This window comes from Paenibacillus apii (assembly GCF_011043685.1).
Classification (GTDB): domain Bacteria; phylum Bacillota; class Bacilli; order Paenibacillales; family Paenibacillaceae; genus Paenibacillus_AQ; species Paenibacillus_AQ sabinae.
On the sequence record NZ_JAAKGU010000017.1, the window covers coordinates 1 to 57,671 of the forward strand.

Here is a 57,671-nt window from a genome sequence, read left to right on the forward strand (position 1 = left end):
ACACAAAGAGAGGATGCCGAGGATGAAGAAGCAAGCGGCGATTAGCATAGACTGTCTCGATCATCTTGTGTTAACGGTGCGTGATATCCAAAAGACAATAGCCTTCTACGAGAAGGTGCTCGGTATGGAGATCGTTTCATTCGGCGATGGACGTCATGCTCTCCATTTTGGCTGCCAAAAAATCAATCTGCATGAGCTTGGCAAGGAATTTGACCCCAAGGCACAGTCTCCGACTCCCGGTTCAGCGGATTTATGCTTCATTACAAGCACACCGCTTTCGCAGGTAATCTCTCATTTGGAGACGTGCCGGGTACCCTTAGTGGAAGGGCCGGTTAAACGGACGGGAGCGCAGGGACCAATCGAATCCGACCAACCATACATAATGTGTTAATAAGGGGCAGGAAATCGCTTGAATGGGGGTGACATTTTTGTTACCGACATGGTGTTTGATCCAAGTATAATGGAAAAGTGCAAATTAAAGCATAACCTTAATACGAATGAACTACTTATAAAATTCATTTGTTGAATTTGTTCCTGTGTCTTTAGTAGCAGGGTAAGAGGGTAAGGAGGATTTAAGGTATGAGGCGAGCACGAACGCTGTGGACGCTCTTTATTTTAGGTATGGTTGTTGTAATGCTGGCGGGGTGCGGATCCAGTAAGCTTTCCTGGGAATCATTTGAGGGGGCTCTTAACGAAAAAAGCTTCCCTGTACCGAAGGAAGCGAATTCTCCGGATCGGACCACGACAAACGCGGCTATGGACTACGTACGCTATACGCTGCCGGGATTAAAGGAGAAGGACAGCATTCCGGAGCCTTATATTAAAGCTATCCAGGATTGGGGCTGGCATGAACTAACGGAAGACAAGACTTCAAGTTCGCATGTGTTCAAGAAAGAGCAGCTTATTGTCCATTTGACGATCCATGACGGTTATTTTATTGTGATGGTTCCAAAAGACAAAAAAACGACCGCCCAAAGCTTGGGCGGCTCATAGGCAGCAGAAATCGCCATCCTAAGGGATGGCGATTCTATTTCCTCACGGATACAAGCGCGGGTAAGCATGGAACAGCATATTTTGAGAGGAAAGGCGTTACTGCGAATAACATGAAACATCGGTGGGATTAAACTTCAGCATATCATCCTGTCTTCTCCAACCCGTCCGCACCAGAGCGTAGAACCTCGGAGCCAACAGCCATAGATGCATGAAAGCCAAGGAAAGAGTAAAAGCGGGCGGAGACCAAATAATAAACAGCGCTGTAAACGAAAGACCGATCCAGAAATTATGAAGCTGAACCTTGCGGAAGAGGCCGCAGCTGATGTATTGATCCGGCATGAAACCGGGCCAGGGCAGCTTAAAGGAGTTACGCCAGCGTTTGGCAATCGGATAGCCCGCAATCAACAGCACAGACCGGGAAACGACATATTGAATCCACAGAATAACCGGAACGGCGATTACAAAATAGAATAAACCGGCCGGCGAAACGAAAACGGAGTCCAGGACGACAAAAAGGATGGGAAGCGCGGCGTAGATCCTTAGAGCGTAAGGGTGAATGACCGTTTTTTTGAGAAGTTTATAATGGTAAAAGGTTGCTCCTTTATTCGTCGGTTCCATACCCATCCTCCAAATCGCATATCTCTTATCCCTACTATCGGCAATTTTAATGAATTTATTAAATATTATAGGTCCGAGCCGGTCAATGCAGGCCTCGCTTGAAAGAAAAGGGATTCAAGGATATGAAAAAACTATGAAAGGGTTTAAAATGATAGGAAGTGAAGCATACTGTTCTTAAAAGGACCAAGGTGGGATTTCGATGGAACAAGAAAATGCTAAAACCGAAACCTGCATTATATGCGGGCAGGAGAAGGAAGAGGGCATTCGCATCGTGTCGCAGTTTATTTGCGAGGATTGCGAGGCTGAGATGGTAAGAACTGAGGCGGAGGACGCCAAATACCGCTTTTTTATCGGACGAATGAAAAAAATCGGACTGCAGAAGAATGCATAAGAACCCCTCGATGGGGTGCTGCTGCTTTGCCGTAACGGTGAAACAAGGCGTATCGTTCATATCAAGCTTTACAATACGGCTTTCCCTGGCGGAGATTACAGGAGAGGCCGTTTTTGCTTGTGCGTAAAGGCGGCAAATACAGGGCATAGGCGGGGGAGCAGATATCGGTTAAAATAAAGATAGGCCGGTGTGGAAGGATTTGCGATCAATGAAAGACGAAGAGCGCCAAAGCGCGCCATTATATGAAATGCTCGAACGCTACAAAGCGGAAGGAAAGATTTCTTTTCATGTGCCGGGTCATAAGAATGGTCAGGCATATCGGACGGATAAAAGCGCCGGCTTGCTGGATGAGGTTATGACGGCGGATATTACCGAAATTTCTGGGAGCGATGATCTGCATCATCCCGAAGGCGTTATTCTGGAGGCGCAGAGACTCGCGGCGGATTGTTTTGGGGCCGAGGAAAGCTTCTTTCTCGTAGGAGGAAGCACGGCGGGAAACCTCGCGCTGATCTTGACGGTATGCGCCGAGCCGGGGACTGTGCTGCTGGTGCAGCGCAATGTGCACAAGTCTGTTATTCACGGGCTAATGCTGGCGGGAGCGCGTGCGGTTTTTCTCGATCCGCTGCTGGATGACAGCAGCGGCCTTGCCGTCGCACCGTCCGAAGAGACGGTGCGCAAAGCGCTGGCGGCCTGGCCGGAGGCTGCCGGCCTGCTGGTGACCATGCCGAACTACTACGGCATGGGAAGCGACCTCGCGCCCCTCGCGAGGGCCTGTCACGACAGCGGCGTGCCGCTGCTGGTCGACGAGGCGCATGGGGCGCACTACGGGCAGCACCCGGAGCTGCCGGCGGGTGCTTTAAGCTGCGGCGCGGACGGCGTCGTGCAGTCCACGCACAAGATGCTCGCGGCGATGACCATGGGCGCTATGCTGCATGTGCAGGGGCCGCGGCTCGACCGCGCCCTGCTGCGGCAGCGGCTCGCCATGGTGCAGAGCTCCAGCCCATCATACCCCGTGATGGCTTCGCTCGATCTGGCGCGCCGGCTGCTGCACTCGCGGCGCGCCGATGCCTTCACGGCGGGGCTGGCCGCCGTGGAAACGCTGCGGCGCGGCCTGGCGGAGCTGCCGCGCTTTAAGGCGCTGCGGCCGATGGAGCCGCAGCGGCACACCGGCGGAGGCGAACCGGGAGCCTCCGCCACCGGGCAGGCGCCGCGAAGCCGAAGCGGCGCCTACACCACGCAGGACCCCTTCAAAGTCGTCATTTATGACGCCACCGGGGTCCTGAGCGGATTCGAGCTGCAGGCTGAGCTCGAAAGGAGGGGCTGCGTGCCGGAAATGAGCGACGAACGGCACGTGGTGCTGCTATTCAGTCTCGGTTCGCGGGCTGAAGATGCCGTCTCGCTGCTTGCGGCGCTGCGGGATATCGACAGGGAGTGCCCGCCAGGCCGCCCTGCCACCTCCGGTTCCACTCCTGTTTCCACGTGGAACAATTTTGAACCTCGCTCTTTACTGGAGCCGGTTCAATTTTCCCTAAGACCCGTCCGGGAGGAAGAAACGGAATGCATCAAGCTTGAGGAGAGCGAGGGCAGGGTCGCAGCCGAGATGGTCATCCCCTACCCGCCTGGCATCCCGCTGCTCTATCCGGGCGAGGTTATTACCGGGGAAATAAACCTCAGGCTGCGCAGCCTGGCGGAAGCAGGAGCCAGGTTTCAGTCCGTGTCCGATCCGGCTTTGCAGACGATAAAGGTATATATAACACGGTAGAAATATAGAGCCGCCGCATATAGTAACATAGGGCTGCATAGTCAGCACGGATACTTTTTCGCGGAGAGTCAAGAATTATAAGCATTGGAATAAAGAAAGGCGGAGTGACGTTATTGGGCCGGGAAGGATTTTTTATTACACTTGAGGGCGGAGAAGGATCGGGCAAAACAACGATCATAGGCAGGCTGGCCGCTTATTTGCAGAACCGCTCCCTTCCTTATTTAATTACACGGGAGCCGGGCGGCATTGAGATTGCCGAGAAGATCCGTTCCATTATACTTGACCCAGCCCATACGGCAATGGATGCGCGAACCGAAGCGCTGCTGTATGCCGCATCAAGAAGCCAGCATTTAGCCGAAAGAGTGGAGCCGGCGCTGAAGACCGGACTTATTGTGCTGTGCGACCGATTTGTGGACAGCAGCCTTGTCTATCAGGGGTATGCCAGAGGTTTGGGCATGGAAGAAGTACGGGCGATCAACCAGTTCGCCACCGGCGGACGCATGCCGGACCTCACCTTTTATCTGGATATCGAGCCGGAAGTGGGACTGGCAAGAATTACGGCCAGCGGGGAGCGTGAGATCAACCGGCTGGATCTGGAGAGCCTTGCCTTTCATCAAAAGGTGAGAGAAGGCTATCGCATGATCGCCGAGGCCAATCCCCGGCGGATTGTTACTTTGGATGCCGGCCGTCCGCTGCATGTGGTCGAACGGGAGCTTATTCATACCCTTGAGGACAGGCTGTTAAAGGATTTTTAAACTTTGTTGTCTAATATATTATATAAAGCGGCCATTTCTTCTTGAGAAAAAGATATCAGGATTCAGGTTCCCCGCATAGTATCTGGTATGATTGAAGTTCATTCTTCACTTTGTGGGACTATCACAAAATAACGCCAAAGAGGAGATGCTAAGATGAAACTGATTGTTGCGATTATCCAAGACAAGGACAGCAACCGTCTGTCCAGCGAACTGGTAAAGGCTAATTTCCGTGCAACCAAGCTGGCAAGTACGGGCGGGTTTTTGCGGGCGGGAAATACCACCTTCATGATTGGGGTGGAAGACAGTCAGGTTGAATCCGTACTCAGCGTTATCCGCAATAACTGCAAGGTCCGTGAACAGCTGGTTACTCCGGTAACTCCGATGAGCGGAACGACGGATTCCTATCTGCCGCTTCCAGTTGAGGTTCAAGTTGGCGGAGCGACTGTGTTTGTACTTCCTGTCGACCGGTTCGAGCACTATTAAGCATCAGCGGGAAGAAGCGGCTGGGCGAATGAGAAGGTCGGCAGCCGTTTCCCGTTTGATTTCATGCATGATATCAATTGGCATAGAAGGGCGATGGGCGACCCATGAAGATTAATCCGGGCTTCAGGCCTTTAAAGAATGAACTGCCCCTAAATGAAAATGCGAACAAGCCGGTTCAGCAAAAAACATTCTCCGATGTGTTCCAGCAGCATGGCGAGCAGGCGACACGGGATGAATTAACCCGTCAAATCCAGGAGATCCAGACCCAAGGCGAGCGTCTTTCCAAATCAATGACGATACGCGAACTCGCGATTTACCGGGTCATGGTTAAAAAGTTTCTCGAAGAGACGGCACGCCGCGGTGTAAGGATTAAAGATACCAAAGGCTGGGACCGGAGGGGACGCGGCAAAAGATACAAGCTGCTGGAGGAAATCGACGCCGCTTTGCTGACGCTTGCGGATGAGCTGCTTGAGAGCGAGCAGGGGCGAATCGAACTGCTGGGCAAGGTGGGCGAAATTCGCGGTATGCTGATTAACCTTTCTTTTTAACGGCTATAGGAGGATAGTATGCCTTTTGACGATATATTGGGACAGACAACCGCCAAGCGGATTTTGCAAAATTCACTGCGCACGGATACGCTGGGTCATGCTTATTTGTTCAGCGGTCCGGCGGGCAGTGGTCAAATGAAGACGGCGCTTACGCTCGCCCAAGCGATTTTTTGCAAGACTCTCAAGGATGACGCCTGCGGTGAATGTTTGGAGTGCCGGAAGGTTCAGCATGGCAATCATCCGGATTTAAAGATGATTTCGCCGGAAGGCAGCAGCATCAAAATCGATCAGATCCGCGAATTGCAGCGGGTTTTTTCATATCGTGCCGAGGGAGGCAATCCGAAGGTCTATATTATAGATCAAGCGGATAAAATGACGGTTCAGGCCGCCAACAGCCTGCTCAAATTTTTGGAAGAGCCCCCGGTGCCTGCGGTTGCCGTGCTGATTGCGGATAACAGCCAATCGCTGCTTCCGACCATCCAGTCAAGAACCCAGCGCGTGCCGTTTGCGCCGCTGCCTCCGGAGATGATGCTTCAGGCTTTGTCGGATGAAGGAGTCCCCGCTCCTCTTGCGCGCTGTGCGGTATCTTTGGCCTCCGGACTGGAAGGATGCAAAGAGCTTTTGGAGCAGAATTGGTTTGCAGAAATGAGAAATCTAGTGTTACAATTAGCGAAGGAGTCATTGGGCAAGAACGGCTCGGCGGTGACGACCGCGGGTCAGAGGCTGTTCAAGACCGGGCTCGGTGAGCATTTGGATGCCTTGTTCAGTATGTTCCACCTATGGTTTAAAGACATGCTGTACTTCCTGTATCGAAAACACGATAGCATCGTTTTCATAGATCAATTGGACCTCATATCCAATTACGCCAGAACGCGTACTTCTTCGGAGTGGGTGGCTTATATGGAGTTTGCTGCCGAGAGCAAGAAGAAGCTGCGCTTCAATGTTAATGCCCAGCTTTGTCTGGAGCAGTTTCTGATACGTCTGGAAAGCTAAAGAACATAATTTGTTTACGCTTCCTACGTGGCAGCTTCAAGAAGCAACACTTGGTCTGATAAACGGTATGCGCCTGAAAGCGATACTTGTGTCGCTGCCTATTAAGCCTTTGCTTGGACGACAGAAGTGGTACATCCGTTCTTCTTGTGTTAACGGTTAAGGAAGAACAAGCATGAAACATCATGGAGCGGACTTGCTGGGGTTCCTTCACCGGCAGACAAGGAGGGTAATTTTGTTGTACAGCGTAGTCGGTGTCCGCTTCAAAAAGGCGGGTAAAATATATTATTTCGATCCTTTGGATTTGCCGATTGAGCAGGATCAATGCGTGATCGTCGAAACGGCGCGGGGGGTTGAATATGGCAAGGTCGTTGTAGGCAAAAAAGAAGTTCCGGAAGACGATGTCGTCCTTCCACTCAAGAAAGTGATGCGCATCGCCGGTGATAGTGACGCGAGCGTAGTGGATGAGAACAGGCAGGCGGCTAAGGACGCTTTTGCAACCTGTTTAAATAAAATTCGCGATCATGGCCTCAAAATGAAGCTGGTGGACGTGGAATTTACGTTTGACCGCAACAAGATCATTTTTTATTTCACGGCGGAAGGCCGGGTGGATTTCCGGGAATTGGTTAAGGATTTGGCCAGCATCTTCCGCACCCGCATAGAGCTTCGGCAAATTGGCGTTCGGGATGAAGCCAAGATGCTCGGCGGTCTCGGCCCATGCGGACGGGTACTGTGCTGTTCTTCATGGCTGGGCGATTTCGAGCCGGTATCGATCAAGATGGCCAAAGACCAGAGTCTTTCGCTCAATCCAACCAAAATATCCGGACTTTGCGGAAGATTAATGTGTTGCCTGAAATTTGAGCATGATAACTACGAAAGCGTGAAGGAAGAGCTGCCTTCCGTGGGCAAAATGGTTATCACTTCGCTTGGTGAGGGCAAGGTGGTTGGCATCAATAGCGGAAACCGCTCGGTTCATGTACAATTGTTTGAAGTGGGCAAAGTAAAAGAACTCCCAATGGATGATGTTGTCGTCAAGTAGACCATTAAGGTTACTTTCGGGGTGGAAACTTGGAAAAGAAAAATATTTTTGCACACATCCAGGAGTTAGAAACGCAAATGGAAACGATGCGTCTAAATCTTGGAGATTGGAAGCAGGCGGTTAAAGAATTGATGGAAGCGAACCAGCGCCTGACGCTGGAAAATGAGCAGCTGCGCAAAATTTTGAAGAGAGAGGCCCCTTCAGGTCCTTCTTCTGAAAAAAAGGCTGCCGGAAAGCCTCCCGCACCGAGCGAAAGCACTTCGGATGAAGTTGTCGGCGAGGGCTACGATAATCTGGCACGGCTGTATCATGAGGGCTTTCATATCTGCAATGTGAATTTTGGACATTTGCGTACCGAAGGCGACTGTCTCTTCTGCCTGTCATTCCTTAATAAATGAGAATATCCAGCCGTAGGAGGATGCCGCCTACGGTTTTTTTAAATATAAGAAATGATTAACCGTCTTATTGAACCTGTCAATGCTGGAAGAGGAGATTAGGAATGAGTAACCGTTTGAATGAAGTTCCGCTGCTTCCTACGGAGCGTGTGGACGATCTGCTTACGCATCATTTACATATTATTCAGAGCGATGAGGTATTCAGCTTCTCCATGGATGCCGTTCTGCTGGCCCGATTCGCTTCGGTGCCTCCGCGGGGCCGGGTTCTGGATTTATGTACAGGCAATGGGGTCATCCCGCTGCTATTGACCACCCGCACGGCGGCGGCTATCGAGGGAATTGAAATCCAGCCCCGTCTGGCCGATATGGCCCGCCGAAGTGTGGCGATGAATGGGCTCCAGGAGAGAATAACGATTCATGAAGGGGACTTGCGGACACTGCATCTTACGGCGGGTTATGGCGTCTATGATGCAATCACGGTAAATCCGCCTTATATGCCGTTAAACGGCAGCGATCTGAAGCTGAACACCCATCAGGCGATGGCCCGGCATGAAATCGGCTGCACGCTGGAAGAGGTCATTCAGGCATGTGTCCGGCTTGTCCGGACCGGCGGTAAGGTGAGCATGGTGCACAAGCCGCAGCGGCTGGTCGATATCATCAGCTTAATGCGGAAGTATCGACTGGAACCGAAGACGATCCGCTTTGTGCATCCGCGGGCAAATCTGGAGGCCAATATGGTGTTGATCGAAGCGGCCCGAGACGGCAAGCCGGAGGTGCGGCTGCAGCCACCGCTGATTGTATATACTGATGATAATGAATATTGTCCGGAAATTCTGGATATCTACTACGGTCCAAAAGAGGTACAGTCATGACTATTCAACGCCAAAGCAGCTTTCAATCCAAAGAGACGGATACCAATCCGAAGACAGGCACCTTATATCTGGTGGCGACGCCGATCGGCAACCTGGAGGATATGACGTTCCGGGCGGTCCGGACGCTAAAAGAGTGTGATATTATCGCCGCCGAGGATACAAGGCAGACGCGCAAGCTGCTCAGCCATTTCGACATTTCTCCTGGTCAGCTGTTCAGCTATCATGAGCATAACAAAACGGCCAGCGGCCCCGAACTGATACGCTATATAATAGAAGGTAAAAATTTGGCCTTGGTCAGCGATGCCGGTCTGCCGGCCATTTCCGACCCGGGCGCCGACTTGGTTGCGCTCGCTGTGCGCGAAGGTATCCCGGTCGTTCCGGTTCCCGGAGCGAATGCCGCGCTGTCCGCGCTGATCGCTTCCGGCCTGCCGACAAATACTTTTACTTTTGTCGGTTTTCTGCCCCGCGAGCGGAAAAGCATCCAAGCGGTGCTTGCCCCGCTGCGTGCCGCTCAGGGAACGCTGCTCTTCTACGAGTCGCCGCACCGGGTAGTGAAAACATTGGCCCATTTGCAAGAGGCCTTCGGAAACCGGCGAATCGTTCTCGCCCGCGAGCTGACGAAACGGTACGAAGAATTCCTGCGCGGCACCATTGACGAATGCGCTCAATGGCTGGAAGAGCACCCGCCGCTTGGAGAATATGTCATCGTCGTTGAAGGAGAAAGCCTGGAGGAAGCGCAGGAAGCCGATTCCGCCTGGTGGCGCGCGCTCAGTATTGCGGAGCATGTCGCCCATTACGAATCAGAGGGCTCCAACCGCAAGGACGCCATGAAAAAGGCAGCGTCCGACCGCGGCGTTGCCAAGCGCGATATTTATAACGCGCTGTTGGAGGAGTAGCCGCACTAAATGTAGAAGTAAAGCGATTCCCGAAGGGAGAGCCGGGGAGAACGCCGAAGCAGCTGCCGTGACAGTCGCACCAAGCGCCGAAGTGAAGCGATTCCCGAAGGGAGTGTCGGGGAAGAACGCTGAAAGAAGCAGTCTGGCCAGTCGCACCAAGCACCAAAGTAAGCGATTCCCGAAGGGAGAGCGGTTGAGATCCGCCCTCGTAACTTGGAGCGCCGCCAGCACGCATGAAAGGCCCCGAGGCCGATTCCGTCAGGAACCGTCCGAGAAGGGGCCGCTCCACCACCCCAACCCGCTAAATCCCGTCAACCCTTACGCGTCTATCCAACAATTGCGGGTGTCCAGAGGGCGCAGCCCTTGGGGCCCTCCTGAAAGTTTTCCAAAGGAAAACTCACTTCGGAAGCATAGGCTTGGGGAGGGTTTGGGAGGGGCCGCCCCCACATAAAAAAATGGCCCCCCGTATTCACGGGAGGCTAAGGAGATATAAAAAAGGTTAGAATTAACAATTTGATTAATTCCATTATAACCGATTTCGTTTAATTTGTCACAGGGGCAGGGATGGCAGAAATGCATTCGTGGCAAACAATTTTTCCTTTAAAATAGGTCACGTTCTCGGCATTTCCACAAAAAATGCAGGCAGGCTCGTATTTTTTCAGCATGATCCGCTCTCCGTCCACATAAATCTCAAGCGCATCTTTTTCTCCAATGCCAAGCGTACGGCGCAGTTCGATCGGAATGACAACCCGTCCCAGTTCGTCTACTTTTCTTACAATGCCCGTTGATTTCATCATAACAATCGTTGCTCCTCTCAATTAATCAAAAAATGTCACCATTCGACAAACTTCTCTGTTTTATGGTACATATAATACCAACCATTCCCAAAACAGTCAACCTTTTTTTAGAGGATGAATTATTTTCTGATATGATAAGGTTTCTGGAATGGCCGCAGTTCAATCTATATAATAACTATCCAAGAGATGCAAGTACAATGTCGAAATGGAAACTAAACGATCCACTTTTTTCGACAAAAACTGACGAAATCATCTTTTTTTAAAAAATAAATCAGAAAAACCGATCTTAAGGAGCTGATTACATGCAGCAGCCGCTTACGGAAGAAAAGGTATTTAAAGATCCGGTTCACAATTACATCCATGTGCAGGATACCGTGATTTGGCGACTCATTAATACGAAGGAATTTCAGCGTCTGCGGCGCATCCGCCAGCTAGGAACCACTTATCTGACCTTTCACGGGGCTGAACACAGCCGGTTCTCCCATTCGCTTGGGGTCTATGAGATTACACGTCGCATTATTTCCCAATTTGAGCGCAGCGGGTATAAAGACTGGATTCCCGAGGAAAGGCTGCTTACGCTGTGCGCGGCGCTTCTGCATGATTTGGGTCACGGACCGTTCTCCCATTCAATAGAAGAAGCTTTTCAAATGAACCATGAAGACTGGACATGCCGAATTATTTTGGAAGACACCGGAATTACTGAGATTTTGCAGGAAGTGGAGGAAGATTTTCCACAGAAGGTTGCCTCGGTTATTTGTAAAAAATATGAGCATGACATTGTCGTCAATTTGGTGTCGAGTCCCCTTGATGCCGACCGGATGGATTATCTGCTTCGCGACGCTTATTACACCGGGGTTAACTACGGCACGATCGATATCGATCGTATTTTGCGGGTTCTCCGTCCTTATCATGGGCGGGTAGTTGTGAAGGAATCGGGGATGCACGCCATTGAGGACTATCTGATGTCCCGTTACCAGATGTATTGGCAGGTTTATTTTCACCCGGTTACGCGGAGCTCAGAAATTATTTTGCGGCAGGTGTTCCGCCGGGCCAAGCAGCTGTTTCAGAAAGGCTATTCCTTCCGTTTTATGATTGAGCCGCTGACTGATTTGTTTCGTGGCGGAATCAATGTGCAGCAGTATTTGCAGCTGGATGAAGCGCTTGTGCAGGCGACTTTTATGCAGTGGACCTCCGAATCCGACGAACTGCTGAGCGACTTGTGCAGCCGCTTTATTCATCGTAAACTGTATAAATATGTAGAGATGGAAAGCCTTGATATGGAAACGATTGACGAAATTCGCCGCAGCTTCGCCGCAGCCGGACTGCACCCCGAATACGACCTGGAAATTGATTTTCCGACAGATTTACCCTATGATGTGTTCCGTCCGGGAGAGGGCTTTCACGGCAAGCAGATTCTTCTGCTGGATCGTCAGGAACGGCTTCGCGAAATCTCCGAGGTGTCGGATATCGTGCGTTCCATCAGCGGAATTCACCGGGGGCGCTATCATTTATACTATCCGCAGGACAAGCTGGAAAGAGCGCTTCCAATGCTGCCTGACTCCATTAAAGAATTGTTTGAAATTCGCTAAAAAACAGCAAGGAAAGGGGAAGTGGACATGCAGCTTTTCGACACTCACACCCATCTGGATGCTCCGCAATTCGACGGGGACCGCGAGGAAACGATTGCGCGGGCGGTAGAAGCGGGAGTAAGCAAAATGGTCAATGTCGGCTTCAACCGGGAAACGATTCCATCCACGATGAAGCTGGCCGAATCGTATGAATTTATCTACGCGGCGGTGGGCTGGCACCCGCAGGACGCGATTGATATGAAGGACGGGGACCTCGATTGGATCGCCTCGCTCTGCAGCCATGACAAAGTTGTGGCTATCGGAGAAATTGGGCTCGATTACTACTGGGATACTTCGCCCAAAGACGTTCAGCATACCGTGTTCCGTCGGCAGATCGGGCTGGCTCGGGAGCTGAAGATGCCAATTATTATTCATAACCGGGATGCCCATGAAGATGTGGTCCGCATTCTCCGCGAAGAGAAGGCTTCGGAAATCGGGGGGATCATGCATTCCTTCTCGGGCAGCTGGGAGACGGCCAAAATGTGCCTGGATATGGGCTTTTATCTTTCCTTCGGAGGGCCGATCACGTTCAAGAACGCGCGGGTGCCGAAAGAGGTGTTGGCACAGGTTCCGCTGGACCGTCTGCTGATTGAAACAGACTCCCCATATCTGACTCCGCACCCCTACCGGGGCAAGCGAAATGAGAGTGCTCATGTCAGGTTGGTGGCAGAAGCTGCAGCGGAAATAAAAGGAATTAAAGTGGAAGAAATAGCTAAAATTACGTATAAAAACTCACTGGAATTATTTGGTATATTGTGAAAACGGGAGAAAAACGGTTAAAAAAGTGAGGATGAACGAAGGATTAAAGTTTTTTAACATAAAAACGGATGTTTATTACAATAATTTAACCTTTTTTTTGCGCTTATCTGGTTGAACTGTGCTTTACAACATGCATCGAAACAGGATATCATCTTGTCAGTGAAGTGAGCTGTTGTTACTGTGACAGCCGCTGATCATAAATCGTCTCGCTGAGTCTCCGTATGGAGAACGGGGGAACCAATATCGCTTTGCCGTATGCCGATAGCCTTACATAACTACAACAGGTTGGCGTTGCAGGCTGTATTTGATTTCTTCACGTGGTCTTTGGGGTGAATTTGAAGGCAATCGCCATGAGCGGTTGACCCGAGATAGGGCGTCTCTCTTTCGTCCGAACCCGACAGCTAACCCCGTAAGCGCAAGTAAGAGAGGAAACCTCGTGCTTTGGCCGTTTATTCGGACATTCCAAGGAGCCACGAAAGAGTCCTCTGATTCAGACTCTTTACCTAGGCTTCTTTTTGTTTGACTTAAACGCGGTCGGCCTGTGAACTGTTATATAACAGGCTGAGAATGCCATGCCGGGCAGGCGATTTATGAGCAGGATGCGAGAAGCCGCGATTAGTATCGTGTCCTGTGACAATCTCTTGTAGTTTTGCCTTGAACCTGCAGTACGCTTTACGGTTCGGGCGGACTATGTAAGGAGGATGTAGATGATGGGCGTATTCCAACCCGAAGTATCCCATGATTCGCAATCATCCAGCAGGTCTTATGCATTACGGCTACGTCTTGAACAGGTTAATTTGCGCACCTGGGCACTTGCAGGCGTAATCGGGGTAGCTATCGCGCTGCTTATTTTTCTCTACGTACACTCTCAAAGCAGCAAACAAATTGTTTTAGAGATAGACGGGCAGACTCGCACGCTGGATACGCGCGAAGCGCTTCTTGGCGCAGCTCTGGCCCAAGAATCCATCTCGTTGAAACCGTATGACAAACTATCTGCGGGTCTTGACGACGAGATCAAAGACGGTGACCGGATTGTAATTGACCGGGCGCAGGAGCTCACTCTGACTGAAAATGGACAGACCAAAACGCTGTACACGACCGAGGATACGATCGGTCAGGCCATGAATAGTCTGGGCATTACGCTGAATGCTCACGACAAGGTTTTTCCTTCGCTAGACACCGCAATCTCCGCCAAAACGGAAGTCAAGATCATCCGCATCAACAAGCAGGTTGTGAAGCGGACCCAGAGCTTGCCTTTCCGGGTTATCAAGACGGCGGACCCCTCCCTGACCGTAGGGACCGTACGAGTAGCACAGGCCGGCAAGCCTGGCGCCATCATCCAGCATATTGAGAAGACATATCAGGACGGCAAGCTTGTCTCGATGCGCATGGTCGGCAAAGAAGTGCAGACGGTGACCAAGGATAAAGTAATCGCCGTAGGTACGAAAGCCTTGCCCAAAGCCGAAGTAGCGAAAGTATCTTCCGTTAGCAGCACCATTTCCAATAAGACCAATGTCAGAAGCAGCAATGTTGCCAGCAAAGCCGGCGTGCAGTTCGAGTACAAAAGACTGATCAAGAACGTTTCGATGACGGCATATTCTTCGGAGGAACCGGGAATCGGCACGCGTACTGCTTCCGGAACACGCGTAACGGAAGGACGGACCATAGCTGTGGATCCTAGTGTGATTCCGATCGGCTGGTGGGTGTACATCGAGGGACTTGGATTCCGCCGCGCTGAGGATACCGGCGGCGCCATCAAAGGACATAAGATCGACGTTTACTATGATTCACTGAGCCATGCCCGCAGTTTCGGCCGCAAATCGCGTGCCGTTTACGTAATCGGTCCGGTTAGACCGGAGCTGGATTAATCATTTTGCAAAAATGGCGGCAATACGCTATAGTGATGTAAGCTCGTCACTTATATAATTCTAAGCCGGAAAGAAGAGGAGCGAATCCTCTTCTTTTTTGCTTTTATGTTTTGGTGCAGCAGGCCGGGATAAGGCCGCTTCGGGAGGAAAAGATAAATCATGATTAAAGAATTGATTGTCGTCGAGGGCAAAAGCGATACCGCCGCCGTCAAAAGGGCGGTCGATGCCGACACGATCGAGACCGGCGGTTCGGCGGTGGACCGTCGGGTCATCGCCAAGATCGCTCTGGCGGCCGAGCGCCGGGGCGTTATTATTTTGACCGATCCGGATCATGCGGGGGAACGGATACGCAAGATTGTCTCGTCGAAAGTGCCGGGCTGCAAGCATGCTTTTATTCCGGAGGAGGAGGCCACTCTAAAAGGCGATATCGGCGTCGAGAACGCATCGCCGGAGGCGATCCGCCATGCGCTTAAGCATGTGCATTCGTCCTTTGAGGGGGCACCGGTGCTGATTGGAATGGATGATCTTCTGGCTGCCGGGATGATTGTGCATCCCCATGCCGCGCAGCGGAGAATGGCGCTTGGGAATGCGCTGGGCATCGGTTACTGCAACGGCAAGCAATTGTACAAGCGGCTGGCGATGTTCGGCATTACGCCCGAAGAGTTCGGAGCTGCGGTGAGGCAAATCGAGCAGGGAGGTCAATTCTAATGAGCGGCAGGGAAGAAATTTCATCCCCAAAAAGGACGAAGGAGATTATCGCGGCCCATGGATTTTCGTTCAAGAAGAGTCTCGGCCAGAATTTTCTCATCGACCAGAATATTTTAAATAAAATTGTAGAGGCGGCGGACCTGAATGAAGGTACGGGCGCTCTTGAGATCGGCCCCGGCATCGGCGCGTTGACCGAGCGTCTGGCGATGTCGGCGGGCGCCGTAACGGCTGTAGAGATCGACCAGCGTCTGATCCCGATTCTGCAGGATGTGCTGTCCCCGTATCCCCATGTCAATATACGGCATGCCGATGTGCTTAAAGTCGATCTGCACGAATTGTTCAGAGAAGATTTCGCGGAAGTCAGCAAGGTCAGTGTGGTCGCCAATCTGCCTTACTATGTGACGACCCCGATTCTGATGAAGCTGCTGGAGGAGAGGCTGCCGCTCTCGAACATTGTCGTGATGATTCAAAAAGAGGTCGCCGAGCGGATGGCAGCTATGCCGGGAGGCAAGGAATATGGCAGCCTGAGCATTGCCGTGCAGTATTACAGCGAGCCGGAGCTGATCTGCACGGTGCCGCACACGGTGTTTATTCCCCAGCCGAATGTGGAGTCGGCGGTGATCCGGCTGAAGATCAGGGAGCGTCCGCCTGTGGAGGTCAAGGACGAGAAGCACTTTTTTGATGTCGTTCGAGCCTCCTTTACGCAGCGGCGCAAAACCATATCCAACAATTTGAAAGCCCGCTTCTTTCCGGGTGAGGGGAGAGAGGCGCTGGAAGCGTTGCTGGCCGAGGCGGGAATTGAACCTTCGCGCCGCGGTGAGACACTGAGCCTTGCGGAGTATGCGCGCCTTAGCGATGTCCTGTTTGATGCAGGCCGCGTGTAGAGCCTCCTGATTGAATTTCCTATTAAGTAATGCGGCCAAATGATGAACCATCCGTTATCTTTGCCCATACGATGGGGTAGAGGTGATGTTCTGGTGAATGTAGGGGATTTGGTCGTTCGAAGATCTTATGGCGGTGATGTGACTTTTCGAGTAGAGTATATGACGCGAAATCAGGCCATCATCAAAGGTACCGAATTTCGGCTGCTGGCGGATTCTCCGCTAAACGATCTGGTTCAGGTGCCGGCCACGGCCAAGACGGAGCGGGGGGAACGAGCGCGGATCAAAGCCGCCGAGTCGCTGACGGAGCTGAGAAAGGACCGGCAGGAGCCCAGCCGGTTCGGCGTCGGCCATGGGATGGGATTGTTTGAGCAGACGCCGAAGGAAGTCTCTTACTTTGAGCTTCCCGGCAAGGTGCTGCATCTTGACGGTGATCCGGGTTATTTGAATAAGAGCCTCAGCCTGTATGAGCAGCTGCGAATTCCGGCCGAGGGATATCATGTTCGCGAAGCTGAGATGGCGTCGGTTCTGTACCGCCTGCTGCCCAGGGTCCGTCCCAACATCGTAGTGGTCACAGGTCATGACGGTGTGCTGAAGTCGCTGCAAACCTATGATCTGCACAGTTTAAACAGCTACAAAAATTCGCAAAATTTCGTTGCCGCAATTCGTGTGGCCCGGGACTACGAACGCCACTACGACGCGCTGACAATTGTCGCCGGGGCCTGCCAGTCGCACTTTGAAGCGCTTCTTGGGGCCGGGGCGAACTTTGCAAGCTCGCCGGGACGTATCCTGATCCATGCTCTGGACCCGGTGTACATCGCGGCCAAGGCTGCTCTGACCTCCGTCAGGGAAACCATCAACCTCGGCGACGTGCTGCATAATACAATCAGCGGCAGCCAGGGGCTTGGCGGCATTGAAACGCGCGGAAGCCTGCGGATCGGCATGCCGCGTCTGCAAGATCTTTCCACGCTGAAAGTGACGCCTTCTGCCATTTAAAAAGTCCGGCCTTATAAGCTCTGTTCTTGTCCACCCGATTTTGTTCAAAAAAATATCGTTGACAAACATAATTACCATCTAATATAATTATCTGTTTGATTTGACATATGATACTAAACGGGTTATAATGGACAAGGAAAGAGGTGGTCGTCAGGCAATGGCTAATAACGCGCTATTGGAAATTAAACGCAGTCTCGAAGCTCATGTCGGTTCTAAGATTACGTTGCGAGCAAACGGTGGCCGGCGTAAAACGGTCGAGCGCACCGGTGTCCTGGAAGAAACGTACCCTTCTGTATTTATTGTCAAACTGGATCAGGAGCAGCAATCACCTGGGCGCGTCTCCTACAGCTATGCGGATATTCTCACCGAATCCGTGGAGATTACAGTGTGTGAGGACGATGTTCAACTGCCGCTCTTGCATGCCAAAGCGTAACTCTTTATTTAAACAGCCTTTCCTCAAGCGGGGAAGGGCTGTTTTGCGTTTGGAGGGATCTGCTTGGGTTGGGGGCGGCCTGTAAAAGACCGGGGTGTATGTTAACGGGTGCGGGAATCCATACTAAGAGGGCACGAACTCATTATAGTCTAACCCTGAAGGAGGATGCCGCATGAGCCGAAGAAGACGCAGCATGATGTCCGATGAGCTGAAGACGGAGCTGGCCAAGGAGCTCGGCTTCTATGACACCGTGGAGCGCGAAGGCTGGGGAGGAATCCGGGCGAAGGATGCCGGGAATATGGTGAAGCGGGCGATTCAGCTTGCCGAGCAAGCCGCGCGCAAATCCTAATATCGCGAAGGCAGCCGGGAAGCGGCAGAAAAGACGGGAGCGGCCCTTATCGGGCGTTCCCGTTTTTGATTTGGGTGTAGCGCTTTCTTCACAGGGGGAAGTGGGAATGGACTTCATTTCAAGATTCCCATATAATATGTTAAGTTGTTTTTAGGGGAAAAATGAGGGTAGGGTGAACGCCTTGAAAGTATATGAGAAAGCGCCGGCCAAAATTAATCTGATGTTGGATGTTCTGCACAAGCGGCCGGATGGATTTCACGAGGTGGAAATGATTATGACCATGGTCGATCTTGCGGACCGGCTGGAGCTGTCCGAGCTGCCGCGGGACACCATTATTATATCTAGCCAGGCAGGTTATATACCGCTGGATGAGAAGAATCTGGCTTTTCAGGCGGCGAAACTGCTGAAAGAACGCTGCGGCGTAGAACGGGGCGTACATATCCATCTGGACAAAAAAATACCGGTCGCCGCCGGACTCGCTGGCGGAAGCAGCGACGCGGCGGCTACGCTGCGCGGTCTGAACCGGCTCTGGCGCCTGGGGCTCTCGGGCAAAGAGCTGCAGGAGCTTGGGGCCGAGCTCGGTTCTGACGTGCCCTTCTGCGTCACCGGAGGAACCGCGCTGGCCACGGGCAGGGGCGAGAAGCTTACGCCGATCGCCAGCATGCCCCAGTGCTGGGTTATTCTTGCGAAGCCGCCGATTAATGTATCGACGGCCGAGGTGTACGGCAAGCTGCGGGCAAACGCCATAACCGCCCATCCGTCTGCGCAGCTTATGCGCGAGGCGGTAGAGACCGGCGATTTCCAGGCCGTGTGCGCCCGGCTCGGGAACGTGCTGGAAGACGTGACATTGAAGCTGCATCCCGAGGTTCAGCAGCTCAAGGAAGCGATGATTCGGCTCGGAGCCGATGGCGTGCTGATGTCCGGCAGCGGACCAACTGTATTCGGCCTTGTCTCCAAACAGTCCAAGGTGCCCAGAATTTATAACGGTCTGCGCGGATTTTGCAAGGAAGTCTACGCCGTGCGCTCGCTGACTTGAAATATAAGACTTTATAAGCTGCGCGTTTATCGTTTGGTCTTATATTTTTACGAGAAACGCACCTGCGTCTAAAAAAAAGACGCTGTCAGGCGTTTCTTCTCAACAGCAATAGAACAGTCATCACGCTTCTCTTGTAAAAACCCGTACAAAAGTGATATATTTTCTCTATAATATTCGGTTTTGACGAGGAGCCTTCCGTGAAGAAACTTAAAAGAAGTCAGCGTTTAGTGGATATGACCCAATTTTTACTTGAAAAGCCGCATGATCTTCTGCCGCTGTCCACCTTTGCGGAGCGGTACGGAGCGGCCAAGTCCTCGATCAGCGAGGATCTGGCCATTATCAAAGAAGTGTTCGAGGGCGAAGGGATGGGAGAGCTTCAGACGCACGCGGGAGCGGCGGGAGGAGTGAAATTCATTCCCCGGATGCCAATGGAGATGGCGCTGTCATTTATTCAAGGACTATGCAGCGAACTGGAGCACAGCGACCGGATTTTGCCCGGAGGCTATTTATATATGTCGGACCTGCTCGGCCAGCCTTCCCTGATGGAGCAGGCGGGCAAGATTATCGCCACTGCATTTCATGACGTTCCGATCGACACTGTGATGACGGTGGAAACGAAAGGAATCCCGCTCGCTTACGCGACGGCCGCGCAGCTTGGACTGCCGGTTGTGCTGGTACGCCGGGACCATAAAGTGACGGAAGGGTCGGCGGTCAGCATCAACTATGTGTCGGGCTCCCATAAGAGCATCCATACGATGTCCCTGTCCAGGCGCGCGCTTAAGGAGAAGTCGCGGGTCCTGATTGTCGACGATTTTATGAAGGCGGGCGGAACGGTCGGGGGGATGGTCGATCTGCTCGGCGAATTCAACGCGGAAGTGGCCGGCGTCGGGGTACTGGTGGAATCGGATGCGGTGGAATCGGAAGAGCGTCTGCTGCATGATTATGTCTCCTTGATCCGGCTGGGCGAGGTCGATTCGAAAGAGCGGCGCATCTCGGCGTATCCGGGCAATTTCTTCTCCGTTTAACAAAGCCGCAAATATGTCGATTTCGTGAGGAATTCAGGGGAAAACGGCCGAAAAGTGTCGAAAACACCGTTTTGTCAAATTTATTCTACTATGTAAGGGATTTTATGGGGCGGAAAAGAAGGAATTTGCATAGTTGTGTGGAATTATACTCCCAAGTCTCTGATGGAAAAAGGTGGTGAACACACACATGCAAATTACGGATGTCAGACTCCGCCGCGTCAATTCTGAGGGGAGAATGAAAGCAATCGCATCCATTACCATCGATAACGAGTTTGTTGTTCATGACATTCGCGTCATTGATGGCAACAATGGAATGTTTGTTGCAATGCCCAGCAAGCGTACGCCGGATGGGGAATTCCGTGACATCGCGCATCCGATTTCTTCCGGAACGCGTGAGAAGATCCAAACCGCGGTTCTTGCTGAATATGACCGCGCAGCTACGGAAGAAGAAGTGATCGAAGAAGGAGCATAAGAAACGGCTTCTTGATTTGACAGCTCTTGCTTTTTGGCAGAGGTTTCGGGTAGTAAATTCGAATTGGGGTTCGAAGAAAAGGGAACCATCCTTTGTATGGTTCTCTTTTCTTTTTGCCCGGAATGAGATATATTCAGTAATGAGTTTAGGAGTAGGAGGTTGGCATTCTTGAAGAGAATGGCTGTTGTTCTAGCTGCAGGCCAGGGCAAGCGCATGAAATCCAAGTTATATAAAGTGCTGCATTCCGTGTGCGGAAAGCCGATGGTTGGGCACGTGCTAAATACAGTAAAAGCGACCGGCTGCCAGCGCTTCATTGTCGTTGTCGGACATGGAGCGGAAGCGGTTAAAGCTTATTTGGGGGATTCTGCGGAATATGTCCTTCAGGAAACGCAGCTTGGTACGGGCCACGCCGTTAAGCAGGCCAAGGATTTGCTTAGCGGGGAAGAAGGCACATTGATTGTCGCTTACGGCGACACGCCACTCATTACGCCGGAAACACTGGTTAAGCTAATGACGCTGCATGAGGAACGGAAGGCGGCGGCTACCGTATTGACGGCTGTTATGGATAACCCGGCGGGACTTGGACGGATTATCCGTACCGAAGAAGGGGAACTGCTGAAGATTGTGGAGCAGAAGGATTGTACACCGGCCGAGGATGCCATACGCGAAATCAATACCGGGATTTATTGCTTCGATAATGCCAAGATGTTCGCTGCCTTGGACAAGGTGACGAATCATAATGCCCAGCAGGAGTATTATTTGACTGATGTGATCGAGATTCTGCGTCAGCAGGGAGAGCTTGTACTCGCCTACCAGACGGAAGATGCCGCGGAATCGATCGGCGTGAACGACCGCCTTGCGCTGTCCGAAGCCGAGAACGTTATGCGTGAACGCATCGCCCGGCGTCATATGCTGGACGGTGTGACGATTATAGATCCCGCAACAACTTATATTGGAGCCGAAGTCACCATCGGAGCGGATACGGTTATCTATCCGGGAACGCACCTCAAAGGCAATACCGTAATCGGGGAAAATTGCGTTATTGGCCCCTCCAGTGAAATTGAAGACAGCCGGATTATGGACGGAGCGAAGGTGAAGCAATCCGTGCTTACCGGTGCTGAGGTCGGCGCACGGACTTCCGTTGGGCCTTTTGCCTATTTGCGCCCCGGCAGTGTCCTTGGAGAGGACGTCAAGGTCGGCGATTTTGTGGAAATCAAGAAAGCCACCATCGGCGACGGCTCGAAAGTATCGCATTTGAGCTATATCGGAGACGCTTCTGTGGGTAAAAATGTAAATGTAGGCTGCGGAGCGATCACCGTTAACTATGACGGATTCAATAAATCCATCACCGAAATCGGTGATGATGCCTTTATCGGCAGCAACGTCAACCTGATCGCTCCCGTTCAGGTTGGCAAAGGCGCTTATGTGGTGGCCGGCTCAACCATTACCCGGTCTGTCTCCGAGGGCGATCTGGCTATTGCCAGACAGCGCCAGGAGAACAAGCCGGGCTATGCGGATAAAATCCGGTCCCGCGCAAAGGCGAAAAAAGGCCAGTCCCATCCATCGTAAGTGCGTATAGCGCGCCGTCCGGACTGTTTTTTGGCGCGGCGCGTTTGGACAGCTAAATTCAATTGAACCATCACGGAGGGTTTAACTTTTATGGCTTATCTTGATTCCAAGTTAAAAATTTTCACCTGTAACTCCAATCCCAAGCTTGCTCACCAAATTGCCGATTACATTGGAATCCCAATGGGCGAATCGCATACGACAAGCTTCAGCGATGGAGAGATTCAGGTCAAGCTGTCGGAGAGTGTGCGCGGCTGCCACGTCTATATCGTTCAGTCCACCTGCGGACCGGTCAACGATAATCTAATGGAAATGCTTGTTATGATCGACGCGCTCAAGCGAGCCTCGGCCAAGAGCATTAACGTGGTGATTCCGTATTACGGCTATGCCCGTCAGGACCGGAAGGCCCGCTCGCGTGATCCGATTACGGCGAAGCTGGTAGCCGACCTGATCGAGCGCGCCGGCGCCCACCGCGTCATTACGATGGACCTGCACGCGATGCAGATTCAGGGCTTCTTCAACATCCCGGTCGATCACATGCTCGGCGTGCCGATTCTGGCCCATTATTTCCGCTCCAAGCAGATTCAGAACCCGGTAGTCGTATCTCCCGACCACGGCGGTGTGGTCCGCGCGAGAAAGCTTGCCGATTTCCTGAACGCCCCGCTGGCGATCATCGACAAGCGGCGTCCGGAGCCGAATGTCAGCGAGGTTATGAATATCATCGGTAATATCGAAGGGAAGACGGCGATTGTGATCGACGACATCATCGATACGGCCGGTACGATCGTATTGGGCGCGAACGCTCTGATGGAAGGCGGCGCCAAAGAGGTCTACGCCTGCTGTACGCATCCGGTGCTCTCCGGTCCGGCGCATGATCGGCTGGAGAACTCTCCGATTAAAGAGGTTGTCGTTACCGATTCGATTCCGATCCGCAGCGAGAATCCGACTTCCAAGCTGAAGGTGCTCTCCGTGGCTCCTCTGCTTGGTGAAGCCATTATCCGGGTTCATGAGGAACTGTCCATCAGCAAATTGTTCGAGATCGAATAATCCATATAAACGAAAGGGTTACACCTCCCGCTGCCGGGAGATGTAACCCTTGTCGGCTTGAACAGCCGGCGGCCCGGGCTTTATGCCTTTCAGCGGCATTCAATAGCCAGGCCGGGAGATAAAGGTGAACAAATTGCGGTTGTAGAGCGTACCTTGAAGCTCCGCAAAGCTTGCGTCCACGGCGGTAATCACGCCGATGTCAACATGCACATCGCCACGGTACACCTCGACAGGTATGGCATATTGCAGATGATACTGGAAATGGCGGTGGAGCGTAAGAGGCTCACCCTGCTGCAGCATAATAACATCACCTGTCTTTGATATGGGATTGACGTTTTCTAGGAACGCTTATGCTTCTATTGTACCAAGAAAGGGAAGGTTTACAAATGAAATGGATTGTCGGTTTGGGCAACCCCGGGCCGCAGTACGCCAAGACAAGGCATAATGTCGGTTTTATGGCTTTGGACGAGCTGGCGCGAAGACATGGAGTTGTCTTTAACCAGAACAAGTGCAAATCCGTGATCGGCGAAGGCGTTATTGGCGGAGTAAAGACCGTGCTGATTAAGCCGATGACGTACATGAACTTGTCGGGGGAAGCGGTTCGCGCCTATATGGATTACTATAAAGTTTCCCTGGACGACATGATTGTCGTATACGATGATCTGGACACCGAGGTCGGCAAAATCCGGCTGCGGTATCAGGGAAGCGCCGGCGGGCATAACGGCATCAAGTCGATTATCCAGCATACGGGAACCCAAACGTTCAACAGGGTAAGGATGGGGATTTCGCGTCCCGAGCCCGGCTACGCGATTGTCGATTATGTGCTGGGCGCGTTCCCGAAGAAGGAAGGGGACAGGCTTGCAGCGATGGTGGACAGCACCTGCGATGCGCTTGAATTCAGTCTGGATCATACGTTTGAGCAGACGATGGCTAAATTCAACGGATAAATAACGCGCCTATGCTTGCCGGGGCAAGATCAATACGATTCCCGGGGCTAATGCCGGGGCAAGCGGGGCATACTGAAGGTATATTCTACCTTCAGGAGGCATAACAATGGCAATACACTATGTTTGCAGGCACTGCCGGACTTATCTTGGAACGATTCGGAAGAGCGACGCTACGGAAATGCAGCTCGGCCTTCATTCCTTGACCCCTGCGGAGCGCAGAGATATAATAGCGTATGATTCAGACGGCGAGATTACCGTCAGGGTGACCTGCGATTACTGCAAGCAGGCCTTGGACAACAATCCGGAGCTCAGCCTTCTGGCCAGTCCGCTTCAGTAAGGAAGCGGCTGCCGCTTCTATCGTCTACCGCAAGCCTTGGCCTTATAAGCTGAGGCTTATTTTAAAATATATATAACACTTAATAAGCTGTACGATTACCGTCAGTCTTATAGGAAATTCCGCTTAAGAGCGATTCAGTAAGTGAGGTGCGCCTTTTGTTAGAAGGTCTTATTGAGGCTTTTTCCAAAGATTCCGATTTTCAGTCGGTAACCCGAGGCGTCGCCGCCGGAATGAAAGAGCAGCTGATCTCGGGATTATCCGGTTCAGCCAGACAGATTATGCTGGCCGCGCTTCATCAGGAGACATCCCGCCCGTTATTGATTGTGACGCATAACATGTTTTCGGCGCAAAAAATTGCCGATGATTTACAGGAAGCGCTTTCTCCAGATCAGGTGCTGCTGTACCCGGCCAATGAGCTCGTTGCCGCCGAAACGGCGGTGTCCAGTCCTGAGGCAGTCGCTCAGCGAATCGAGGTGCTGAACAAGTGCTCGCAGGGCTTCCGCGGCATTGTGGTCGCGCCTTATTCGGGCGTTCGCCGGCTGCTTCCCGCCCCGCAGGCGATGGCGTCCGCGCAGATCACGATCTCGCAGGACGGGAGCATCCAGCTTGAGAGCTTTCTTACCGCGATGGTCGAAATGGGCTACGAGCGGGTGGAACGGGTGGAGAACCGCGGCGAAATGAGCGTTCGCGGCGGCATCCTTGATTTTTACCCGATGAATACCGAGCTGGCCTATCGTGTGGAGCTGTTCGACGATGAGGTCGATTCCATCCGCACCTTTGATCCGGCGGACCAGCGCTCGATCGACAAGGTCCGGAGCGTAACCATTACGCCCGCCAAAGAAATTATTGCTAGCCGGGAGCAGCTTATAGCAGCGGCCGACAAGGCGTCCGTCATGCTGGAGCGCCAGCTGGAGAAGACAACCGATCGTCAGGCAAAAATACGCCTGCGCGAGGAAATCGGACGCGAGCTTGAGCATTTGCGCGAAGGAACCTATTTTTCAGAAATTTATAAATATATTTCTCTGCTGTATCCGGAACGCTCGCATTTGTACGACTATATGGAACAGGACACTTTGCTCATTCTCGACGAGCCTGCCCGCTTGCTGGAAACGTCCAAGCAGCTGGAGCGCGACGAATCGGAGTGGAACCTGCATCTGCTGCAGAACGGAAAAACGCTGCCTGACCTGCATTTATCCGTGGACACTGATACAGTGATGTATCGCAGACCGTTTCAAAGTCTGTTCATATCGATCTTTCTGCGTCAGGTTCCGCATGTCCAGCCGCAGAATATTCTCGGCTTTATCAGCCGGGGGATGCAGGATTTCCACGGGCAGATGAACGTGCTGAAGTCGGAAATGGAACGCTGGCACAAGTCTGGCGTTAAAGTCGTTATGCTTGCCGGCAGCGATGAGCGCATCGAACGTATTCGCCGGGTGCTGCTCGATTACGGAATTGAAGAGCCGACCATTATCCGGGGGAATCTGGGGTCGGGCTTCGAGCTCCCCTCGATCCATCTGGCCGTAATCACCGAAGGGGAGATGTTCTCCCAGAAGCAGCGCAAAGCGCGTAAAGCATCCAAAAACATGGATAACGCGGAGCGCATCAAGAGCTATACCGAACTGAAGATCGGCGATTACGTCGTTCACCAGAATCACGGGATCGGCAAATATATGGGTATCGGCACACTGGAGGTCAGCGGGATTCACCGGGATTACATGCACATCATGTACGCCGGCGGAGACAAGCTGTCGGTGCCGATCGAACAGATTGACCTTATTCAGAAATATGTCGGCTCCGAGGACAAGGAACCGAAGATTTACAAGCTCGGAGGCAATGAATGGACCCGCGTCACGAATAAGGTCCGTTCCTCGGTGCAGGATATCGCGGACGATCTGATCAAGCTGTATGCGGAGCGCCAGAGCGCGCCGGGCTACGGCTTCGAGAAGGACACGCAGGAGCAGCGGGAGTTCGAGGAGATCTTCCCTTACGAGGAGACGCGGGATCAGATCCGGGCCATCGTAGAGATCAAGAAGGACATGGAGCAGAACCGCCCCATGGACCGGCTCCTGTGCGGCGATGTGGGCTACGGGAAGACCGAAGTGGCGATCCGGGCGGCCTTCAAGGCGGCGATCGAGGGCAAGCAGGTGGCAGTCCTTGTACCGACTACGATTCTCGCGCAGCAGCATTACGAGACGTTCCGGGAACGGTTCTCCTCGTATCCGATCAACATTCAGGTGCTCAGCCGGTTCCGCAGCCGCAAAGAGCAGAACGAGACGATCAAGGGAGTCCGGCAGGGAACGGTAGACATTGTCATCGGTACACACCGGCTGCTGTCGCAGGACCTTGTGTTCAAGGATTTGGGTCTGCTTATTGTCGATGAGGAGCAGCGTTTTGGCGTCACCCACAAGGAGAAGCTGAAGAAGCTGAAGACGAATGTGGACGTGCTCACCTTGACGGCAACGCCGATTCCCCGCACGCTGCATATGTCGATGCTGGGCGTCCGCGATCTGTCCGTTATCGAGACGCCGCCGGAGAACCGTTTTCCCGTGCAGACGTATGTCGTGGAATACAGCCAGACGCTTGTCCGCGAAGCGGTGGAGCGCGAGCTCGGACGGGGCGGACAGGTCTATTACCTGTTCAACCGCGTACAGGGCATTCAGGAAATGGCTTCGCAGATTCAAATGCTCGTTCCTGAAGCTCGGGTCGGCATCGGACACGGCCAGATGTCGGAGTCTGAACTTGAGAAGACGATTCTCGACTTCCTTGACGGCGAATACGACGTGCTCGTAAGCACGAGCATTATCGAGACCGGCGTCGATATTCCGAATGTCAATACGCTTATTGTGCATGACGCGGACAAAATGGGCCTGTCCCAGCTGTATCAGCTTCGCGGCCGGGTCGGACGGTCCAACCGGATCGCCTATGCCTATTTTACCTATCAGCGCGACAAGGTGCTGACCGAGGTAGCCGAGAAGCGGCTGCAATCGATCAAGGAGTTCACCGAGCTCGGTTCGGGATTCAAAATCGCCATGCGCGACCTGTCCATTCGCGGCGCAGGCAATCTGCTGGGCGCGGAGCAGCACGGCTTTATCGCCTCCGTGGGATTTGACCTGTATTCGCAAATGTTGGCGGAGGAAATCCGCAAACGCAAGGTCAGCGTCCTCGGGGAAGAAGATCAATCCCTCAAGGAAGGGAATACCGTTATTGATCTGGCAATAGACGCCTATCTGCCTTCCGAGTATATTTACGACAGTGTGCAAAAGATTGAAATCTATAAAAAGGTGGCGGCGGTCTCGACGTTCGAGGACGCGGCGGAGCTGGAAGACGAGCTGCTGGACCGGTTCGGCGAGCTTCCGGAGGCAGTCGTCAATCTTTTATCCGTGGCGCGGCTGAAAATTTACGGCAAATGGTACGGCATCGACTCCATGAACCGCCGCGGCGATGAAGTGCTGCTGAATTTTTACGAGGCTCGTATCGCCTTGATCGATACAGGCAAGCTTGCCAAGCTTGGCAATGGCTTTGAAAGACGTGTACAATTCGAAAAGGACGCCAAAGCGGCCATTCGCATAAAAACGAAAGGCCTGGACGATAAGGGACTGCTTGACCTGCTTGAGCGGTTCCTGGAAGAGATCAAACCGTCTTTTAAATTGAAGGGAGAACTACACAATGCGGTCAAGTAAATCATGGAAGGTGCTGCTCGTCTCGCTGGCGGCCGCCCTTTCGTTCTCCATGCTCTCGGCATGCAGCGACAATAATAAGAAAGATAAGGAAGACAACAGCACCGCTATTGTAACGTACAAGGGCGGCACGGTAACGCAGAAGGAATTTGACACCGATGTGAAGGTGATGAAATTCCTGTCGCCGGAGCAGGCGCAGTACCTGGAGCTGGACGCTTTCAAGGAAACGATTGTGAAACAGGCGGCCGCTTTTGAATATTTGGCCGGTCAGGCTTCGGACAAAGCGAAGAAAGAAGCGGAGAAGCAGGCGGACACGCAGCTGGCCACTTACAAGCAGGGACTTGGCGATACATATGCCAGCTCGCTGAAGGAGCAGGGCATAACGGAGGATGAAATCCGCAGCTATATGGTACGTGTGCTGACGGTATACCAGGATATGCTGCTTAAAGTGACGGATGACGAAGTGAAGAAGCAGTTCGAAGCGACGAAAGGCGACTTCACGGTCGCATCGCTGCGTCATGTGCTGATCGGCTTCACCGATGCGAACAAGAAGGAACGCAGCAAAGAAGACGCGCTGAAGCGGGCCAAGGAAGTGAAGGCGAAGCTGGACGGCGGAGCGGACTTTGCGGCTGTGGCGAAGGAGTATTCCGACGACACTGGCTCCAAGGATAAAGGCGGGCTGTATGCGGACACCGCGCTCGGAACGTATGTGGAGGAGTTCAAGAAGGCCGCGGAGACGCTGCCGCTGAACACCATCAGCGATCCGATCGAAACGACCTACGGCTACCACATCATGAAGGTGGAGTCGCGGACGGAGAAGACGTTCGACCAATTGACCGATGAGCAGAAAGAGTCGCTCAAGAGCGCGGTTGCCTCGGACAAGCTGCAGCAGTTCATGGAGAAGGATCTGAACGGCATTATTGAGAATATCAATTTGCCGAAGAGCAGCGCCTCTCCGGCTCCGGGCGCCGGGGCCTCGCCAAGCGCATCCGCGCCGGCGGCAACGCAAAGCGCGAAGTAAAACCAACAGGCCGGATATCCTAGTCGGATGACGGGATGACGGATTCAAGATACTGTCCTGACAGGGCAGTATCTTTTTTTTGTCGGATGGAGACAGTAAGTACAGCAAATCAATCGGATGCGAAGAGCGCACCATGTATAAGGAAATGGGAACAGATGAATACTATGGTCAGACAATCACGATAAATCGCTGGGATTATCCGATCCCTTCACAAGCAGTAGTTGGCAAATACTTCTTAAGAAAGCGGGGCAACATGTGAGATGAAAGCTACTGGCATTGTTAGACGTATCGACGACCTGGGACGGGTCGTCATTCCGAAAGAAATCAGACGGACGCTGCGCATTCGCGAGGGAGATCCGCTGGAGATTTTCGTCGATCGGGATGGCGAGGTCATTCTGAAAAAGTATTCGCCGATCGGCGAGCTGGGTGACTTTGCAAAAGAGTATGCGGAATCGCTGTATGAAAGCACGGGCCATATTACCCTCATTTCCGACCGCGATACCTTCATCGCATTGGCCGGGGGCTCCAAAAAGGATTATTTGGACAAGCAGGTCGGCGCTCTGCTGGAAAAATGCATGGATAGCCGCAAGACGGTGCTCGAAACGAACAGCGGCAATTACGAAATCACGAAGGATCATCAGGATGCGCTTTCATCCTATGTAGCTTCGCCCATTATTTCCGGGGGAGATCCCATTGGAGCCGTTGTGCTGATGAACAAGGACGAAGCGGTAAAAATGTCGCAGATGGAAATCAAAATGGCCGAAACAGCCGCCGGTTTTTTGGGCAAGCAGATGGAGCAGTAATATTCTTTCCCCTTATTCCCGCTTTTCATTTCGCTGCAGGCGAAAGACAAGAGCGGGATTTTGTTGTGCGGCGCCATGTTGAGGTATAATATAGAAATTCATTCTAATCCAACTGATGAAGCAGGTATCCCATGAAATCACAAGCGACGGGTTCGAAGCTGCTGCGGGGGGCTTTTATTTTAAGCGCCGCCGCCCTGCTCTCGAAGCTGATTGGAACGCTGCAAAAAATTCCGCTGCAAAACTTAGGCGGAGATGCGGTATTCGGCATTTATAATACGGTCTATCCGATCTACACGCTGCTTGTTACCGTAGCGATGCTGGGGCTGCCAGCCGCGGTGTCCAAGGCCGTGGCGGAGACGGTGGCCGGGGGAAGCCCGGGCGAGGGCCGGACGGTGCTGCTGCGGGCGGCGCTTGTCAGCGGCGCGGCGGGGCTGCTTCTGGCCGCCGGGACCTATGCGGGTGCGCCGCTGATCGCCGGCTTCATCGGCAGCGGCCATGTCGCCTGGGCGCTGCGGGCGGCGGCCTGGGGCCTTGCCATTGTGCCGGTAATGGCCACGTTCCGGGGGTATTTTCAAGGGCTGCATAACATGATGCCGACCGCGGTGTCGCAAATATTCGAGCAATCGGCCCGGGTTGCCGTGATGATCGCGCTGCTGCTTTTTCTAAGCAGCCGAGGGGCCGGTGCGGAGCTGATTGCGGCGGGTGCGCTGCTCGGGTCCGCCGGGGGCGGTATCGCAGGGCTTGCCGTCATGCTGCTGTACTGGCGGAACCACCGCAGGCTCAGGGAGGACGCGGCTGCGGAAATCTCTGCAGGGGCCGAAGCCGCGCCGCTAAGCCCCGAAGCGCCGCTTCATGCGCCTTCGCCTGCCATTCGCAGGACAAACGGGAGCAGCATACGGAAGCTGCTGGCTTACGGCTTGCCGGTCATGCTGGGGACGCTGGCCGCGCCGCTGATCAGCCTGGTGGACGTATTCACCATGCCCCGTCTGCTGGCTTCGGCTGGCGGCGAGGCGCAGGCGATGGTGCAGTTCGGCATTTATAACCGCGGCGTTCCGCTGGTGCAGCTCGTGACCATGCTGGCAGGTTCGCTCTCCGCCCTGTTCATTCCCGCCTTGGCCGAGTCCAAGTTTCGCGGGAATTTAAGCGAGGTGGAGAGCCGTTGCCGCCTGTCGCTGCGCTGGTTCTGGCTGCTCGGCCTCGCCGCCGCGGCGGGTCTTGCCGTGCTCGCCGTGCCGGTCAACATCGCCCTGTACGGCGACGCGTCAGGCAGCGGCACGATCCGCTGGCTCGCCTTCACCGCCGCCGGCGGCACGGTCAGCATCATCTCCGCCGCGCTGCTCCAGGGCCTGGGCTACGTCCGTGCCCCGGCGCTGCACTTCCTGGCCGCCGCTGCGCTGAAGGCGGCCCTCAACCTGCTGCTCGTCCCGCAGCAGGGCATTGCCGGCGCGGCGATTGCCGCCGTCGCCGCGCAGGGGCTCGCAGCCGCGCTGAACGTGCGGCTGCTCGTCAGGGCCGCCGGTCTGCGGCTTCGCCCCGCAGACTGGCTGGCGCGGCCCGCGGCGCTGCTCGCGGGCCTGGCGGCGGCGGCCGCAGCCGCAAGCTTCGGCTGCGGCGCCCTGCTGGACGCGGCCGGAATCGGCGGCCGCGTTCAGGCGCTGGCGCAGAGCCTGCTCGGCGTGGCCGCAGGCTGCCTCGTCTTTGCCGCGCTCGCCATGCGGCTGCGGCTGCTGGACGAGGACGAGCTGCGCCAGCTCCCCGGGCTCGGTCCGAAGCTCGCCCGGGTGATCCGGAAGCTGGGCCTGTTTCCGTAAGGCTATCCGGGCCTGAATCACTGAATGAAAACCTGCTCCTGCAGGTTTAAGATTATACATCCGCTGCTGGAGTGCTGCGAGAAAGCGCAAGCAAGAAGGCCGCGGCTTAAGGAGAGGAATGGCATGAGCGCAAAATTAACGGTCGTCGGACTAGGGTCCGGCAATCCGGACCGGCTGACGCTGGGCATAGTGAACAAGCTGCGGGCGGCTTCCAAAGTCTACGTCCGCACCAAGGAGCATCCCGCGCTAAAGGCGCTTGTGGAGCTGGGCGTCGAATTTCAGTCTTTCGACGGGCTGTACGAAGCCTATTCGTCTTTTCCCGAAGTCTACGAAGCGATTACCGTGAAGCTGATCGAAGAAGCGCGCTTAGATGACGCCGCTGCGGAAATCGTCTATGCCGTTCCCGGACATCCGATGGTGGCGGAATCCGCCGTGTCGAAGCTTCGCCTTCGCTGCGCGGACGAGGGGATCGATCTGACCATTCTTGGAGGCGAGAGCTTCCTCGATGAAGCGTTCGTGCGCCTGGGCTTTGACCCGATCGAAGGCTTTCAGCTGCTGGATGCTTCCGGCATCTCCCGCTCGCAGCTCCGGCCGGAGCTGCATACGCTGATCGGACAGGTGTATGACACCTTTACCGCCTCCGAGGCGAAGCTGTGCCTGATGGAGCTGTATCCGCCGGAATATGAGGTTGTGGTCGGCCATGCGCTTGGCGTGGAAGGGGAGGAGCGGATCGTCCGGGCACCGCTGTACGAACTGGACCGCCTGGAGGGATACGGCAATCTTTCGCTGATCTATATTCCGGCGGACCGCAGTGAAGACTTACGGAACCGCACCTTTGCCCGGCTCCATGAAATTGTCGGCATTTTGCGCAGTCCGGAGGGCTGTCCCTGGGACCGCGAGCAGACACATGATTCCCTCCGCAAAAATCTGATCGAGGAGACCTACGAGGTGCTCGAGACGATTGACGAGGATGATCCCGAGCATATGAAGGAAGAGCTGGGCGATCTGCTGCTGCAGATTATGCTGCATTCCCAGATGGAGGAAGAGGTTGGCACATTCAATGTGTTCGATGTGATTGAAGGGCTGAACGATAAGCTCGTCTTCCGCCATCCCCATGTCTTTGGCGACAAGGACGCCCAGGATGCGGAAGCGGCCCTGCAGAACTGGGAAGGCATGAAGGCTGAGGAAAAGCGGCGTAAAGGAATCAAACCGGAGGCCGATTCCGCGCTGAGCGGCGTTCCCCGGGATCTGCCGGCGCTCATGAAGGCGTACAAGCTGCAGAAGAAAGCGTCCAAGGTCGGCTTCGACTGGGACAATATCGGGGACGTGCTCGCCAAGATCGGCGAAGAGCTGGACGAGCTGAGGGAAGCGATCGATACCGGTGCCCCTTCGGAAGAGCAGATGTCGGAGCTTGGCGACCTTCTGTTCGCGGCGACCAACGCCGCCCGGTTTATCGGAGCCGACCCGGAGGAGGCGCTGACCCGCACCAACCGCAAATTTGTCGAACGGTTCCACTACATTGAGCGGCGTTTGAAGGACAAAGGAATCGCTCTTAAGGACAGCAGCCTGGAGGAAATGGAAGCCTTATGGCAGGAAGCCAAGGCCGAAGAGCGCGCTTAAGCGGCAGAGGGTGGAAACGCCAGATGTTTTTGTATAAATAGCGGCAGCGCGGCAGGGATTTGACAACCCATCCAGAATAGCATTAAGATGAAACGGCGGTTTTGCGGCAAATGCCGTCCGACAAGAACGCGTTTCATTATTTTTCTTATTTCCGGGAGGAACACTAAACCATGAACAAAACAGATTTGATCAACAACATCTCCGAGAAAAACGGATTGGCCAAAAAAGACGTAGAGCTTGTGCTGAGCGGACTTCTTGGCGAAATTACTGAGGCGCTGGCAAATGGCGACAAAGTTCAGCTGATCGGGTTCGGCACGTTTGAAACGCGCAAGCGCTCCGGACGCACCGGCCGCAATCCCCAAACGGGCACAACGATCGAAATTCCTGAATCAACCGTTCCGGCGTTCAAGGCCGGCAACAAGCTTAAAGAAGCTGTCAACTAATGCGTCTGGACAAGTATCTGAAAGTGTCCCGCCTGATCAAGCGCCGTACGGTGGCCAAGGATGTGTCCGAACAAGGCCGGGTGCTGATTAACGGGAAGGAGTCGAAGCCGAGCAGCACTGTGAAGATCGGCGACGAGATTACGGTTCAATTCGGTCAAAAGCTGGTAACGGTCCGCGTGGAGAAGCTGGTCGAAACGACTCGCAAAGACGAGGCGGCCGGCATGTACACGCTGCTGCGCGAAGAGCCGATTGCAAAGAGCAATGGTCTTGACTGGTAAGCGGCAAAAATGTTCTTTATTCAATCCAAGCGTTTCCCTGCGGCGTGCAGGGGAGCGCTTTTTTTGAAATCTAAGAATTTATGTTTCTTCTTGTCCAGGCTTGGGTCTGCCCGCCTTCCTGAAGTTCCCTGACTGGCCATGATCCGGAATCCGCCTTTGCCCCGGGTTGTTCTAAAGCGGCTCTCTCCGCCATAAATTAGGACTAGAAGGAGAGGGGGTACATGCCATGATCGAACCTGGAAGAACCGTCAAGCAGCATGATGTGCATATGCGAAGCCGCAAGGCAGTGGATTTAACGGGCGTGCAAAATGTGGAGAGCTTTGACAGCGGGGAGTTTCTGCTTCAGACGGAGCTTGGAACGCTCAGCATTCGCGGCAGCCATTTACATATCAAGAACCTCAGTCTGGAGAACGGGCTGCTGTCACTGGAAGGAAATGTCCATTCTTTGATTTACCTTGAACCGGGAGCGAAGGGTAAAAATAAAGGGCTGCTCGGCAAACTGTTCAAATGAATCCGGCCGTCCAGTGGATGACGCTGCTGTACATGATCGCCGCCGGGGCGTCGATGGGTGTGGCCTTCGACGGCTACCGGGTAGTGTCGCTGAGACTGCGGTTTCCCGGATGGCTGAACGCGGTGCTCGATCTTCTCTACTGGCTGGCATCGGCTCTTCTTGTGTTCAGGCTCCTGTACGCTGGAAATCAGGGGCAGCTGCGCTTCTACGCTTTTGTCGGATTATTTCTGGGCGTGTGGGCTTATTTTTTAATCTTCAGTGTCACGGTGCAGAAATTTGTGGTAATGTTAATTCAAACGGTGGCTTGGATATGGAAGCTGCTGACAAAGCTGCTGGGAATTCTGGTCGGCCTGCCGCTGCTGTGGCTGTGGAAGCTTACATGGGGACTGGTGCGGCTGATTGGCCGTATTCTGCTCTTTATGCTGAAGCTGCTGCTCCGGCTGACCAAGCCTTTATGGATTTTTCCCGTCAGATGGTTGTCTCCGGCTTATCGAAGGCTTCTGAGCAGCGCTCCGGTCGCCAAATTAACGGAATTTATTGCCGCAAAAAGAAAACGCTGACCTTGAAACGGGAGGACGCTTGCATGAACAGATATACTCCGGAACCGAAACAGCCTGGCGGGAGCGCATCCGCTGTGGGAGCCAAGAGACGCAGGCTGATCTGGATCGTTCTGATGGCGGTATTTTTTGGCTGGGCAGGATATATTTTTTTCGCTCAAAGCGCCCTGATTTCGGACAAGAAGCAGGAACTCGCACAGAAGCAGGAGAGCAGCAAGCAGGTCAACGACTCGCTGAGCCAGCTGAAATACGAGGTATCCCGTCTGAACGACAACGAGTATATCGGCCAACTGGCGCGCAAGTGGTTTAACATGTACCCCAAAGGCGAAGTTCCTATCCGGACCGAGCAACCCTGAGCAATAAGCCGGCAAAAAAGGGGCATTTCGCTCTGTTGCCTTGCTTTGCTCTTTCCTGTATAATCAAATCACCGCAGACTGGATTTTAATCGGGAAGTCTGTACATTCTTAAGGGAGGATCATTTTATTCTATGGCAATTGAAGTGGGCACCAAGTTAGAGGGCAAGGTGACAGGCATTACGCATTTTGGAGCGTTTGTAGATCTGTCAGGAGGTGTCACAGGTCTCGTTCACATCTCGGAAATCGCCGATAATTACGTCAAGGATGTCAACGATCATCTGAAGATTAATGATGTGGTAACGGTTAAGGTGATCAATGTCGACAAGGACGGCAAGATCGGACTTTCCATCAAGCAGGCAGTTGACAAGCCGGCATCGGAAGTTCGTCCGCCAAGAGCCCCAAGACCGGATCGTCCAAGCGGTGGAGACCGTTTCGGCGGCGGTGGTGGTGGCGGAGGCTACAATCGTGAACGGGGAGGGCGTCCATTCAAGCCTGCAGCCGGTAAACCTTCATTTGAGGATAAAATGTCACGCTTCCTTAAAGACAGTGAAGAACGCATGTCTTCTCTTAAGAAGAACACGGAAGGCAAACGCGGCGGCCGTGGAGCCAAACGCGTCTAACGTCATACTACAATTCAAACAAACCGCAGGGCCTCTGGCCGTTTGCGGTTTTTTTCTGTGTCCGCCCGGCCTGCAGCCGGCTTTTCCGCTTCCGGTTATTCCCGGGAATGAGGTTTTTCCCGATTTTTTTGAAAGCGTTCTCTATTTACCCCGATATGCCTATTATTTTGTCGCCCGATTGGAAATTTGCGACAGCATCCATGGGAATTCAGCTAAAGCTTGGAGCGTTTGCTGACGAATAGAAGTCTCCTAATTATGTAAAAAATTGGTCGTAAGCAAGCTGTAAAGACTGTCCCATAAGGGAAAAAAGCGGTTTTCGGGACGGCTGGAACACCGCCTAATTTTGTCGGAAATTTCTTCTGGACGACCGTCTTGTTCTGACAAACTTTCCAAGTTGGCCGCGCTTATAATGAGTACCACAAGAAGGGACGGCTTCGCTTCCTTGGGGCATTCGCTTTCGAGGCAACGGCACTGCGGGCCTTGTTCTTTAAATTTAAACGGGTGGTGTTCATCAATATGGGCAAAAGCAATGTGGTGAGTTTTCAGGAGTGGACAAGAGTGGAAGACGGCATGGAGGAAGAGAAAGCAGCATGGGGAGAGCGGTTCAAAGCATGGGGCAAGCGCCAGCGTATTCTTCGTATGCTGGACACGAGAAAATGGATGCTGCTGCTCGGCTTCATGGGATTTCTGCTTGGACGAGCCATGATCCTGAACGAGTTGTCCCCGTTTGCCGCAGCCTTTTTCGCCATCATTGTTTTTATGCGCAAAGATTGCACGATTCCGGTCGGAGCCGCGATTCTTGCAGGCAGCTTGTATACTCCGTTTCCCGGCATATTCACGATAGCGGCCGAGCTTATCGTATTTATTCTTCTCTATAAAGGGATGGAGGCCTTCCAGCGAATCGATCTGGCCTACGCGCCGGTGATGGTCTTTGTCTCGTCCTTTATGGTCGGGCTGTTCCAGACGATTATCGGTCCCACGCTCTCCTGGTATCCGCTGATGATGACCACGCTCAACGCTCTGCTTGCTTTTGTGCTGACGCTTGTCTTCCTGCAAGCGCTGCCGGTGCTGACCTATAGACAAAAAAGCCGCGTGCTGCGAAATGAGGAAATCCTATGCCTGATTATTATGCTGGCCTCCATTATGACCGGCCTCGTGGGCTGGAAAATAGGCGGATTATCGCTGGAGCATATCCTGTCGCGCTACCTGATTCTGATGTTCGCCATGGCCGGAGGGGCCCCGCTCGGGGCGGCGGTCGGTGTCGTGACGGGCCTGATCCTCAGCCTGGCCGATATCGGGGCGATCTACCAGATGAGCCTGCTCGCGTTCTCGGGCATGCTGGCGGGTATGCTTCAGGGCGGCCGAAAAGGCGCGGTCGCTTTGGGGATGCTGCTTGGTTCCAGCATTCTGTCCGTCTATTTCAGCGGGCCGGGTGATATGATGAACTCCACCTGGGAGACCTGCGCGGCGATACTGCTCTTTCTCGCCACCCCCCGGGCCATCATTAAGGCCATTGCCAAATATGTGCCTGGCACGAGCGATCACAGCCGCTCTCAACATGAATATGCGCGGCGGGTTCGCGATATTACCGCGGAGCGGGTGACCCAGTTCTCCCAGGTGTTCCGGCAGCTCTCCACCAGCTTCGGCCAGATTCCGTCCGCCGGCGAAGCGGGCAAAACGACCCGGGAGTTGGAGCATTTCATGAATGCGGTCACGGAAGAGACCTGCTCCAGCTGCATCCGCCGCTCGCACTGCTGGGATTCGAAGTTCTATCAGACGTATAAGTATATGACTGATATGATGACCGCGGTCGAAGAGAATCCGGAAATTTCAGCGGCACGGCTGCCCGCGGAATGGGCGCGGATCTGCGGCAAGACGGACGAAGTTCTGGAGGTGATGCGGAGCCAATATTATCTGTACGAGCATGATATGCGTTGGAAGAGACAAATATACGACAGCCGCAAATTTGTGGCCGAGCAGCTCTCCGGTGTATCGCAGGTGATGGATGATCTGGCAAGGGAAATCAAACGCGAGGGGCAGGCGCTCTACCGGCAGGAAGCGCAAATCCGTCAAGCGCTGGAGAAGCTGGGCCTGTCCATCCACAGCATTGATATTGTCAGCCTCGATCCCGGGCGCGTGGAAATTGAGGTCGTTCACGCCTACAACCGGGGCTTCGACGAATCGCGCAAAATGATCGCCCCGCTGCTGTCCGATATATTGGAGGAAAATATCTCGGTGAAGAGCGAAACGGCGATGAACAGCCGCGACGGCCTGTCGACCGTTACCTTTGGCTCGGCCAAAGCGTTTGAGGTTAGCACCGGCGTAGCCGGGGCCGCCAAGGGCGGGGACATGCTGTCCGGAGACAGCTTCAGCACGGCCGAACTCGGCAACGGGACATTCGCGGTGTCTGTCAGCGACGGCATGGGCAACGGGGAGCGGGCCCGGATGGAGAGCAGCGCGGCGCTCGGCATGCTGGAGAAGCTGCTGCAGTCCGGCATGGACGAGAAGCTGGCGGTGAAGTCGGTGAATTCAATTCTGCTGCTGCGTTCGCCGGAGGATTTTTACGCCACCGTGGACATGGCGCTGATCGACCAGTATTCCGCGCAGACGACCTTTATGAAGATTGCCTCGGCACCCAGCTTCATTAAGCGGGGAAGCGAAGTCATTCCGATTACGGCAAGCAATCTTCCGATCGGCATCATTCAGGATATCGAGGTCGATTTCGTGACAATGCAGCTGCGGGCGGGCGATATTCTGATCATGATGACCGACGGCATTTACGATGCTCCCGGCTACGCTGTTAATAAGGAGGCATGGATGAAGCGGATGATCCAGGAGCTGGAGAGCAGCGATCCTCAGGAAATCGCCGATACTCTGCTGGAGAAGGTCATCCGTTATCAGGGCAATACGATTCATGACGATATGACGATTGTGGTCAGCCGCATCGAGCACTACCAGCCGGAATGGTCAACCCTGCATATACCGGGACTCTCCCGGATGGAGCGGCCGCGTACTGTGAGCTGACCAGCATTTTGCATTAACCGCTTGTTCCTCCCGCTTTCCGCCGCGTTTGGAATCTCTCAATCCCGGGCATACTAGAGAAGAGAGATTTCATTTATAAAGCGGGAGGAATACGGACATGAAGCAAATATTGCTTATAACCGACGGATGCTCGAATGTAGGGGAAAGTCCGGTGATGGCGGCGGCGCACGCTCTTCAGGACGGGATAACGGTCAATGTGATCGGGGTTATCGACTATGGGACGATCGGCGAACTGGGCGGCCGGGAGATTGAAGAGATCGCCAAAGCGGGCGGCGGACTCAGCCGGATTGTGGGGACCCCCCAGCTGGCACAGACGATGCAGATGATGACCCGCAAGACGGTGGTTCAGACGATTCAGCAGGCGGTTAATAAGGAGGTGAAAAAAATTCTGGGCGACGGCTCCCTGGAGGATTTACCTCCGGCCAAACGTTCCCAGGTAGTAACGGTAGTCGACGATCTCAGCGAGAAGGCGGCGCTGCGGCTTGCGCTCCTGATCGATGCCAGCGCCAGCATGAAACCGAAGCTCGCGGCGGTGGAGGACGCGATCCGCGATCTGGCGCTCAGCCTCGAAGCCAGGGAGGGCATCAGCGAAATTTCCGTGTTCCATTTTCCGGGCTCAACAGGTGAACCAGCCGTGCTCGATATGGACTGGAGTATGAATGTATCGGATATCCGTACGCTATTTGGCCGAATCCGAATGAAGGGGGCGACGCCGACGGGACCGGCGATTTTCAAGGTGCTTGAACATTTCCGGTATGGTACACTAAATGAACATCAAGGCCGCATGGCGGCACACTTGGATGAAGAAGAAGGGATGCCTGGTGGATATGTTGTCTAATCCGCCCCGTTCTTCCGGGGATGTCATTGTCGGCAAGTGGAGGGGGAACCGCTATGTCGTGGAACGGCTGCTCGGACAAGGCGCGAACGGTACGGTATATCTGGTGAGCCGGGAGGGTAGACGGGAGAAGTACGCGGTCAAAATCGGATACGATGCGCTCGATCTCCAGTCGGAGATCAACGTGCTGACCTCGCTTCAATCCTGCCGCGCGCGGCAGGATCGGCGGGACAGAAAGGCATCTCCGCTCGCTTCCTATTTTCTGGAATCGGACGATGCCGCCGAAGGGGGATTTCCTTTTTACGTTATGCGCTATGTGCAAGGTATGCCGCTGCATTATTTTCTGTCCAGGAAAGGCTCCTCCTGGCTTGGCCTGATCGGACTGAAGCTGCTCGAGAGACTGCGGGGACTGCATGAGTGCGGGTTCATCTTCGGCGATCTGAAGCCGGAAAATGTTGTGGTGTCGGAGTACGGCGAAGCCGAGCTGATCGATTTCGGAGGAGCGGGTCCCATCGGCCGCAGCGTGAAGCAGTTCACGGAGTGGCATGACCGCGGCTTCTGGAATGCCGGCAGCCGGATCGGGGACGAAGGCTATGATTTGTTCGCCTTCGCGGTGCTCTGTCTGCGCCTTCTCGACGAGAACGGGATGAAACAGGCGGTTCGGCAGCTCCCGCAGACCCGAAGCGCCGAAGATCTGGTTAAGCTTACGAATAAGCTCTCCGACAAAAAGCTGGCCTCCTGGCTCAGGACGGCGCTGAAAGGCGGATTTTCCTCGTCGAAGCAAGCCAAGGACATGTGGAGAAGCCATGTGTACGAATCCCGGACGGTCAAGCATGAGCCGATGGCGACCCCGCGCTGGCTGACGGGCGCCTTTGCACTGTCGCTGTGTCTGCTGGCTTTTACCGTTTACTGGATTTATCGTTTTTAATATTCTATATTATACATACGGTAGGCATGCCGATTCATGCCGTTATCAAGCCGCGGGCTACTCTGCGGCCGGGCAGGGAAGGAAGCCGGCTATGGCCATATGGAATGAACTGTTGGAGTCGGTGATGGACGCTGCAGCCGAGCACGGGCTGTGGGAGCCTGGAGACGTCATTGTAGTCGCAGTGTCCGGAGGGCCGGATTCTGTGGCTCTTTTGCATGTATTGCATGAAATATCCGTAAGCCGGATGCCGCTCACTCTGATTTGCGCACATGTTAACCACGGGTTCCGCGCGGAGTCGGCAGAGGAGGCTGAGCTGGTGCGAAGTATCGCCGAAGGGCTTGGAATCCCCTTTGAACTCGCCGAGCTTAATATTCCTTCTTTTATGAAGGAAAGCGGCCTCGGGCCGCAGGAAGCGGCAAGGGAGAAGCGTTATGAGTTCCTGCTTAATACGGCAAAGCGCAGGGGAGCGCGTTCCATTGCTCTCGCCCATCATGAAGACGACCAGGCCGAGACGGTGCTGATGCGGCTGCTGCGCGGAAGCGGGCTGTCGGGGCTTGCGGGCATGCGGTTCAAGAGAACCGAAAAAAACGTGGAACTTATCCGTCCTTTTCTTCGTATTAACAAAGCGGCGATCCTGGAGATGTGCCGGCAGCGGGGCTACCTCTATGCGGAAGATCCCAGCAATGAACAGACGAAGTACACGCGCAATGCGGTCAGGCTGGAGGTGCTTCCTTTTCTAACCCGCTACAATCCGCAGCTGGGCCGATCGCTTACGCAGCTGGCGGAAATCGCCGGCGCCGAGGACGATTTTATGGAAGCGGCGGCCGCCGGATGCTTTGCCGGGAACGTTCGTCAGGAACAGGGCAAATGCACCCTGGACAGAGCCGATTTTGCCGCTCTACCCTCCGCTTTACAACGGCGTTTGATTAAACTAATATTAAATTATCTGTCGGCGGATACGCCGGAAATCGATTTTCCTAAGGTTGAATCCGTGAGGCGGGGAATACTGCAACATATGCCCACCGTCTGGAGTCTCGATTTGGGCCGCGGCTTAACCTGTATGCGGCAGTATAACATCATTTATTTCTTATCCGCTCCTTTGGATCATCAGGCAAGCTACGTGTATCGCGTGTCTTCGCTGCAGCCCCGGATTGAACTGGGTGAGATCGGCAAGGCAATTACGATGACGCTGGCACAGAGAGAGAATGAGGCGGTCCCGAGGGGAGAGGGCGGAAATCTGTCCGCCCGGTTCGACTATAAAGAGTTGGTCTTCCCGCTGACGATCCGTTCCAGATTGCCTGGAGATACCATAAAGGTCTTGGGATTAAACGGAAGCAAAAAGGTAAAAGATATTTACATTGATGACAAAATACCTTCTACCGAGCGATCACGCATTCCCCTTGTGTGTGACGGACTTGGCAATATCGTCTGGATTCCGGGCGTTCGCCGCTCTGTCCACGCCGCCGTCGGGGATGACACGGATTCGGTTCTGCTGCTGTCGATTGAAGACCTGTAGAGGATAACCGTAATGGCCGCAGACAGTTTTTCATAGTATAACTTAGGAGGTTCGCAGGTTGCAGAACGATATTCAGGAAATTTTGATCAGCGAAGATGAAATTCAAGACAGAATCAAAGAGCTTGGTGCCCAGCTGAGCGATGTATATGAGGGACGCACTCCTTTGGTCATTTGCGTGCTGAAAGGCGCGTTTATTTTTATGGCCGATTTGGTCAAAGCCATTTCAGTGCCGGTCGAGATGGACTTTATGGCCGTATCCAGCTACGGAGCGACAACCAAATCTTCAGGTGTGGTGAAGATCATCAAGGATTTGGACGTTCCGGTCGATGGCCGCGATGTGCTGATTGTCGAGGATATTATCGACAGCGGGCTTACGCTGAGCTATCTGATTGAGCTGCTCCGCAACCGCAACGCCGCTTCGATTTCCGTCGTGACCTTGTTTGATAAGCCGGCGGGACGTACCGTAAGCCTTGAGGCCGATTACACCGGTTTCGTCATCCCTGACGAGTTCATTGTGGGATACGGACTGGACTATGCCGAAAAGTATCGGAATCTCCCTTATATCGGGGTATTGAAGCCGGAGATTTACTCTAAATAAAACCATTGATCGCCTTGGTCTCCCGGATCATTTACCTAAAGCCGTCTCTATTTGAGGCGCTCCGATAGGCTATGGTACAATAACTTAAGTGTTGCGAGAGGAGGTAGGGGATGAATCGGTTCATCCGGAATTCTGGTTTTTATTTGATTTTATTTCTAGTCGTGGTGGGCATCGTTCAATTCGTCAGCAATGGAAATGAAGCCGCCGATTTCCCTAGATATGACCAGCTACGGCAGGAGCTTAAGAGTAACAATGTGAAGGATTTGACGGTTCAGTTCGAGGGCAACGCCTTTTTGGTAACCGGCGCTTACAAACAGAAGCCGGCCTGGGCTAAATCGGAAAGCTTCTCCACATATATTCCTCCTACGGACGCGGCCATTAATGAATTGGCTGATGCCAGTCAGAATAACGACATTCCATTCACCCAGAAGAAAATGGAGGGTGACAGCATCTGGCTGACCTTCCTTTCCTCGATCATACCGCTCGTCATTATGTTCATCCTGTTCTTCTTCCTGTTCAATCAGGCGCAGGGCGGCGGCGGCAAGGTGATGAATTTCGGCAAGAGCAAAGCCCGTCTTTACAATGAAGAGAAGAAGAGGGTCACATTTGAAGATGTTGCCGGAGCCGACGAAGAGAAGCAAGAGCTTGTCGAAGTCGTGGAGTTCCTGAAAGACCCCCGCAAATTCGCCGCCGTTGGCGCGCGTATTCCTAAAGGGGTGCTGCTTGTAGGTCCTCCGGGTACCGGTAAAACCTTGCTTGCCCGCGCTGTGGCCGGGGAAGCAGGCGTTCCGTTCTTCAGCATCTCCGGTTCCGACTTCGTTGAAATGTTCGTCGGCGTCGGCGCTTCGCGGGTACGCGACCTGTTCGAGAACGCGAAGAAGAACGCGCCATGTATCATATTCATAGACGAAATCGACGCCGTAGGCCGCCAGCGCGGCGCCGGACTTGGCGGTGGGCATGACGAGCGCGAACAGACGCTCAACCAATTGCTCGTTGAGATGGACGGTTTCGGCGGAAATGAAGGCATTATCATCGTCGCGGCTACCAACCGCGCTGACATCCTCGACCCCGCGCTGCTTCGTCCGGGACGCTTTGACCGTCAGATTACGGTCGACCGCCCTGACGTGAAAGGCCGCGAGGCCGTGCTGAAAGTCCATTCCCGCAACAAGCCGCTGACCAAGGACGTGAAGCTTGACGTGATCGCCAAGCGCACAACCGGCTTCACCGGCGCGGATCTGGAGAATCTGCTGAACGAAGCGGCGCTGCTCGCCGCCCGCCGCAACCGCAAGGATATCTCCATGCGGGAAGTGGATGAGGCTATCGACCGCGTCATCGTCGGCACCGAGAAGCGCAGCCGCGTAATCAGCGACCGCGAGAAACGGATCGTCGCATACCACGAAGCCGGCCATACGATCGCCGGATACTTCCTGGAACACGCCGATATGGTCCACAAGGTGACGATCATCCCGCGCGGACGCGCAGGCGGATATGTCATCATGCTTCCGAAGGAAGACCGTATGCTGGTCACGAAGCAGGAGCTGCTGGATAAGGTAACCGGATTGCTCGGCGGCCGGGTAGCCGAGGAAATGTTCATCGGCGAGATCGGCACAGGCGCTTACAGCGACTTCCAGCAAGCGACGCGCATCGTGCGCAGCATGATTATGGAATACGGCATGAGCGAGAAGCTCGGACCGATGCAGTTTGGCACTTCCCAAGGACAGGTGTTCCTGGGCCGGGATATCGGACACGAGCAGAATTACAGTGATTCGATCGCTTACGAGATCGATCAGGAAATGCAGCGGTTCATCAATGAATGCTATGAACGATGCAGAGAGCTGCTGAAGAAGCACTCGAAGGAGATGCATCTCATCGCGGGCACGCTGCTGGAGAAAGAGACGCTCGAGCTTGAACAGATCAAAGAGCTGATCGAGCAGGGCTATCTGACCGAAGACGGCAAGCCGGTTGACGGCCAAAGTCTTGCGAATGAAGGCGCGGAGCCGGTTATTGATACGATCGGCGATGTAAAAGTCCGCATTCAGGGCAAGACAGATGAGCCTAATGCTACGCTTGGCGAATCGCCGAAGGACATTCCGAACAATCCGCAGCAAGGCGGAGAGGATGGAAATAACGACGGCAAGGGCGGCGGAGCAAGCCTGAGCTAATCGAAATTAGGTTTGCTGGCAAAGACACAACCGGATCCGGAGAACGAAGCCGTTCTCCGGATTTTTTTTCCCTAAATTCGCCGCTATTGTAGAGTGTATCCACTGGATTGACAGGGCGTAGAACGTTGTGTACATTAGTGATAAATATTACGAACTTTGTATCGTTTACAAAATGCCGATTTATTTTTAACATTCGGGTTGTATGCAGATTGAATATGCCGGCGAAAGAGCCGTCAACATAAGGGGGAAATTGTACCGTGGAAGCTCTGGCGCTGGAGCGCAAGCAAGAACAAAACCGTGAACTGCGTGAACGTCTTGAACAGCTTAAGAAAGAACGGAATGCTATCATCTTGGCTCACTATTACCAGCGCGATGAAATCCAGGAGGTTGCTGATTTTCGGGGCGACTCTTTTTTGCTGGCCCAAAAGGCGGCGGCAACGGATGCGGAAGTCATTGTGTTCTGCGGCGTTCACTTTATGGGCGAAAGCGCCAAAATTTTGGCACCTGACAAGACGGTCCTTATTCCCGACGAACGCGCCGGCTGTCCTATGGCCGATATGGTCAATGTGGACGGTCTTCGCAAGCTGAAGGCGAAGCATCCGAACGCCAAAGTGGTCACCTATATCAACTCTTCTGCCGAAATCAAAGCGGAGACGGATATTTGCTGTACTTCGGCCAATGCCGTTCGGGTGATCGAGTCGCTGGATGCGGAAGAAATCATCTGGGTTCCGGATAAAAATCTGGGCCACTACGTTCAGGAGAAAACGGGCAAGAAGCTGATCATTTGGGAAGGCTACTGCAACACCCATGACATGCTTACAGTCAAGGATGTCGTGGAAATGAAGGCCAAGTATCCGAATGCCGAGTTCGTTGTTCACCCCGAGTGCCGGCCGGAAGTTGTCGCGATGGGCGACTTTGTCGGCAGCACTACGGCTATTATCGATTATTGTAAGAAATCGGATGTTCAGGAATTTATCGTGGGAACCGAGGACGGCACAGGCTACCAGCTGCGCAAGGACAGTCCCGATAAAAGCTTCCATTTTGCTTCCAAATTCCTGGTCTGTCCCAACATGAAAGTCAACAATCTCAAAAAATTGGTGAAATGCCTGGAGACGATGAAGCCGCAGATCTATGTGCCGCCAACAGTCGCAGACAAAGCCAGAAAATCCCTAGAGCGCATGCTACAAGTCCGGTAGCATGCGCTACTCTTTCATTGAAACAGGTGAATAAGCGGTCATGATTCCACAATATTTGGTTGATTTTGACCTGCGGGAGCTTCCAACCGTAGAAACGGATTGCATCGTCATCGGCTCCGGCATTGCCGGGCTGTTCACAGCGATCAAGGCCAGTGAGGATCGCCGGGTCATTTTGATTACGAAGAAGTCGCTGATGGATAGCAACACGCGTTACGCTCAAGGCGGGATCGCCGCTGTAATCGCGGAGGACGATTCGCCGCTGTACCATCGGCAGGACACTTTGATGGCCGGCGCCGGGATCTGCTCCTCGTCTTCCGTTGATGTGCTGGTCAATGAAGGGCCGGAAGGTGTGCGCGAATTGATACGGCTGGGAACGTTGTTTGATCAGGAGGACGGCGTACTTGCGCTGACGCAGGAAGGGGCGCATAGTCATCGCCGGATCCTGCATGCCAATGGAGACGCAACCGGCTATGAAATCGTACGCGCGTTGGCGAAGCAGGTATTGGAACACCATAATATTGAGGTGTGGGACGACCATTTTGTGATCGATCTGATTACGGATGACGGTGAGTGCGTGGGAGCGCTTGTGCAAAAACCGCACGGAGAGCGTCTGTTCCTGAAAGGGGATGCGACGATTCTCTGCTCCGGCGGAGCGGGCCAGTTGTACCGCTATACGACGAACCCCGAGGTGGCGACAGGCGACGGAGTGGCGATCGCTTACCGGGCGGGCGCCCATATCCGCGATATGGAATTTATTCAGTTCCACCCGACGGCCCTCAGCTATCCCGGTGCGCCCCGGTTTCTGATATCGGAGGCGGTTCGGGGCGAAGGGGCGGTGCTGCGAAATATCAAAGGTGAGCGCTTCATGGAGAAATACCATGAGCTGCTTGAGCTTGCGCCCCGCGATGTCGTTGCCCGGGCAATTGTCAGCGAGATGGAAGAAACGAAATCGACCTTTGTCTACCTGGATATTACCCATGAATCCGCGGATATGGTGAAGCACCGGTTTCCGACGATATACAAGACCTGCATCGGCTACGGTTTGGACATAACAAGCGACTGGATTCCGGTCGCACCGGCAGCGCATTATATGATGGGGGGCATCAAGACCGATCTGAACGGGGAGAGCAGCATTCCAAGGCTTTTTGCCTGCGGCGAGGTATCATCCACCGGTGTGCACGGCGCTAACCGGCTGGCCAGCAACTCCCTGTCGGAGGCCATCGTCTTCGGCGGGCGCATTGTCGAGCGGGTCCGCAGCCTGCCGAAGCTGAAGAAGACCGATATATCCGCCGGCTGCGATCTGGGCCGTCAGGAGCACCCGACGCAGGCCATGGTGGAACGGCGCCTGAAGCTGCAGAAGATCATGGTCCGCTATGTGGGACTGCGGCGGAATGAAGAAATGCTGGTCAAAGGACTTGAAGAGCTGAACCGTCAGCTGCCGATTTTTGGGGGAGCGCTGACCAAACGTGAAGATTATGAATTCGCAAACATGCTGATCTGCAGCCTGCTCGTGACGGAATCGGCGCTGGCGCGCGAGGAGAGCAGGGGAGCTCATTACCGCGAGGATTTTCCGCAGCGTGATGATGAGCATTGGCGCAAGCATTTGCTCCAGATTCGCGAACTGGGGATAGTAGAGGAGACAAGCGATGATGTTTAACGGTTACAATGAACAACTGGTGCAATCGATCAAGAATTGGCTAAAGGAAGATGTCGGCTCCGGAGATGTAACGACGCTGACAACGATTGCGCCCGGACATCAGTCCAAAGGGATCATTCATGCAAAAGAGGAAGGCGTGGTGTGCGGCATTCCCGTCGCGGAGCTGGTGTTCGAGGTGGTCGACCCGAGCCTGTCCTTCACCGCACTGGTGAAGGAAGGAGAACGGGTAGCCAAAGGGACCGTGCTCGCGGAGGTGGAGGGCAGTACTCACGCCATTTTGACCGGGGAGCGGCTCGCTCTGAACTTAATGCAGCGCCTCTCGGGCGTGGCCACGCGGACGGCAACGTTCGTGCAGGCGCTTGAAGGGCTGCCGGCGAAGCTGGTCGACACGCGCAAGACCACGCCGGGTCACCGGATACTGGAGAAATATGCCGTGCGCATTGGCGGCGGCGCCAATCACCGGTTCGGCTTATACGATGCCGTGATGATCAAAGATAATCATATCAAAGGGGCCGGCGGCATCAAGCAGGCCGTCAGCAGAGCCCGGGCCAATATTCCCCATACGATGACGATTGAAGTTGAGGCGGAAAGCCTGGAACAGGTGGAGGAGGCGTTGGCCGCAGGCGCGGATATTATTATGCTCGATAACATGTCCCTTGAATTAATGACGGAGGCGGTGCGCAGAATTAAGACGAGGGCGCCACATGTCAAGACGGAGGCCTCGGGCAATGTGTCGCTTGAAACGGTGCGCGGCATCGCCAATACCGGTGTGGATGTGATTTCTGTCGGCAGGCTTACCTATTCTTTTTCGAGCTTGGATATCAGTCTGGATCTGAATGCGAAGAAGGAGGGCGGCTTGTCATGATGCTGGCCGTGGATATCGGCAATACGAATATTGTGCTTGGGGTTTACCGCCAGCGGGAGCTTCTGCACCATTTTCGTCTCAGTACAGCGCGTCAAGCGACTGCAGATGAATACGGAATTATGATTTACAATTTGTTCAACATGTCGGGTCTTTCCGTCAAAAATGTGGAGGGAGTCATCATTTCTTCCGTCGTCCCTCCGCTGGTGCATGTGATCGTGGAGATGTGCTTGAAATATATCGGCAAAGAGCCGCTGGTCGTGGGGCCCGGTATCAAGACCGGGCTCAATCTGCGTTATGAGAACCCGCGCGAAGTCGGCGCGGACCGGATTGTTAACGCGGTAGCGGCTATTGAGCGCTATCAGTGCCCGCTGGTCGTCGTCGATTTCGGGACTGCCACGACATTCGACTGTATCGACGGCAGCGCCAATTATCTGGGAGGCGCCATTGTTCCGGGCATCGGCATCTCTACCGAGGCCTTATATCAGCGGGCTTCCAAGCTGCCGAGAATCGAGCTCGAGAAGCCCAAGAAAGTCATCGGCCGAAATACCGTGCATGCGATGCAGGCGGGGATTATTTTTGGCTATGCCGGGCAGGTTGAAGGGATTGTAAGGCGGATCAAGGACGAGATGAACGCTCCGGAGCTGAAGGTCATCGCCACAGGCGGACTGGCGCCGCTGATTGCCGGCGAGACGGATTGCATTGACGAGGTTAACCCGATGCTTACGCTGGAAGGACTGCGCATTATTTACTCGCGAAATAAATAATCCCGATTCTTAAGTCGAGGACAGGAGGGCTAGGAACCCATGCAAAATAAAAAAGACCGGTTGGTTCGGGGGACGGCACTGGACGGTAGAGTGCGGGCTTTTGCGGTTCGTACGACAGAACTTACAACCGAGCTGCAGCGCAGGCATGATACGTATCCGACGGCTACGGCTGCTCTTGGACGAACGGTTACCGCAGCGGCCATGATGGGCGCCATGCTCAAGGGTAGGGAAATGATCAATATCCAGGTCAAAGGAAACGGCCCCATCGGGCAAATTGTCGCAGAGGCGAATGCGCAAGGGGAAGTACGAGGCTACGTCCAAAATCCGCATGTCCATCTGCCGAGCAACAGTCTGGGCAAGCTGGACGTGGCGGGGGCGGTCGGAACCGAGGGCTTTATCCATGTGATCAAGGATCTTGGCCTCAAGGAGCCTTACCGCGGAAGTGTGCCGATCGTTTCCGGCGAGCTTGGCGAAGATTTCACGTATTATTTTGCTGTGTCGGAGCAGACCAATTCCGCCGTCGGGCTCGGTGTACTGGTTGACACGGATAACAGCGTTAAGGTGGCGGGCGGTTTTATCATTCAGCTGCTGCCGGGCCTGAGCGATGAGGAAATTACGGAAATTGAAAAAAACCTGAGCTCGACCCCTTCGGTTACAGCCCTGCTGGATCAAGGGATGGAGCCGGAGGAAATGCTCCGCCAAATTTTGCCGGACACGGAAGTGCTGGACGAAATGGCGATCACGTTTAAGTGTCATTGCTCCCGCGAACGGGTCGAGCAGACGCTGGTAAGCCTTGGGAGACATGAGCTTGAACAGATCATCGAGGAAGACGGCAAGGCCGAAGTGGTATGCCACTTCTGTAATGAAGCTTATTCTTTTGACAAGAACGAGCTGTTGGAAATTCTCAATCAAGCGAAATAGGATCGTGTGGGGATGACGAGACAGGAGCGCGCTCTGCGCAAGGCCGTCCTCGTTCTGGCCGGGTTCATCCTGCTTCTTGCTGTCATTCTGTTACGGGAATGGCGGAAAGAACAGGGAACGGAACGGGACGATGAAGGCGAAAAAACAATAGCGAAGGTGGCCGGCCAATCCATTTCGCTGCGGCAGTGGCAAGATGAGCTTCAAAAGAAGCATGGCGACGAGGTGCTGCTCGCGATGCTGAACCGGATTGCGGTGGGGGCCGAGGCCAAAAGGCTCGGGATCTCCATCTCGGATCAGGAAGTCGACCGGGAACTGGAGACGGCGGCTTCCGGATATGGTTCGAAGGAGCAGTATTATGCACAGATGGAATCGGAGCTTGGTCTGACCAAGGAGGAAGTCCAGGAAGAAACCGCATACAGGCTTACGCTTCAGGCGGTGGCCACGGCCGGAATTGTTATTACCGACAAGGAAATCGATGAGTATACCCGGCAAAATCCGGACCGCTTCCGTCCCGTCAAGGAGATCGGACTGTCGATTATCAAGGTTCATACCTATATGGAGGCGGAACGGGCTTTGGACCGGATCGAGTCGGGAGAGGATTTTGCCGCTCTGGCACAAGAGATTTCCATTGACGAGGACAGCAGAATTCATGGAGGCCGGGTCGGTACGGTGGAGGAGAACGATCCGTTTTGGCCGCAGGAACTGTTGAAGGCTGCAGCGGGACTTAGCCCCGGGGATGTTGCCGGCCCTTTTCAGGTTGAGGGCGGATATGCCGTCATTCAAACTGACAGAGTAACCGCCCCGCCGATGCCGGACGACCGAGAAATCAGGGATCAGGTCCGTCAGGAGCTTGCCTTGGAGCAGGCTCCGCCGCTGCAGCAGGTCGAGGATAATCTGCGTACCAAATATGGAGCAGCAATAGATGTTGACAAGGGACTTCAAGATTGATAATATGAGAGTAACGTAAAACCTACTGATTTAGTCGGATTAGGACGACGGCCCTACATTAACCGTCGTACAGCGCGGGGTTTGGCGCGCGGCGTTCTATACTTTCGGGGGCAGACCCGGCATGACCAATGTTGAACTGAGGGCGGCCGCTGATGACCCAAGGGGCAAATGCTAAAGACTTAGGTCACAAGTAACACATTTTTTATCTCATTTATCATTCTTAGGAGGTTTTTGCTCATGTCTAAAGTGGTCAACAATGTAACGGAGCTTATCGGAGGAACCCCGCTTGTACGCTTGAACCGGATTGTACCGGAAGGCGCGGCGGAAATTTACGTGAAGCTTGAATACCAGAATCCGGGTTCCAGCGTTAAGGACCGGATCGCCGTCAGCATTGTCGAGGAAGCTGAGAAGGAAGGCCGCCTCAAACCGGGCGATACGATTCTCGAAGCGACCAGCGGCAACACCGGTATTGGTCTGGCCATGGTGGCGGCAGCCAAAGGATACAAAGCCATTATCGTTATGCCTGAAACGATGAGCTTGGAGCGACGCAACCTGCTGCGCGCTTACGGCGCGGAACTCGTGCTGACACCGGGATCGGAAGGCATGAACGGCGCGGTTAAGAAAGCCGAAGCCATCCTGGCCGAGAATCCTAACTATTTTGTTGCCGAGCAGTTCAAGAATCCGGCCAACGTGAAGATTCACCGCGAAACGACTGGACCGGAAATCGTAGAAGCAATCGATTCGATCGGCGGATCGCTGGACGCTTTTATTGCGGGTATCGGTACAGGCGGAACGATCACCGGCGCCGGCGAAGTGCTGAAAGCGAAATATCCGGATATCAAGGTTTACGCGGTAGAGCCTGCGGCTTCGCCAATTCTGGCGGGCGGCAAACCGGGCCCTCACAAAATCCAAGGTATCGGAGCCAACTTCATTCCGGACATTCTGAACCAAAATGTTTATGATGAAATCATTCATGTTGAAAATGACGAAGCTTTCGAAACGGCGCGCCGTGTAGCGAAGGAAGAGGGCATTCTGTCCGGTATTTCTTCGGGAGCCGCTGTCTTCGCAGCGATCAAAGTCGCTAAAGAATTGGGAGCCGGCAAACGCGTTGTTGCGATCGTTCCAAGTAACGGCGAACGTTACCTCAGCACACCGCTGTACAACTACGAAGCTTAATATTTTTTCTGAGAAAATGTAAAATGTACGGTAAAGAGCCTTTGACTTCCGCCTTTGAGCGGTGGTTGAAGGCTTTTTTATTTGGGAAAGTATAATAGTTCCCGGCCTTTCGGTTTAACGGGTACAGATGCCTGGAGGATGCCTGTAATTCTGCTCCTGAAGTTTAAGCGTTTAGACGGATAGCGCAGCCCGTTCTTGAGTCTATGGATTGTTAGCTATTGATTTTGAGCTGATCGCTTTGAACCTAACGGTCCTGGCTTATTCGATATTATGAAGTTTGCGACCATCTTTTCCCGGTAAAAAAAGCCGCCCTTGCGGTTAGGCTTTTCAAAATTGGCGAAAATACAGTATACTGACAGGCAAATAGCTATTGAGGCGTTTAGGAGGATGAACTTGGAGATCGTTGCGGGATGGAAGGAATGGGAGCAGTGGGCCGCCGAAGGCTGGAACACCCTGCCTCTGGTCATACGATCGCAGCATAACCCGGGCGGACTGCCCCACTCTTGGAAAAAAGCATGGGAAATCGCGTCGCCTTATTCCGTCGTGCTGGAAAGCGGCAAGGGAGGCCGCTATACGTACCTCGGCTTGCGCCCTTCATCCGTGCTGACCGGCAAAGGGGAGCGCGCCGAGGTGCTGCGGATCACCGGCGGGGATAACGTGGAAGCCGGCGGCCCGGCGGGAGAAGAAACCGGGGAGCTTGAGGGTGCGCCGCTTGAGGTGCTGCGCCGGTGGATGGCTCCGTATGCTTCTCCCCGTCCGGACAATCCCGCCCTTCCGCCATTTACGGGGGGCTGCGTCGGCTTTTTGTCCTATGACGTGGTCCGTTCGCTGGAACGTCTGCCTGCCGTTTCGGAGGATGACCCGGGATTTGCAGACTATCTCTGGATGCAACTGGATGAGATATGGATATACGACCATCAGGAGGAGCAGCTGTACTGCGCGGTCCACACCTTACTTCCTGCCAAAGACCGGCCTGATATTCCAGCTCCGGAGAACGTGCTGAATGCGGAGGATGCTTCTTCCGAGCACCCTTCCTCGGGCTCCGATTCCGCCGGAGAGCTCAGAGCGCTCTATGAAGAGTCGCTGGGAAAAGCGGAGGGTATGCTAAAGCGGTGGCGGGATATATGGGAAGCGGCAGAGGAAGAAGAGGCCGATGCGGCCAATCCGCCCGTTCCGGATATTCCCGCGTCGGCCGAATCCGGCGAATGGCCGGGGATGACCTCGGCCTTCACCCGGGAGAAGTTCCAGCAGGCTGTGCTGGACATTCAGGAATACATCCGCCAGGGCGATGTATTCCAGGTGAACCTGTCGCTTCGCCAGGAAGCGAAGCTGAACTCCTCGCCGGAGGAGGTGTACGAGTGGCTGCGCAGGCTCAATCCGTCCCCGTACATGGGGCTGCTTCGCTCGCCCGGCTTCGCGCTGTCCAGCGCTTCGCCGGAGCTCCTCGTCAAGCTGCACGGGGACGAGGTGAGCGCGCGGCCGATTGCCGGCACCCGGCGCAGGGGCCTGACTCCCGCGGAGGACGCCGCCATGGAGGCGGAGCTTCGCGGGAGCGTCAAAGAGACGGCCGAGCATATTATGCTCGTCGATCTGGAGCGCAACGACATCGGCCGTGTCTCCGCGTATGGAACGGTTCACGTGCCGGAGCTCATGACCGTGGAGCGGTACTCGCATGTCATGCATCTGGTCTCCCAGGTCAACGGACGGATCGCCGAGGGGAAGGATGCTTACGACACCATTGCGGCGATGTTTCCGGGCGGAACGATTACCGGCGCGCCGAAGGTAAGGACGATGGAGATCATCGAGGAGCTGGAGCCGGTCCGGCGCGGACCGTATACGGGTTCGATAGGCTGGATTGACTACGGCGGCAATATGGAATTAAATATTATTATACGAACGCTTGTCGTAAAGGACGGAACAGGTTATATTCAGACGGGCGCGGGCATTGTGATCGACTCCGATCCGTACCGCGAATACCGGGAATGTCATAATAAAGCCAAGGCCATCGTCAAGGCGGTCCTGTGCAGCGAGGCTGCACGGGAGAAGCGGAGGGGCGGCGGCGCGGAGGGAGCGACAGAAACATGATACTCGTTATCGACAATTATGATTCTTTTACGTATAATCTCGTGCAGTATTTAGGAGAACTGGGCGAGAAGGTCGAGGTGCGCCGCAACGATGAAATCTCCATCCAGGAGATTGAAAAAATGGCGCCGGACCATATTCTGATCTCTCCGGGACCGTGTACACCGAATGAGGCGGGCATCAGTCTCGAACTGATCGACCATTTTAAAGGAGTCATCCCGATCTTCGGCGTCTGCCTCGGCCATCAGGCGATCGGACAGGCATTTGGCGGCAATGTCATTCGCGCGGAGCGCCTCATGCATGGCAAAACCTCGCCCATCCATCACAAAGGAGGTTCGGTCTTCGAGGGATTGGAATCGCCATTTACCGCGACCCGGTACCACTCCCTGCTTGTGGAGCGCGAGAGCCTGCCGGACTGTCTGGAAATTACCGCCGAAACGGCGGAAGGCGAGATTATGGGGCTTCGCCACAAGGAGTATCCGATTGAGGGCGTGCAGTTCCATCCGGAGTCGATCATTACCGATCACGGCCATACGATGCTCCGCAATTTCCTGAAACGAAAAGCCGGCAAGACAGTATGAATTATATAGGAGTCAATGGCGGCGTTGTCGACGCCGCAGATGCCGTGGTTTCCGTCAGGGATCACGGCTTTTTGTACGGCATCGGCCTGTTCGAGACGTTCCGGACATACGGCGGAGAGCCTTTTTTGCTGGAGCGGCACTTGAAACGGATGGCGGGAGGATGCCGCCAGCTCGGCATTCCTTATGAGCCGGACATTGACGGTCTTACGGAATGGACCCTGAAGCTCATGGAGCGGAACGGGCTGCAGGAAGCCTATATCCGCTATACGATAACAGCGGGCGAGGATGTGTTGGGTCTTCCGGCCGGAGACTATACGCACCCGAATCAGGTGCTGTTCGCCAAGGCTCTGCCGCCCCGCCCCCCCGAGCTGGATACGAACGGCAAAGAGCTTCAGCTGCTCAAGCTGCGCCGGAACACGCCCGAAGGCAAAGTGCGCTTCAAGTCACTGCATTATATGAACAATATTTTGGCCAAAAGAGAGCTGACGCTCTACCCGCCCGCAGCCCGCGGCGCAGAAGGACTGATGTTAACCGAGCGCGGAGAGGTGGCGGAAGGCATCGTCAGCAATGTGTTTTTTGTGAAAGAGGGACGGTTGTTTACACCGGATGAGTCTACGGGCATACTCCCGGGAATTACCCGGGAAATGGTCATGGAGCTTGCGCGGAGCGAAGGTCTGGAGGTGGAGACCGGCCTGTATCCATGGGAAATGCTGAGTACGGCGGACGAAGTCTTTTTAACCAATTCCGTTCAAGAGCTCGTACCGGTAACTACGCTGTGGAAAGAGAATGAACAAAGGACGGTCGGAAGCGGGACAGCGGGTCCCGTCACTTCCTTGCTTCTCAAGAAATATCGACAGAAAGCGGGCATAGAGCAATGAAGCCTACACTGTATTCGCGAAAATATACTTGCGGTCCGACAGAGCTTGCTTTGGGAACGCGGACTTTGGTCATGGGCATCCTGAATGTCACGCCGGATTCCTTTTCGGACGGCGGACTTTGGGACAAGCCCGAAACGGCGGTGCGCCATGCGCTTCAGATGGCGGAGGAAGGGGCCGACATGATCGACATCGGCGGCGAATCGACGCGCCCCGGACATGTGCCGGTGAGCGCCGACGAGGAACTGAGCCGGATCCTTCCCGTTATTGAAGCGATTCACCGCGCTGCACCACAAATTCCGCTATCGATCGACACGTACAAGGCGGAGGTGGCGAAGCAGGCGATTGCCGCCGGAGCGCATATCATCAATGACATCTGGGGGGGCAAAGCCGATCCCCTCATGGCACAGGTCGCTGCTGAAGCGGGCTGTCCGATCATTTTGATGCATAACCGTCATGAACGGAATTACACGGATTTACAGGCCGATATGATCGCGGACCTGCGCGAAAGCATCGATTTAGCTTTACGGGCGGGAGTTAAGGCGGAGAACATCATCCTCGATCCCGGCATCGGCTTTGCCAAGGACTACGATGAGAATTTACGGGCCATGATGTCGCTTGGCGCTTTGACGAAGCTCGGCTATCCCGTGCTGCTTGCCACGTCGCGCAAACGGTTTATCCGCACGGCGCTTGACCTGCCGGTTGACGATGTCGTTGAAGGTACTGCGGCCACGGTGGCTTTTGGCATCGCTCAGGGTTGTCAGATTGTACGCGTTCACGATGTGCGGCTGATCAAACGTACCGTTACCATGTGCGACGCCATGCTCTATTCCGTTAATAAATAAGGAAAGGCGGCACCGCCAATATGGACAAAATGAAGCTTCACCGCATGGAATATTACGGATATCACGGCGTGTTTGAAGAGGAGCGCAAGCTGGGCCAGCGCTATTACATTGATCTGGAGTTTGAGCTTGATTTAAGCGGAGCGGGACGCAGTGATGATTTAGAGCAGACGGTGAATTACGCCGAAGCGCATGCTTTGGTTAAAAATATTGTCGAATTAGAATCGTACAAGTTAATTGAAGCTTTGGGTGAACGTATTGCATCTGCCGTACTTGACACTTATACTATTATCAACGCGGTAACGGTCAAGGTGACCAAGCCGCATCCGCCGTTCGATGTTCATTTCCAGGGAGTAACCGTGGAGCTGTACCGAACGAGAAAGTGAGAACCGATT

Annotated in this window: 59 protein-coding genes and 1 riboswitch; of the genes, 56 read left to right on the forward strand and 3 right to left on the reverse strand. The window is 54.2% G+C overall.

Going from position 1 to position 57,671, the window contains the following annotated elements; translation table 11 throughout:
• Positions 1-391 (forward strand): VOC family protein (locus G5B47_RS23955; RefSeq protein ID WP_328804644.1); only part of this gene is annotated, 391 nt, incomplete at its 5' end.
• 188 nt (positions 392-579) lie between these two features.
• Positions 580-993: a hypothetical protein gene (locus tag G5B47_RS23960; RefSeq protein WP_165103808.1), complete on the forward strand. Its 414-nt coding sequence runs from the start codon at positions 580-582 to the stop codon at positions 991-993.
• A gap of 96 nt (positions 994-1,089) precedes the next feature.
• Here G5B47_RS23960 and G5B47_RS23965 read toward each other — a convergent pair whose 3' ends face one another.
• Positions 1,090-1,611 carry a hypothetical protein gene (locus G5B47_RS23965; protein ID WP_165103811.1) on the reverse strand — a complete coding sequence of 174 codons (522 nt, stop codon included), beginning with the start codon at positions 1,609-1,611 and terminating at the stop codon, positions 1,090-1,092.
• 199 nt (positions 1,612-1,810) lie between these two features.
• On the opposite strand from G5B47_RS23965, the gene G5B47_RS23970 reads away from it, so the two are divergent.
• From G5B47_RS23970 to rsmI, 10 genes are all read left to right on the forward strand, one after another.
• Positions 1,811-2,002 (forward strand): sigma factor G inhibitor Gin, encoded by a 192-nt coding sequence (locus tag G5B47_RS23970; protein WP_025332565.1) that lies wholly within the window; start codon positions 1,811-1,813, stop codon positions 2,000-2,002.
• A gap of 208 nt (positions 2,003-2,210) precedes the next feature.
• A complete protein-coding gene (locus tag G5B47_RS23975; protein ID WP_165103813.1) occupies positions 2,211-3,764 on the forward strand; it encodes an aminotransferase class I/II-fold pyridoxal phosphate-dependent enzyme in 1,554 nt (517 codons plus the stop codon).
• A 113-nt stretch (positions 3,765-3,877) separates the two neighbouring features.
• Entirely contained in the window at positions 3,878-4,519 is a 642-nt protein-coding gene (tmk, locus tag G5B47_RS23980; protein ID WP_165103815.1) for a dTMP kinase, read from the forward strand.
• A 153-nt stretch (positions 4,520-4,672) separates the two neighbouring features.
• Entirely contained in the window at positions 4,673-5,002 is a 330-nt protein-coding gene (locus tag G5B47_RS23985; RefSeq protein WP_025332568.1) for a cyclic-di-AMP receptor, read from the forward strand.
• Between the two features lie 104 nt (positions 5,003-5,106).
• A complete protein-coding gene (locus G5B47_RS23990; protein ID WP_165103817.1) occupies positions 5,107-5,550 on the forward strand; it encodes a YaaR family protein in 444 nt (147 codons plus the stop codon).
• 18 nt (positions 5,551-5,568) lie between these two features.
• Positions 5,569-6,543 carry a DNA polymerase III subunit delta' gene (gene holB, locus G5B47_RS23995; RefSeq protein ID WP_165103819.1) on the forward strand — a complete coding sequence of 325 codons (975 nt, stop codon included), beginning with the start codon at positions 5,569-5,571 and terminating at the stop codon, positions 6,541-6,543.
• A gap of 235 nt (positions 6,544-6,778) precedes the next feature.
• A complete protein-coding gene (locus G5B47_RS24000) occupies positions 6,779-7,579 on the forward strand; it encodes a PSP1 domain-containing protein (RefSeq protein ID WP_165103920.1) in 801 nt (266 codons plus the stop codon).
• A gap of 29 nt (positions 7,580-7,608) precedes the next feature.
• The gene (gene yabA, locus G5B47_RS24005; RefSeq protein ID WP_165103821.1) at positions 7,609-7,977 is read left to right on the forward strand and encodes a DNA replication initiation control protein YabA; all 369 of its coding nucleotides are present in this window, start codon (positions 7,609-7,611) and stop codon (positions 7,975-7,977) included.
• Positions 7,978-8,078: 101 nt separating this feature from the next.
• Complete coding sequence (locus G5B47_RS24010) at positions 8,079-8,846, forward strand: tRNA1(Val) (adenine(37)-N6)-methyltransferase (protein ID WP_165103823.1); 768 nt, start codon at positions 8,079-8,081, stop codon at positions 8,844-8,846.
• On the forward strand, positions 8,843-9,742 hold the full coding sequence (gene rsmI / locus G5B47_RS24015; RefSeq protein ID WP_165103825.1) for a 16S rRNA (cytidine(1402)-2'-O)-methyltransferase: 900 nt from the start codon (positions 8,843-8,845) through the stop codon (positions 9,740-9,742). Before G5B47_RS24010 ends, rsmI begins: the two co-directional genes overlap by 4 nt.
• A 542-nt stretch (positions 9,743-10,284) precedes the next feature.
• Here rsmI and G5B47_RS24020 read toward each other — a convergent pair.
• Positions 10,285-10,539 carry an AbrB/MazE/SpoVT family DNA-binding domain-containing protein gene (locus G5B47_RS24020; RefSeq protein ID WP_025332575.1) on the reverse strand — a complete coding sequence of 85 codons (255 nt, stop codon included), beginning with the start codon at positions 10,537-10,539 and terminating at the stop codon, positions 10,285-10,287.
• 302 nt (positions 10,540-10,841) lie between these two features.
• Between G5B47_RS24020 and G5B47_RS24025 the strand changes: the two genes are divergently transcribed.
• The 13 genes from G5B47_RS24025 to G5B47_RS24085 all read left to right on the forward strand — a co-directional run bounded on the left by G5B47_RS24025 (position 10,842) and on the right by G5B47_RS24085 (position 23,307).
• Positions 10,842-12,128, forward strand: coding sequence for an HD domain-containing protein (locus G5B47_RS24025; RefSeq protein ID WP_165103827.1), 1,287 nt, complete (start codon positions 10,842-10,844; stop codon positions 12,126-12,128).
• 27 nt (positions 12,129-12,155) lie between these two features.
• Entirely contained in the window at positions 12,156-12,926 is a 771-nt protein-coding gene (locus G5B47_RS24030; protein WP_165103829.1) for a TatD family hydrolase, read from the forward strand.
• 197 nt (positions 12,927-13,123) lie between these two features.
• Positions 13,124-13,357, forward strand: a riboswitch (cyclic di-AMP (ydaO/yuaA leader).
• A gap of 279 nt (positions 13,358-13,636) precedes the next feature.
• Positions 13,637-14,794, forward strand: a complete 1,158-nt coding sequence (locus G5B47_RS24035) for a 3D domain-containing protein (RefSeq protein ID WP_165103923.1) — start codon at positions 13,637-13,639, stop codon at positions 14,792-14,794.
• A 159-nt stretch (positions 14,795-14,953) separates the two neighbouring features.
• Positions 14,954-15,502: a ribonuclease M5 gene (rnmV, locus tag G5B47_RS24040; protein ID WP_165103831.1), complete on the forward strand. Its 549-nt coding sequence runs from the start codon at positions 14,954-14,956 to the stop codon at positions 15,500-15,502.
• Positions 15,502-16,386 carry a 16S rRNA (adenine(1518)-N(6)/adenine(1519)-N(6))-dimethyltransferase RsmA gene (rsmA, locus tag G5B47_RS24045; protein ID WP_165103833.1) on the forward strand — a complete coding sequence of 295 codons (885 nt, stop codon included), beginning with the start codon at positions 15,502-15,504 and terminating at the stop codon, positions 16,384-16,386. Before rnmV ends, rsmA begins: the two co-directional genes overlap by 1 nt.
• Positions 16,387-16,479: 93 nt before the next feature.
• Positions 16,480-17,379, forward strand: coding sequence for a sporulation peptidase YabG (gene yabG, locus G5B47_RS24050; protein ID WP_165103836.1), 900 nt, complete (start codon positions 16,480-16,482; stop codon positions 17,377-17,379).
• A 157-nt stretch (positions 17,380-17,536) separates the two neighbouring features.
• Positions 17,537-17,812 (forward strand): biofilm formation stimulator Veg, encoded by a 276-nt coding sequence (gene veg, locus G5B47_RS24055; RefSeq protein ID WP_025332582.1) that lies wholly within the window; start codon positions 17,537-17,539, stop codon positions 17,810-17,812.
• A gap of 172 nt (positions 17,813-17,984) precedes the next feature.
• Entirely contained in the window at positions 17,985-18,161 is a 177-nt protein-coding gene (locus G5B47_RS24060; protein ID WP_025332583.1) for a small, acid-soluble spore protein, alpha/beta type, read from the forward strand.
• Between the two features lie 181 nt (positions 18,162-18,342).
• A complete protein-coding gene (gene ispE, locus G5B47_RS24065; RefSeq protein WP_165103839.1) occupies positions 18,343-19,197 on the forward strand; it encodes a 4-(cytidine 5'-diphospho)-2-C-methyl-D-erythritol kinase in 855 nt (284 codons plus the stop codon).
• 197 nt (positions 19,198-19,394) lie between these two features.
• Positions 19,395-20,222, forward strand: coding sequence for a pur operon repressor (purR, locus tag G5B47_RS24070; protein WP_025332585.1), 828 nt, complete (start codon positions 19,395-19,397; stop codon positions 20,220-20,222).
• Between the two features lie 187 nt (positions 20,223-20,409).
• Complete coding sequence (gene spoVG / locus G5B47_RS24075) at positions 20,410-20,694, forward strand: septation regulator SpoVG (RefSeq protein ID WP_025332586.1); 285 nt, start codon at positions 20,410-20,412, stop codon at positions 20,692-20,694.
• A 168-nt stretch (positions 20,695-20,862) separates the two neighbouring features.
• Positions 20,863-22,263, forward strand: a complete 1,401-nt coding sequence (glmU, locus tag G5B47_RS24080) for a bifunctional UDP-N-acetylglucosamine diphosphorylase/glucosamine-1-phosphate N-acetyltransferase GlmU (RefSeq protein ID WP_328804647.1) — start codon at positions 20,863-20,865, stop codon at positions 22,261-22,263.
• 90 nt (positions 22,264-22,353) lie between these two features.
• Positions 22,354-23,307 (forward strand): ribose-phosphate diphosphokinase, encoded by a 954-nt coding sequence (locus G5B47_RS24085; RefSeq protein WP_025332588.1) that lies wholly within the window; start codon positions 22,354-22,356, stop codon positions 23,305-23,307.
• A gap of 99 nt (positions 23,308-23,406) precedes the next feature.
• Here G5B47_RS24085 and G5B47_RS24090 read toward each other — a convergent pair whose 3' ends face one another.
• Positions 23,407-23,607 carry a hypothetical protein gene (locus G5B47_RS24090; RefSeq protein WP_025332589.1) on the reverse strand — a complete coding sequence of 67 codons (201 nt, stop codon included), beginning with the start codon at positions 23,605-23,607 and terminating at the stop codon, positions 23,407-23,409.
• Between the two features lie 86 nt (positions 23,608-23,693).
• Here G5B47_RS24090 and pth point away from each other — a divergent pair, with 86 nt between their 5' ends.
• The 31 genes from pth to folB all read left to right on the forward strand — a co-directional run bounded on the left by pth (position 23,694) and on the right by folB (position 57,662).
• Positions 23,694-24,254: an aminoacyl-tRNA hydrolase gene (gene pth / locus G5B47_RS24095; RefSeq protein ID WP_165103842.1), complete on the forward strand. Its 561-nt coding sequence runs from the start codon at positions 23,694-23,696 to the stop codon at positions 24,252-24,254.
• Between the two features lie 106 nt (positions 24,255-24,360).
• A complete protein-coding gene (locus G5B47_RS24100) occupies positions 24,361-24,591 on the forward strand; it encodes an anti-sigma-F factor Fin family protein (protein WP_165103845.1) in 231 nt (76 codons plus the stop codon).
• 155 nt (positions 24,592-24,746) lie between these two features.
• The gene (gene mfd, locus G5B47_RS24105) at positions 24,747-28,271 is read left to right on the forward strand and encodes a transcription-repair coupling factor (RefSeq protein WP_165103847.1); all 3,525 of its coding nucleotides are present in this window, start codon (positions 24,747-24,749) and stop codon (positions 28,269-28,271) included.
• On the forward strand, positions 28,258-29,289 hold the full coding sequence (locus G5B47_RS24110) for a peptidylprolyl isomerase (RefSeq protein ID WP_165103848.1): 1,032 nt from the start codon (positions 28,258-28,260) through the stop codon (positions 29,287-29,289). Before mfd ends, G5B47_RS24110 begins: the two co-directional genes overlap by 14 nt.
• A 260-nt stretch (positions 29,290-29,549) precedes the next feature.
• The gene (gene spoVT, locus G5B47_RS24115; RefSeq protein ID WP_165103850.1) at positions 29,550-30,092 is read left to right on the forward strand and encodes a stage V sporulation protein T; all 543 of its coding nucleotides are present in this window, start codon (positions 29,550-29,552) and stop codon (positions 30,090-30,092) included.
• Between the two features lie 131 nt (positions 30,093-30,223).
• Positions 30,224-31,903, forward strand: a complete 1,680-nt coding sequence (locus G5B47_RS24120) for a putative polysaccharide biosynthesis protein (protein WP_165103852.1) — start codon at positions 30,224-30,226, stop codon at positions 31,901-31,903.
• A 123-nt stretch (positions 31,904-32,026) separates the two neighbouring features.
• Positions 32,027-33,523: a bifunctional methyltransferase/pyrophosphohydrolase YabN gene (gene yabN, locus G5B47_RS24125; protein WP_165103854.1), complete on the forward strand. Its 1,497-nt coding sequence runs from the start codon at positions 32,027-32,029 to the stop codon at positions 33,521-33,523.
• Between the two features lie 170 nt (positions 33,524-33,693).
• Positions 33,694-33,966: an HU family DNA-binding protein gene (locus tag G5B47_RS24130; protein WP_025332596.1), complete on the forward strand. Its 273-nt coding sequence runs from the start codon at positions 33,694-33,696 to the stop codon at positions 33,964-33,966.
• A complete protein-coding gene (locus G5B47_RS24135) occupies positions 33,966-34,244 on the forward strand; it encodes an RNA-binding S4 domain-containing protein (protein ID WP_025332597.1) in 279 nt (92 codons plus the stop codon). Before G5B47_RS24130 ends, G5B47_RS24135 begins: the two co-directional genes overlap by 1 nt.
• Before the next feature lie 226 nt (positions 34,245-34,470).
• The gene (gene yabP, locus G5B47_RS24140; protein ID WP_025332598.1) at positions 34,471-34,755 is read left to right on the forward strand and encodes a sporulation protein YabP; all 285 of its coding nucleotides are present in this window, start codon (positions 34,471-34,473) and stop codon (positions 34,753-34,755) included.
• Entirely contained in the window at positions 34,752-35,315 is a 564-nt protein-coding gene (gene yabQ, locus G5B47_RS24145) for a spore cortex biosynthesis protein YabQ (protein ID WP_025332599.1), read from the forward strand. The genes yabP and yabQ overlap by 4 nt, the downstream gene beginning before the upstream one ends.
• 23 nt (positions 35,316-35,338) lie before the next feature.
• The gene (locus tag G5B47_RS24150) at positions 35,339-35,668 is read left to right on the forward strand and encodes an FtsB family cell division protein (RefSeq protein ID WP_165103856.1); all 330 of its coding nucleotides are present in this window, start codon (positions 35,339-35,341) and stop codon (positions 35,666-35,668) included.
• Positions 35,669-35,799: 131 nt separating this feature from the next.
• Positions 35,800-36,288: a S1 domain-containing RNA-binding protein gene (locus G5B47_RS24155; protein WP_025332601.1), complete on the forward strand. Its 489-nt coding sequence runs from the start codon at positions 35,800-35,802 to the stop codon at positions 36,286-36,288.
• Between the two features lie 516 nt (positions 36,289-36,804).
• Positions 36,805-39,312, forward strand: a complete 2,508-nt coding sequence (gene spoIIE / locus G5B47_RS24160; protein WP_165103858.1) for a stage II sporulation protein E — start codon at positions 36,805-36,807, stop codon at positions 39,310-39,312.
• 115 nt (positions 39,313-39,427) lie between these two features.
• Positions 39,428-40,168 carry a vWA domain-containing protein gene (locus G5B47_RS24165; RefSeq protein WP_165103860.1) on the forward strand — a complete coding sequence of 247 codons (741 nt, stop codon included), beginning with the start codon at positions 39,428-39,430 and terminating at the stop codon, positions 40,166-40,168.
• A complete protein-coding gene (locus G5B47_RS24170) occupies positions 40,131-41,093 on the forward strand; it encodes a serine/threonine protein kinase (RefSeq protein WP_235957318.1) in 963 nt (320 codons plus the stop codon). The genes G5B47_RS24165 and G5B47_RS24170 overlap by 38 nt, the downstream gene beginning before the upstream one ends.
• A 91-nt stretch (positions 41,094-41,184) precedes the next feature.
• Entirely contained in the window at positions 41,185-42,609 is a 1,425-nt protein-coding gene (tilS, locus tag G5B47_RS24175) for a tRNA lysidine(34) synthetase TilS (RefSeq protein ID WP_165103862.1), read from the forward strand.
• Positions 42,610-42,667: 58 nt separating this feature from the next.
• Positions 42,668-43,207, forward strand: coding sequence for a hypoxanthine phosphoribosyltransferase (gene hpt / locus G5B47_RS24180; RefSeq protein ID WP_165103865.1), 540 nt, complete (start codon positions 42,668-42,670; stop codon positions 43,205-43,207).
• 110 nt (positions 43,208-43,317) lie between these two features.
• Positions 43,318-45,369, forward strand: coding sequence for an ATP-dependent zinc metalloprotease FtsH (gene ftsH, locus G5B47_RS24185; protein ID WP_165103867.1), 2,052 nt, complete (start codon positions 43,318-43,320; stop codon positions 45,367-45,369).
• Between the two features lie 257 nt (positions 45,370-45,626).
• A complete protein-coding gene (gene nadA, locus G5B47_RS24190; RefSeq protein WP_025332608.1) occupies positions 45,627-46,565 on the forward strand; it encodes a quinolinate synthase NadA in 939 nt (312 codons plus the stop codon).
• 40 nt (positions 46,566-46,605) lie between these two features.
• A complete protein-coding gene (gene nadB / locus G5B47_RS24195) occupies positions 46,606-48,222 on the forward strand; it encodes an L-aspartate oxidase (RefSeq protein WP_165103869.1) in 1,617 nt (538 codons plus the stop codon).
• The gene (gene nadC / locus G5B47_RS24200) at positions 48,212-49,087 is read left to right on the forward strand and encodes a carboxylating nicotinate-nucleotide diphosphorylase (RefSeq protein ID WP_165103872.1); all 876 of its coding nucleotides are present in this window, start codon (positions 48,212-48,214) and stop codon (positions 49,085-49,087) included. The genes nadB and nadC overlap by 11 nt, the downstream gene beginning before the upstream one ends.
• On the forward strand, positions 49,084-49,851 hold the full coding sequence (locus G5B47_RS24205) for a type III pantothenate kinase (protein ID WP_025332611.1): 768 nt from the start codon (positions 49,084-49,086) through the stop codon (positions 49,849-49,851). The genes nadC and G5B47_RS24205 overlap by 4 nt, the downstream gene beginning before the upstream one ends.
• A 39-nt stretch (positions 49,852-49,890) precedes the next feature.
• Positions 49,891-50,772: an Hsp33 family molecular chaperone HslO gene (gene hslO / locus G5B47_RS24210; protein WP_165103874.1), complete on the forward strand. Its 882-nt coding sequence runs from the start codon at positions 49,891-49,893 to the stop codon at positions 50,770-50,772.
• Positions 50,773-50,784: 12 nt separating this feature from the next.
• Positions 50,785-51,720, forward strand: a complete 936-nt coding sequence (locus G5B47_RS24220) for a peptidylprolyl isomerase (RefSeq protein ID WP_206107523.1) — start codon at positions 50,785-50,787, stop codon at positions 51,718-51,720.
• Positions 51,721-51,957: 237 nt separating this feature from the next.
• A complete protein-coding gene (cysK, locus tag G5B47_RS24225; RefSeq protein WP_165103884.1) occupies positions 51,958-52,896 on the forward strand; it encodes a cysteine synthase A in 939 nt (312 codons plus the stop codon).
• 393 nt (positions 52,897-53,289) lie between these two features.
• Entirely contained in the window at positions 53,290-54,981 is a 1,692-nt protein-coding gene (locus G5B47_RS24230; RefSeq protein ID WP_235950248.1) for an anthranilate synthase component I family protein, read from the forward strand.
• The gene (pabA, locus tag G5B47_RS24235; RefSeq protein WP_165103890.1) at positions 54,978-55,559 is read left to right on the forward strand and encodes an aminodeoxychorismate/anthranilate synthase component II; all 582 of its coding nucleotides are present in this window, start codon (positions 54,978-54,980) and stop codon (positions 55,557-55,559) included. Before G5B47_RS24230 ends, pabA begins: the two co-directional genes overlap by 4 nt.
• Entirely contained in the window at positions 55,556-56,437 is an 882-nt protein-coding gene (locus tag G5B47_RS24240; protein WP_165103893.1) for an aminotransferase class IV, read from the forward strand. The genes pabA and G5B47_RS24240 overlap by 4 nt, the downstream gene beginning before the upstream one ends.
• Positions 56,434-57,279, forward strand: coding sequence for a dihydropteroate synthase (gene folP, locus G5B47_RS24245; RefSeq protein WP_165103896.1), 846 nt, complete (start codon positions 56,434-56,436; stop codon positions 57,277-57,279). Before G5B47_RS24240 ends, folP begins: the two co-directional genes overlap by 4 nt.
• Positions 57,280-57,299: 20 nt before the next feature.
• On the forward strand, positions 57,300-57,662 hold the full coding sequence (gene folB, locus G5B47_RS24250) for a dihydroneopterin aldolase (RefSeq protein WP_165103899.1): 363 nt from the start codon (positions 57,300-57,302) through the stop codon (positions 57,660-57,662).
• Positions 57,663-57,671: the final 9 nt, after the last annotated feature.

Excerpts from the sequence above, each read along its gene's own strand:
- tilS (WP_165103862.1), top strand. The coding sequence starts at position 41,185 with ATGGCCATATGGAATGAACTGTTGGAGTCGGTGATGGACGCTGCAGCC.
- spoVG (WP_025332586.1), top strand. The coding sequence starts at position 20,410 with ATGCAAATTACGGATGTCAGACTCCGCCGCGTCAATTCTGAGGGGAGA.
- nadB (WP_165103869.1), top strand. The coding sequence starts at position 46,606 with ATGATTCCACAATATTTGGTTGATTTTGACCTGCGGGAGCTTCCAACC.
- rsmA (WP_165103833.1), top strand. The coding sequence starts at position 15,502 with ATGAGCGGCAGGGAAGAAATTTCATCCCCAAAAAGGACGAAGGAGATT.
- G5B47_RS24110 (WP_165103848.1), top strand. The coding sequence starts at position 28,258 with ATGCGGTCAAGTAAATCATGGAAGGTGCTGCTCGTCTCGCTGGCGGCC.
- G5B47_RS24205 (WP_025332611.1), top strand. The coding sequence starts at position 49,084 with ATGATGCTGGCCGTGGATATCGGCAATACGAATATTGTGCTTGGGGTT.
- G5B47_RS24240 (WP_165103893.1), top strand. The coding sequence starts at position 55,556 with ATGAATTATATAGGAGTCAATGGCGGCGTTGTCGACGCCGCAGATGCC.
- veg (WP_025332582.1), top strand. The coding sequence starts at position 17,537 with ATGGCTAATAACGCGCTATTGGAAATTAAACGCAGTCTCGAAGCTCAT.
- G5B47_RS23960 (WP_165103808.1), top strand. The coding sequence starts at position 580 with ATGAGGCGAGCACGAACGCTGTGGACGCTCTTTATTTTAGGTATGGTT.
- G5B47_RS24120 (WP_165103852.1), top strand. The coding sequence starts at position 30,224 with ATGAAATCACAAGCGACGGGTTCGAAGCTGCTGCGGGGGGCTTTTATT.
- G5B47_RS24100 (WP_165103845.1), top strand. The coding sequence starts at position 24,361 with ATGGCAATACACTATGTTTGCAGGCACTGCCGGACTTATCTTGGAACG.
- pth (WP_165103842.1), top strand. The coding sequence starts at position 23,694 with ATGAAATGGATTGTCGGTTTGGGCAACCCCGGGCCGCAGTACGCCAAG.
- G5B47_RS24165 (WP_165103860.1), top strand. The coding sequence starts at position 39,428 with ATGAAGCAAATATTGCTTATAACCGACGGATGCTCGAATGTAGGGGAA.
- G5B47_RS24150 (WP_165103856.1), top strand. The coding sequence starts at position 35,339 with ATGAACAGATATACTCCGGAACCGAAACAGCCTGGCGGGAGCGCATCC.
- folP (WP_165103896.1), top strand. The coding sequence starts at position 56,434 with ATGAAGCCTACACTGTATTCGCGAAAATATACTTGCGGTCCGACAGAG.
- pabA (WP_165103890.1), top strand. The coding sequence starts at position 54,978 with ATGATACTCGTTATCGACAATTATGATTCTTTTACGTATAATCTCGTG.
- holB (WP_165103819.1), top strand. The coding sequence starts at position 5,569 with ATGCCTTTTGACGATATATTGGGACAGACAACCGCCAAGCGGATTTTG.
- folB (WP_165103899.1), top strand. The coding sequence starts at position 57,300 with ATGGACAAAATGAAGCTTCACCGCATGGAATATTACGGATATCACGGC.
- spoIIE (WP_165103858.1), top strand. The coding sequence starts at position 36,805 with ATGGGCAAAAGCAATGTGGTGAGTTTTCAGGAGTGGACAAGAGTGGAA.
- G5B47_RS24155 (WP_025332601.1), top strand. The coding sequence starts at position 35,800 with ATGGCAATTGAAGTGGGCACCAAGTTAGAGGGCAAGGTGACAGGCATT.
- G5B47_RS24130 (WP_025332596.1), top strand. The coding sequence starts at position 33,694 with ATGAACAAAACAGATTTGATCAACAACATCTCCGAGAAAAACGGATTG.
- spoVT (WP_165103850.1), top strand. The coding sequence starts at position 29,550 with ATGAAAGCTACTGGCATTGTTAGACGTATCGACGACCTGGGACGGGTC.
- G5B47_RS23985 (WP_025332568.1), top strand. The coding sequence starts at position 4,673 with ATGAAACTGATTGTTGCGATTATCCAAGACAAGGACAGCAACCGTCTG.
- G5B47_RS24035 (WP_165103923.1), top strand. The coding sequence starts at position 13,637 with ATGGGCGTATTCCAACCCGAAGTATCCCATGATTCGCAATCATCCAGC.
- G5B47_RS24020 (WP_025332575.1), bottom strand. The coding sequence starts at position 10,539 with ATGATGAAATCAACGGGCATTGTAAGAAAAGTAGACGAACTGGGACGG.
- G5B47_RS24090 (WP_025332589.1), bottom strand. The coding sequence starts at position 23,607 with ATGCTGCAGCAGGGTGAGCCTCTTACGCTCCACCGCCATTTCCAGTAT.
- G5B47_RS24010 (WP_165103823.1), top strand. The coding sequence starts at position 8,079 with ATGAGTAACCGTTTGAATGAAGTTCCGCTGCTTCCTACGGAGCGTGTG.
- G5B47_RS23970 (WP_025332565.1), top strand. The coding sequence starts at position 1,811 with ATGGAACAAGAAAATGCTAAAACCGAAACCTGCATTATATGCGGGCAG.
- G5B47_RS23975 (WP_165103813.1), top strand. The coding sequence starts at position 2,211 with ATGAAAGACGAAGAGCGCCAAAGCGCGCCATTATATGAAATGCTCGAA.
- yabN (WP_165103854.1), top strand. The coding sequence starts at position 32,027 with ATGAGCGCAAAATTAACGGTCGTCGGACTAGGGTCCGGCAATCCGGAC.
- G5B47_RS24085 (WP_025332588.1), top strand. The coding sequence starts at position 22,354 with ATGGCTTATCTTGATTCCAAGTTAAAAATTTTCACCTGTAACTCCAAT.
- cysK (WP_165103884.1), top strand. The coding sequence starts at position 51,958 with ATGTCTAAAGTGGTCAACAATGTAACGGAGCTTATCGGAGGAACCCCG.
- G5B47_RS24060 (WP_025332583.1), top strand. The coding sequence starts at position 17,985 with ATGAGCCGAAGAAGACGCAGCATGATGTCCGATGAGCTGAAGACGGAG.
- rnmV (WP_165103831.1), top strand. The coding sequence starts at position 14,954 with ATGATTAAAGAATTGATTGTCGTCGAGGGCAAAAGCGATACCGCCGCC.
- G5B47_RS23990 (WP_165103817.1), top strand. The coding sequence starts at position 5,107 with ATGAAGATTAATCCGGGCTTCAGGCCTTTAAAGAATGAACTGCCCCTA.
- G5B47_RS24170 (WP_235957318.1), top strand. The coding sequence starts at position 40,131 with ATGAAGAAGAAGGGATGCCTGGTGGATATGTTGTCTAATCCGCCCCGT.
- G5B47_RS24030 (WP_165103829.1), top strand. The coding sequence starts at position 12,156 with ATGCAGCTTTTCGACACTCACACCCATCTGGATGCTCCGCAATTCGAC.
- G5B47_RS24135 (WP_025332597.1), top strand. The coding sequence starts at position 33,966 with ATGCGTCTGGACAAGTATCTGAAAGTGTCCCGCCTGATCAAGCGCCGT.
- nadC (WP_165103872.1), top strand. The coding sequence starts at position 48,212 with ATGATGTTTAACGGTTACAATGAACAACTGGTGCAATCGATCAAGAAT.
- yabP (WP_025332598.1), top strand. The coding sequence starts at position 34,471 with ATGATCGAACCTGGAAGAACCGTCAAGCAGCATGATGTGCATATGCGA.
- G5B47_RS23965 (WP_165103811.1), bottom strand. The coding sequence starts at position 1,611 with ATGGAACCGACGAATAAAGGAGCAACCTTTTACCATTATAAACTTCTC.
- ftsH (WP_165103867.1), top strand. The coding sequence starts at position 43,318 with ATGAATCGGTTCATCCGGAATTCTGGTTTTTATTTGATTTTATTTCTA.
- hslO (WP_165103874.1), top strand. The coding sequence starts at position 49,891 with ATGCAAAATAAAAAAGACCGGTTGGTTCGGGGGACGGCACTGGACGGT.
- yabQ (WP_025332599.1), top strand. The coding sequence starts at position 34,752 with ATGAATCCGGCCGTCCAGTGGATGACGCTGCTGTACATGATCGCCGCC.
- rsmI (WP_165103825.1), top strand. The coding sequence starts at position 8,843 with ATGACTATTCAACGCCAAAGCAGCTTTCAATCCAAAGAGACGGATACC.
- G5B47_RS24025 (WP_165103827.1), top strand. The coding sequence starts at position 10,842 with ATGCAGCAGCCGCTTACGGAAGAAAAGGTATTTAAAGATCCGGTTCAC.
- G5B47_RS24220 (WP_206107523.1), top strand. The coding sequence starts at position 50,785 with ATGACGAGACAGGAGCGCGCTCTGCGCAAGGCCGTCCTCGTTCTGGCC.